57 protein-coding genes, 1 tRNA gene, 1 other RNA gene and 2 pseudogenes (1 of these 61 cut by a window edge) are annotated in these 55,396 nt (G+C 53.0%); 30 read left to right on the forward strand and 31 right to left on the reverse strand.

Translation table 11 applies throughout. The features are described from left to right. Nucleotides 1-405: 405 nt before the first annotated feature. The 3 genes from ACFX4O_RS21270 (at nt 406) to ACFX4O_RS21280 (ending at nt 4,213) form a co-directional block, all read left to right on the forward strand. Nucleotides 406-1,173, forward strand: a complete 768-nt coding sequence (locus ACFX4O_RS21270) for a hypothetical protein (protein WP_380211108.1) — start codon at nt 406-408, stop codon at nt 1,171-1,173. Nucleotides 1,174-1,235: 62 nt separating this feature from the next. Beyond that, on the forward strand, nt 1,236-1,757 hold the full coding sequence (locus tag ACFX4O_RS21275; RefSeq protein WP_380211109.1) for a CS1 type fimbrial major subunit: 522 nt from the start codon (nt 1,236-1,238) through the stop codon (nt 1,755-1,757). Nucleotides 1,758-1,783: 26 nt separating this feature from the next. Continuing rightward, nucleotides 1,784-4,213, forward strand: coding sequence for a TcfC E-set like domain-containing protein (locus ACFX4O_RS21280; RefSeq protein WP_380211111.1), 2,430 nt, complete (start codon nt 1,784-1,786; stop codon nt 4,211-4,213). Nucleotides 4,214-4,329: 116 nt separating this feature from the next. Here ACFX4O_RS21280 and argG read toward each other — a convergent pair whose 3' ends face one another. Beyond that, a complete protein-coding gene (gene argG, locus ACFX4O_RS21285) occupies nt 4,330-5,676 on the reverse strand; it encodes an argininosuccinate synthase (protein ID WP_131407768.1) in 1,347 nt (448 codons plus the stop codon). Nucleotides 5,677-6,053: 377 nt separating this feature from the next. Between argG and ACFX4O_RS21290 the strand changes: the two genes are divergently transcribed. The 12 genes from ACFX4O_RS21290 to mtr all read left to right on the forward strand — a co-directional run bounded on the left by ACFX4O_RS21290 (nt 6,054) and on the right by mtr (nt 19,789). Continuing rightward, a tRNA-Met gene (locus tag ACFX4O_RS21290) sits at nt 6,054-6,130 on the forward strand. Nucleotides 6,131-6,338: 208 nt separating this feature from the next. Continuing rightward, nucleotides 6,339-6,791, forward strand: a complete 453-nt coding sequence (rimP, locus tag ACFX4O_RS21295) for a ribosome maturation factor RimP (protein ID WP_380211113.1) — start codon at nt 6,339-6,341, stop codon at nt 6,789-6,791. Between the two features lie 29 nt (nt 6,792-6,820). Beyond that, nucleotides 6,821-8,308 carry a transcription termination factor NusA gene (nusA, locus tag ACFX4O_RS21300; protein WP_131407766.1) on the forward strand — a complete coding sequence of 496 codons (1,488 nt, stop codon included), beginning with the start codon at nt 6,821-6,823 and terminating at the stop codon, nt 8,306-8,308. 24 nt (nt 8,309-8,332) lie between these two features. Further along, on the forward strand, nt 8,333-11,047 hold the full coding sequence (gene infB, locus ACFX4O_RS21305; RefSeq protein ID WP_131407764.1) for a translation initiation factor IF-2: 2,715 nt from the start codon (nt 8,333-8,335) through the stop codon (nt 11,045-11,047). 131 nt (nt 11,048-11,178) lie between these two features. Next, nucleotides 11,179-11,580: a 30S ribosome-binding factor RbfA gene (gene rbfA, locus ACFX4O_RS21310; RefSeq protein WP_039056815.1), complete on the forward strand. Its 402-nt coding sequence runs from the start codon at nt 11,179-11,181 to the stop codon at nt 11,578-11,580. Beyond that, complete coding sequence (gene truB, locus ACFX4O_RS21315; protein WP_131407762.1) at nt 11,580-12,527, forward strand: tRNA pseudouridine(55) synthase TruB; 948 nt, start codon at nt 11,580-11,582, stop codon at nt 12,525-12,527. The genes rbfA and truB overlap by 1 nt, the downstream gene beginning before the upstream one ends. Nucleotides 12,528-12,673: 146 nt before the next feature. Further along, nucleotides 12,674-12,943 (forward strand): 30S ribosomal protein S15, encoded by a 270-nt coding sequence (gene rpsO, locus ACFX4O_RS21320; protein WP_017457357.1) that lies wholly within the window; start codon nt 12,674-12,676, stop codon nt 12,941-12,943. 244 nt (nt 12,944-13,187) lie between these two features. Then, nucleotides 13,188-15,323: a polyribonucleotide nucleotidyltransferase gene (gene pnp / locus ACFX4O_RS21325; protein WP_065369453.1), complete on the forward strand. Its 2,136-nt coding sequence runs from the start codon at nt 13,188-13,190 to the stop codon at nt 15,321-15,323. Nucleotides 15,324-15,431: 108 nt separating this feature from the next. Continuing rightward, nucleotides 15,432-16,316 carry a lipoprotein NlpI gene (gene nlpI / locus ACFX4O_RS21330; RefSeq protein WP_020455412.1) on the forward strand — a complete coding sequence of 295 codons (885 nt, stop codon included), beginning with the start codon at nt 15,432-15,434 and terminating at the stop codon, nt 16,314-16,316. Between the two features lie 107 nt (nt 16,317-16,423). Then, nucleotides 16,424-16,504 carry a protein YrbN gene (gene yrbN / locus ACFX4O_RS21335; protein WP_097400725.1) on the forward strand — a complete coding sequence of 27 codons (81 nt, stop codon included), beginning with the start codon at nt 16,424-16,426 and terminating at the stop codon, nt 16,502-16,504. After that, nucleotides 16,497-18,404, forward strand: a complete 1,908-nt coding sequence (locus tag ACFX4O_RS21340; RefSeq protein WP_131407756.1) for a DEAD/DEAH family ATP-dependent RNA helicase — start codon at nt 16,497-16,499, stop codon at nt 18,402-18,404. Before yrbN ends, ACFX4O_RS21340 begins: the two co-directional genes overlap by 8 nt. Before the next feature lie 140 nt (nt 18,405-18,544). Continuing rightward, on the forward strand, nt 18,545-19,789 hold the full coding sequence (mtr, locus tag ACFX4O_RS21345; protein WP_380211118.1) for a tryptophan permease: 1,245 nt from the start codon (nt 18,545-18,547) through the stop codon (nt 19,787-19,789). Nucleotides 19,790-19,832: 43 nt separating this feature from the next. On the opposite strand, the gene ACFX4O_RS21350 is transcribed toward mtr, so the two are convergent. The 3 genes from ACFX4O_RS21350 to ACFX4O_RS21360 all read right to left on the reverse strand — a co-directional run bounded on the left by ACFX4O_RS21350 (nt 19,833) and on the right by ACFX4O_RS21360 (nt 22,862). After that, nucleotides 19,833-20,840, reverse strand: coding sequence for a luciferase-like monooxygenase (locus ACFX4O_RS21350; protein WP_131407753.1), 1,008 nt, complete (start codon nt 20,838-20,840; stop codon nt 19,833-19,835). Nucleotides 20,841-20,980: 140 nt separating this feature from the next. After that, entirely contained in the window at nt 20,981-21,859 is an 879-nt protein-coding gene (locus tag ACFX4O_RS21355) for a U32 family peptidase (RefSeq protein WP_131407751.1), read from the reverse strand. A 7-nt stretch (nt 21,860-21,866) separates the two neighbouring features. Further along, the gene (locus tag ACFX4O_RS21360) at nt 21,867-22,862 is read right to left on the reverse strand and encodes a peptidase U32 family protein (protein WP_020455407.1); all 996 of its coding nucleotides are present in this window, start codon (nt 22,860-22,862) and stop codon (nt 21,867-21,869) included. Between the two features lie 239 nt (nt 22,863-23,101). Between ACFX4O_RS21360 and ACFX4O_RS21365 the strand changes: the two genes are divergently transcribed. Together ACFX4O_RS21365 and ACFX4O_RS21370 are read left to right on the forward strand one after the other, a co-directional pair. Further along, a complete protein-coding gene (locus ACFX4O_RS21365; protein ID WP_131407749.1) occupies nt 23,102-23,626 on the forward strand; it encodes an SCP2 domain-containing protein in 525 nt (174 codons plus the stop codon). Next, complete coding sequence (locus ACFX4O_RS21370; RefSeq protein ID WP_380211121.1) at nt 23,620-24,123, forward strand: GNAT family N-acetyltransferase; 504 nt, start codon at nt 23,620-23,622, stop codon at nt 24,121-24,123. Before ACFX4O_RS21365 ends, ACFX4O_RS21370 begins: the two co-directional genes overlap by 7 nt. On the opposite strand, the gene ACFX4O_RS21375 is transcribed toward ACFX4O_RS21370, so the two are convergent. After that, nucleotides 24,110-24,451, reverse strand: a complete 342-nt coding sequence (locus tag ACFX4O_RS21375) for a GIY-YIG nuclease family protein (RefSeq protein ID WP_380211122.1) — start codon at nt 24,449-24,451, stop codon at nt 24,110-24,112. The genes ACFX4O_RS21370 and ACFX4O_RS21375 overlap by 14 nt on opposite strands. Nucleotides 24,452-24,465: 14 nt before the next feature. Here ACFX4O_RS21375 and ACFX4O_RS21380 point away from each other — a divergent pair, with 14 nt between their 5' ends. After that, the gene (locus ACFX4O_RS21380; protein ID WP_131407743.1) at nt 24,466-24,903 is read left to right on the forward strand and encodes a YhbP family protein; all 438 of its coding nucleotides are present in this window, start codon (nt 24,466-24,468) and stop codon (nt 24,901-24,903) included. On the opposite strand, the gene ACFX4O_RS21385 is transcribed toward ACFX4O_RS21380, so the two are convergent. Continuing rightward, on the reverse strand, nt 24,889-25,407 hold the full coding sequence (locus ACFX4O_RS21385; protein ID WP_200552335.1) for a type 1 glutamine amidotransferase: 519 nt from the start codon (nt 25,405-25,407) through the stop codon (nt 24,889-24,891). The genes ACFX4O_RS21380 and ACFX4O_RS21385 overlap by 15 nt on opposite strands. A 120-nt stretch (nt 25,408-25,527) precedes the next feature. Here ACFX4O_RS21385 and ACFX4O_RS21390 point away from each other — a divergent pair, with 120 nt between their 5' ends. Beyond that, the gene (locus tag ACFX4O_RS21390; RefSeq protein ID WP_380211124.1) at nt 25,528-26,181 is read left to right on the forward strand and encodes an NAD(P)H-binding protein; all 654 of its coding nucleotides are present in this window, start codon (nt 25,528-25,530) and stop codon (nt 26,179-26,181) included. A 51-nt stretch (nt 26,182-26,232) separates the two neighbouring features. Next, on the forward strand, nt 26,233-27,270 hold the full coding sequence (locus ACFX4O_RS21395; protein ID WP_131407739.1) for a permease: 1,038 nt from the start codon (nt 26,233-26,235) through the stop codon (nt 27,268-27,270). Nucleotides 27,271-27,328: 58 nt separating this feature from the next. On the opposite strand, the gene dolP is transcribed toward ACFX4O_RS21395, so the two are convergent. From dolP to ACFX4O_RS21415, 4 genes are read right to left on the reverse strand one after another with little or no spacing between them, the layout of a single operon-like run. Continuing rightward, entirely contained in the window at nt 27,329-27,904 is a 576-nt protein-coding gene (gene dolP / locus ACFX4O_RS21400) for a division/outer membrane stress-associated lipid-binding lipoprotein (RefSeq protein WP_017457372.1), read from the reverse strand. A gap of 9 nt (nt 27,905-27,913) precedes the next feature. Then, entirely contained in the window at nt 27,914-28,504 is a 591-nt protein-coding gene (gene diaA / locus ACFX4O_RS21405) for a DnaA initiator-associating protein DiaA (RefSeq protein ID WP_040016590.1), read from the reverse strand. Nucleotides 28,505-28,526: 22 nt separating this feature from the next. After that, entirely contained in the window at nt 28,527-28,922 is a 396-nt protein-coding gene (locus tag ACFX4O_RS21410; RefSeq protein ID WP_131407735.1) for a YraN family protein, read from the reverse strand. Next, on the reverse strand, nt 28,880-31,018 hold the full coding sequence (locus ACFX4O_RS21415; protein WP_380211127.1) for a penicillin-binding protein activator: 2,139 nt from the start codon (nt 31,016-31,018) through the stop codon (nt 28,880-28,882). Before ACFX4O_RS21415 ends, ACFX4O_RS21410 begins: the two co-directional genes overlap by 43 nt. Before the next feature lie 62 nt (nt 31,019-31,080). Here ACFX4O_RS21415 and rsmI point away from each other — a divergent pair, with 62 nt between their 5' ends. Next, nucleotides 31,081-31,941, forward strand: a complete 861-nt coding sequence (gene rsmI, locus ACFX4O_RS21420) for a 16S rRNA (cytidine(1402)-2'-O)-methyltransferase (protein ID WP_131407731.1) — start codon at nt 31,081-31,083, stop codon at nt 31,939-31,941. Between the two features lie 44 nt (nt 31,942-31,985). On the opposite strand, the gene agaD is transcribed toward rsmI, so the two are convergent. The 8 genes and pseudogenes from agaD to kbaZ form a co-directional block, all read right to left on the reverse strand. Further along, the gene (gene agaD, locus ACFX4O_RS21425) at nt 31,986-32,777 is read right to left on the reverse strand and encodes a PTS galactosamine transporter subunit IID (protein WP_131407729.1); all 792 of its coding nucleotides are present in this window, start codon (nt 32,775-32,777) and stop codon (nt 31,986-31,988) included. After that, nucleotides 32,767-33,570, reverse strand: a complete 804-nt coding sequence (gene agaC / locus ACFX4O_RS21430) for a PTS galactosamine transporter subunit IIC (protein WP_131407727.1) — start codon at nt 33,568-33,570, stop codon at nt 32,767-32,769. Before agaC ends, agaD begins: the two co-directional genes overlap by 11 nt. Before the next feature lie 52 nt (nt 33,571-33,622). After that, nucleotides 33,623-34,099, reverse strand: coding sequence for a PTS galactosamine transporter subunit IIB (gene agaB / locus ACFX4O_RS21435; RefSeq protein ID WP_380211130.1), 477 nt, complete (start codon nt 34,097-34,099; stop codon nt 33,623-33,625). A gap of 113 nt (nt 34,100-34,212) precedes the next feature. Beyond that, nucleotides 34,213-35,073 (reverse strand): tagatose-bisphosphate aldolase subunit KbaY, encoded by an 861-nt coding sequence (gene kbaY / locus ACFX4O_RS21440; RefSeq protein WP_380211132.1) that lies wholly within the window; start codon nt 35,071-35,073, stop codon nt 34,213-34,215. Further along, nucleotides 35,073-36,227 (reverse strand): SIS domain-containing protein, encoded by a 1,155-nt coding sequence (locus ACFX4O_RS21445; protein ID WP_380211134.1) that lies wholly within the window; start codon nt 36,225-36,227, stop codon nt 35,073-35,075. The genes kbaY and ACFX4O_RS21445 overlap by 1 nt, the downstream gene beginning before the upstream one ends. Before the next feature lie 337 nt (nt 36,228-36,564). Beyond that, nucleotides 36,565-36,999, reverse strand: a complete 435-nt coding sequence (gene agaF, locus ACFX4O_RS21450) for a PTS galactosamine/N-acetylgalactosamine transporter subunit IIA (RefSeq protein ID WP_131407719.1) — start codon at nt 36,997-36,999, stop codon at nt 36,565-36,567. A 233-nt stretch (nt 37,000-37,232) separates the two neighbouring features. Then, nucleotides 37,233-37,415: pseudogene (locus tag ACFX4O_RS21455) on the reverse strand (PTS sugar transporter subunit IIB); the annotation flags it as partial. 12 nt (nt 37,416-37,427) lie between these two features. Next, a complete protein-coding gene (gene kbaZ, locus ACFX4O_RS21460) occupies nt 37,428-38,723 on the reverse strand; it encodes a tagatose-bisphosphate aldolase subunit KbaZ (protein ID WP_380211136.1) in 1,296 nt (431 codons plus the stop codon). A gap of 247 nt (nt 38,724-38,970) precedes the next feature. Here kbaZ and ACFX4O_RS21465 point away from each other — a divergent pair, with 247 nt between their 5' ends. Further along, complete coding sequence (locus ACFX4O_RS21465) at nt 38,971-39,777, forward strand: DeoR family transcriptional regulator (RefSeq protein WP_131407715.1); 807 nt, start codon at nt 38,971-38,973, stop codon at nt 39,775-39,777. Nucleotides 39,778-39,837: 60 nt separating this feature from the next. Here ACFX4O_RS21465 and garD read toward each other — a convergent pair whose 3' ends face one another. After that, nucleotides 39,838-41,409, reverse strand: a complete 1,572-nt coding sequence (garD, locus tag ACFX4O_RS21470) for a galactarate dehydratase (RefSeq protein ID WP_200552330.1) — start codon at nt 41,407-41,409, stop codon at nt 39,838-39,840. A 422-nt stretch (nt 41,410-41,831) separates the two neighbouring features. Here garD and ACFX4O_RS21475 point away from each other — a divergent pair, with 422 nt between their 5' ends. The 6 genes from ACFX4O_RS21475 to ACFX4O_RS21500 all read left to right on the forward strand — a co-directional run bounded on the left by ACFX4O_RS21475 (nt 41,832) and on the right by ACFX4O_RS21500 (nt 47,613). Continuing rightward, nucleotides 41,832-43,166: an MFS transporter gene (locus tag ACFX4O_RS21475; RefSeq protein ID WP_131407711.1), complete on the forward strand. Its 1,335-nt coding sequence runs from the start codon at nt 41,832-41,834 to the stop codon at nt 43,164-43,166. A 28-nt stretch (nt 43,167-43,194) separates the two neighbouring features. Beyond that, nucleotides 43,195-43,965: a 2-dehydro-3-deoxyglucarate aldolase gene (gene garL / locus ACFX4O_RS21480; RefSeq protein ID WP_380211139.1), complete on the forward strand. Its 771-nt coding sequence runs from the start codon at nt 43,195-43,197 to the stop codon at nt 43,963-43,965. Nucleotides 43,966-43,996: 31 nt separating this feature from the next. Then, nucleotides 43,997-44,887, forward strand: a complete 891-nt coding sequence (gene garR / locus ACFX4O_RS21485; RefSeq protein ID WP_131407707.1) for a 2-hydroxy-3-oxopropionate reductase — start codon at nt 43,997-43,999, stop codon at nt 44,885-44,887. 103 nt (nt 44,888-44,990) lie between these two features. After that, complete coding sequence (gene garK, locus ACFX4O_RS21490) at nt 44,991-46,136, forward strand: glycerate 2-kinase (protein ID WP_131407705.1); 1,146 nt, start codon at nt 44,991-44,993, stop codon at nt 46,134-46,136. Nucleotides 46,137-46,168: 32 nt separating this feature from the next. Beyond that, nucleotides 46,169-46,547: RNase P RNA component class A (gene rnpB / locus ACFX4O_RS21495), an RNA gene on the forward strand. Between the two features lie 313 nt (nt 46,548-46,860). Further along, nucleotides 46,861-47,613, forward strand: a complete 753-nt coding sequence (locus tag ACFX4O_RS21500) for a glutamine amidotransferase (protein ID WP_380211142.1) — start codon at nt 46,861-46,863, stop codon at nt 47,611-47,613. Here the strand turns inward: ACFX4O_RS21500 and ACFX4O_RS21505 are convergent. After that, entirely contained in the window at nt 47,593-47,985 is a 393-nt protein-coding gene (locus ACFX4O_RS21505; protein WP_380211143.1) for a nuclear transport factor 2 family protein, read from the reverse strand. The two genes, ACFX4O_RS21500 and ACFX4O_RS21505, sit on opposite strands and share 21 nt — an antisense overlap. 90 nt (nt 47,986-48,075) lie before the next feature. On the opposite strand from ACFX4O_RS21505, the gene ACFX4O_RS21510 reads away from it, so the two are divergent. Then, the gene (locus ACFX4O_RS21510) at nt 48,076-48,792 is read left to right on the forward strand and encodes an AraC family transcriptional regulator (protein ID WP_380211145.1); all 717 of its coding nucleotides are present in this window, start codon (nt 48,076-48,078) and stop codon (nt 48,790-48,792) included. A 69-nt stretch (nt 48,793-48,861) separates the two neighbouring features. On the opposite strand, the pseudogene yhaL reads toward ACFX4O_RS21510, so the two are convergent. Next, nucleotides 48,862-48,948, reverse strand: a pseudogene (gene yhaL, locus ACFX4O_RS21515) (protein YhaL); the annotation flags it as partial. 95 nt (nt 48,949-49,043) lie between these two features. After that, nucleotides 49,044-49,745, reverse strand: a complete 702-nt coding sequence (locus tag ACFX4O_RS21520) for a pirin family protein (protein WP_131407698.1) — start codon at nt 49,743-49,745, stop codon at nt 49,044-49,046. Between the two features lie 105 nt (nt 49,746-49,850). Between ACFX4O_RS21520 and ACFX4O_RS21525 the strand changes: the two genes are divergently transcribed. Beyond that, nucleotides 49,851-50,747 (forward strand): LysR family transcriptional regulator, encoded by an 897-nt coding sequence (locus ACFX4O_RS21525; RefSeq protein WP_020455385.1) that lies wholly within the window; start codon nt 49,851-49,853, stop codon nt 50,745-50,747. Nucleotides 50,748-50,778: 31 nt separating this feature from the next. Here the strand turns inward: ACFX4O_RS21525 and ACFX4O_RS21530 are convergent, their stop codons facing one another. From ACFX4O_RS21530 to yqjA, 9 genes are all read right to left on the reverse strand, one after another. Continuing rightward, nucleotides 50,779-51,126 carry a DUF805 domain-containing protein gene (locus ACFX4O_RS21530; RefSeq protein ID WP_131407696.1) on the reverse strand — a complete coding sequence of 116 codons (348 nt, stop codon included), beginning with the start codon at nt 51,124-51,126 and terminating at the stop codon, nt 50,779-50,781. Nucleotides 51,127-51,250: 124 nt separating this feature from the next. Next, complete coding sequence (locus ACFX4O_RS21535) at nt 51,251-52,237, reverse strand: glutathione S-transferase family protein (RefSeq protein ID WP_380211147.1); 987 nt, start codon at nt 52,235-52,237, stop codon at nt 51,251-51,253. A 75-nt stretch (nt 52,238-52,312) separates the two neighbouring features. After that, nucleotides 52,313-52,705: a DoxX family protein gene (locus tag ACFX4O_RS21540; RefSeq protein WP_380211149.1), complete on the reverse strand. Its 393-nt coding sequence runs from the start codon at nt 52,703-52,705 to the stop codon at nt 52,313-52,315. A 218-nt stretch (nt 52,706-52,923) separates the two neighbouring features. Next, complete coding sequence (locus tag ACFX4O_RS21545; RefSeq protein WP_131407692.1) at nt 52,924-53,214, reverse strand: YqjK-like family protein; 291 nt, start codon at nt 53,212-53,214, stop codon at nt 52,924-52,926. After that, nucleotides 53,211-53,606 carry a phage holin family protein gene (locus ACFX4O_RS21550; protein WP_131407690.1) on the reverse strand — a complete coding sequence of 132 codons (396 nt, stop codon included), beginning with the start codon at nt 53,604-53,606 and terminating at the stop codon, nt 53,211-53,213. The genes ACFX4O_RS21545 and ACFX4O_RS21550 overlap by 4 nt, the downstream gene beginning before the upstream one ends. A 1-nt stretch (nt 53,607) precedes the next feature. Further along, nucleotides 53,608-53,910, reverse strand: a complete 303-nt coding sequence (locus ACFX4O_RS21555; protein WP_131407688.1) for a YqjD family protein — start codon at nt 53,908-53,910, stop codon at nt 53,608-53,610. Nucleotides 53,911-53,948: 38 nt separating this feature from the next. Continuing rightward, nucleotides 53,949-54,317: a DUF1090 domain-containing protein gene (locus ACFX4O_RS21560; RefSeq protein WP_380211194.1), complete on the reverse strand. Its 369-nt coding sequence runs from the start codon at nt 54,315-54,317 to the stop codon at nt 53,949-53,951. Nucleotides 54,318-54,465: 148 nt separating this feature from the next. Continuing rightward, nucleotides 54,466-54,852 carry an EnvZ/OmpR regulon moderator MzrA gene (mzrA, locus tag ACFX4O_RS21565; protein WP_131407686.1) on the reverse strand — a complete coding sequence of 129 codons (387 nt, stop codon included), beginning with the start codon at nt 54,850-54,852 and terminating at the stop codon, nt 54,466-54,468. A 4-nt stretch (nt 54,853-54,856) separates the two neighbouring features. Beyond that, nucleotides 54,857-55,396: the 3' portion of a DedA family general envelope maintenance protein YqjA gene (gene yqjA / locus ACFX4O_RS21570; protein ID WP_017457404.1), read on the reverse strand. It continues 123 nt past the right edge of the window; the window shows 540 of its 663 coding nt (coding positions 124-663); its start codon lies off the right edge, out of view — the gene reads right to left on this strand; the stop codon is at nt 54,857-54,859.

The raw sequence follows: 55,396 nt of genomic DNA on the forward strand, positions 1-55,396 counted from the left end.
CCTCAAACCTCAAACCTCAAACCTCAAACCTCAAACCTCAAACCTCAAACCTCAAACCTCAAACCTCAAACCTCAAACCTCAAATCCTTTCTATGTATTCAGAAGGTAATTGCTTCACAACTTATTAATTCTACGATTAATATAAGAAAATCGTCCTGAGCAAGGCGCTATCCTGCTAGCCATTAACAATGGCTAGTTAAAGGGCAAGATAAAAACGCATTAATTTTATATTAATCTTTAAAATCATTGACATATGTCATTATCAAAAATTTATTTACTGGTCTGAGGAGTAAAATTGATCAAGATTCGGTTTTTAATTATTTATTAATCTTCATCTCTTCGGTTGCTTTAATTTCGAGGCGTGATTATCTTTGCCTCGTTTTTAGCGTTGTCTGGATACCGAATATGTATTGCGTATATTTATTAAAAAAGATTGCTCCATTTTCTCTGGCTCTTATTTTTGGGTTGAAAATGTCTGCAGCTTTTGCGCTTCCTGAAATTGGAATAGGAAGCATGTATGACATTATGTCACCTGAATCTCAGTCTATTAATAAGCGTATTTATAATACCGGGTCGTCAACGGCATTTGTCCGGGTGGATATGCTGGAAGTTAATATTCATAAAAGCGGGAAAGTTGTTGAGTCGCCAGTTAAAGAAGTTTCTGGTAATTCTTTGCAAAAAGAAAGACTCATTGTCACACCACTGCGTATGATTATTCCGCCATCCGGCTTTCAGTCGGCTAGATTTATGTGGCCGGGCGACCGAAATGTCGAAAAATATTACCGTGTACGATTTGTCCCAGTTCTTCCGCAAAAGGATGATGGTTTCGGGTTAAGTGGTAAAGAAGTTGCTGATTACCGTAAAAAGGCATTAACGGCCGGGCTGAATGTAATGGCGGGCTATGGCACGTTGGTTATTGTGCAGCCGTCGAAACCGATTTTTAATACTCAGGTTGAATCGTCACTCCCTGAGGTTATTCGGGTAACAAACAAAGGCAATGCCACGATTGTTCTCGAAGATATTCGCAGTTGCACTTCAGTTGGTACAGAGTGCAGCAGCGCTACGCGCCTTTTTCTACTACCGGGTAAAAGCAAAGCAGTAGAAAAAAGTAAAGGGCGTACTACCTATTTCACCCTTATCGAAGGGGAAAACCGAAAGAAACTACGTTTCTAGTATTACGCAGTAAGTTGTAAATAAGCAGCATGCTTTTTATATATCAAATTAAGGGACTTGCCATGTTATCTCATAAAATCGCGAAAGTTTGTTTAATCACTAGTGCTCTGTCTTTATCCGTGTTCGGTAGCACAGCAGCAATGGCTGTTAATCAGCAAAGCTATACTATTGATGTCTACGCTCATATTCCTAGTGATGACTTTCAAATTGAACCTGTAGAAAGTGGATGGATCCATCAAGCTCAGGAAATTGAATATGATCTTACTACCTCTAAACTGAAAAATTTTGAGAAACAATTTCAGTATAAAAATATTTCTGGCGGTATTCGTGCAACATTGACGAATACTGATTCTAATGGCGAGACTATTTTGTCTAACGGCTCAGACACTATTCCGCTTAAAGTGGAATTCAACGGCGTTGAATTAAGTGATACCGCGCAGACTGTAGTCGATGCGACTGCGGCAAAAGCGGGGGGACGTACGATGCTGCGTATTAGCCAGAAAGACACTCAGCCTCTCGCTGTGCAGGGTGATTTTACCGGACAGGTTGCCATGATTTTCGAAGAAGAAATTGTTACTCCTTAATTCTTTTCGCTTAATCATTTAAAAGCTTGTCACTGAATATTATGAAAATATCATTAATCTTTCTTGCTGCTGTTCCATTCATTGTTTCGGCAAATGATATGCAACTGGCTGCTAACATGAAAGGATTGCCAGAAGATTTTAAGCGGTATTTTTATAATTCTGAAGTTGTCGTTCAGGTATATCTGAACGACAACTACATTTTCGATGCCAGCGTGTCTCTTAAAGAGAATGGTGACATCAAACTTCTCCGCATCATTGAAGAACAACAGAACAGCGATCCAGAAACCAATACGGTTTGGTCGGATTTGCTCAGTAAAGGCGTTTCGGTGGGGAAATGTACCGTATCCTGCCCATCAGGGCTGATGCAGGTAGAATATTCGCTGGAGAACTCAGCGTTAAAACTTTATACCACCAACTACGAAACCAGCCAGGTTGCAGGTAATTATCTTGCCGTGCCTGAAGATACGCCCGCTGGGCTAATCATGAATAATGATGTCTCGTTTTCTGAGGCTGCAGCAATGCGTAGTTGGGGGATCAACTCCTCACTCACATCATCACTTGGTGGATGGAGCCAACTGGCTGCATTTCAGTCATCGGGTACAAGTGGTCGCTACCAATACAACAGCTCCAGTCTTTATCAACTCTTTACGCAAAAAGAGCTGCAGGGCAGTTTTATCCGGTTGGGACTATTCACTCCGGACAGCGATACCGGGAACGTGCAGGCTTCCGGGTTTGGCTACGACACGGTTGTTGGCGGTATGTGGGGAACTTCTGATGCGTTGCTTATGACTTCCGATAGCGTCAGCGCCTGGCCTGTTTACGTTACAGGGCGCAGCCAGTCAATTGCGGAAGTCTGGCGAAATGGACAAATGATCCGTACCCAGCAACTTCAGCCGGGAGTGCAGGCGCTGGATACTCGTCCGTTGCCTATTGGTATTTACGATATCACCATCAAAATCATTGAGAACGGCCAGGTTGTCGACACGCAGGAAGCGCAAATTTTCAAGTTGCAGGGGTGGAGCAATCCAAACCAACGCTGGCGTATGAATCTGTGGAGCGGGCAGCGCCGTACCCTGGCAACGGGTGATATGAATACGGCAGACGGTAACCCTTTCGCGATGGGTGGTGGCCTGGAGTTATTGGTTCATCCGCAGGCGACCGTGGCATTTACTGGCGCAGCCACAGCAAAAGATCGACATGTGCGAACGCGAGCCAATATTACGCTTTCGCAAAATGACCGATTGCTTGCGCAATATACTGTCGGCAATTCGGAGCACCAGGCTAACCAGGATACAGACATCCGTTATTACCGTAATTTGTACGCCGGTGGCACAGCCAGCTTTTTCTGGCGTTCAACCCTCACCGATGTTTACGGCCACCGGGTTCGTTCGCGTCAGAAGGGGGAGACATGGGGGGCGTCTTTATCATCAAGGTTGCCGTGGTCCTCATCGTTGATTCTGAACACACAATATATGGATACGGTGTGGCGTAAAGGTGTGGCCGCAGATGTCGCGTTATCAACGCAAACTCGCTTTTATGACCGTAGCATGAGTTTTCGGTTGGGCATGTACGATCGACCAGGATTCAACGATAAACGCCGCGATCGCGGAGTGTCATTCAGCGTGTCGATTGCGTTATCCCCTTCCAGTGATCACTCTGTTTCCTTGAGCACAGGTATGGAACAAGCGAAGAGCTATTCAAGCTTACAGTATCAGTGGGAGCCAACGGAAAAAGAGACCATCCGTAGTTTAGGTGGAGGGGTTTCCTGGAATGCGGCTGAAACCATGCTTAACGGTAACGGGGCGATAGATACACCATGGGTAAATGGTAATTTCTATGCGCAACGCGGGCTGCAGAGCAAAATCAATACTGCCGGTGCTAACCTGAGCCAGGCGTTGGTTATCGGCGGCGGTAAGGTCGCTTCGGTCAATGGTAATAATAGCGGTATGGAGTCTGCTGTGATTGTTGATGTGGATGCCGATGATAACGAGACCCGCATTTTGGCATCCGGCAGCATGAGTGAGACCAGCCTTAAACCGGGCCGGAATATTTTGCCCGCTGAACTGTGGAAAAAAAGCGACATTCAGTTTAGCGCGCGGGGCAGTGACAGTGTGCAGGTATTCCCTGAACGCCAAAGTGTCCAGATGAGCCGTGGTAGCGTGCAGTACGTGAATGTCAAAACGGTGAAGACGTTTACGCTGGTTGGCATGTTGCAAGATGAGCAGGGTAAGGCGGTTAAAAACCGTTACGTCAGAAGTGATGTTGGCGGAAGTATCGTAAATGCGGAAGGTGTTCTGACGCTGGACACGGGCGTTGCTAATCGCTTGCTTACCATACAGGCGGAAAACGGTTTACCCTCGCTACAGTGCGTACTTCCTTCCGGGCTGGATAAGAATAAAAAGGTGCAGTTTATCAGTGCCGTCCGCTGCCAGATTGCGAGCACAGTAGAGAAGTAATGTGTCTTAAGGCAGACTGAATTCTGGGGGCTCTTTCCGGTCGCGAGATATATAGCGTGTGTACGGCGGCGGTGGAATAAATCGTGCCTGCGTTGCAGGCACGAATACGAAAACGACTATTTTTTCTCGCCGTTTTCCAGATTCTCTACCTGCGGCAGGCCGTTGCCGGCAGAGGTTGAAAGCAGGCCAGTTTGCACGTAGTTGAACAGCTTCTCACGGGTATCAGTGATATCCAGATTACGCATTGTCAGCTGCCCGATACGGTCGTCCGGCGAGAACACCGACTCGCCTTTTTCCATTGTCAGACGCTCTGCTTTGTAGGTCAGATTGTCGGAAACGGTATTCAGAATCGAGTAATCATTACCGCGACGCAATTCCAGCGTGACTTCACCGGTGATGGCACTCGCCACCCAACGTTGCAGTGAATCACGTAGCATCAGCGCTTGCGGATCGAACCAGCGTCCCTGGTACAGCAAGCGGCCAAGCTGGCGACCATGTGCGTGATATTGCTCAATGGTGTCTTCGTTGTGGATACCCGTCAACAGACGTTCGTAAGCGATATGCAGCAGTGCCATCCCTGGGGCTTCGTAAATACCGCGGCTTTTCGCTTCGATAATACGGTTCTCAATCTGATCGCTCATCCCCAGACCGTGACGACCACCGATGCGATTGGCTTCCAGCATCAGTTCAACATCATCAGTGAAGGTTTTGCCGTTGAGCGCGACCGGATGACCACGCTCAAAACGTACGGTAACTTCTTCCGCCTGGACTTTTACATTCTCGTCCCAGAATTTAACCCCCATGATTGGGTTAACAATCTTCACGCTGGAATTGAGGAACTCTAAATCTTTTGCTTCGTGCGTTGCGCCCAGCATGTTGGAGTCAGTTGAGTAGGCTTTTTCTGCCGACATTTTGTAGTCGAAACCAGAGGCGACCATGAATTCGGACATTTCCTGACGACCACCCAGCTCATCAATAAAGTCGGTATCCAGCCATGGCTTATAGATTTGCAACTCAGCGTTAGTCAGCAGGCCGTAGCGATAGAAGCGCTCAATATCGTTGCCTTTATAAGTACTGCCATCGCCCCAAATATTCACACCGTCTTCTTTCATTGCCGCAACTAGCATCGTGCCAGTCACCGCACGACCCAGCGGCGTGGTGTTAAAATACGTCAGACCACCCGTCGTATTATGAAAAGCACCGCACTGGATGGCTGCAATGCCTTCGGCGACCAGCTGTTTACGGCAGTCGATTAGGCGAGCATTTTCCGCACCGTACTCCTTTGCGCGACGGGGAATTGCGTCATAGTCATCCTCGTCCGGTTGACCCAGGTTCGCTGTGTATGCATAAGGCACCGCGCCTTTTTGGCGCATCCACAGCAGTGCTGCGCTGGTGTCCAGTCCGCCGGAGAAAGCGATGCCGATACGTTGACCTGCGGGAAGATGCTTGAGAATCGTCGTCATAAAAAAATCCCTGCTTGATAGACCGATGGTGAGAGACTTAACAGCCACGCCATACTCTTTGTGCCATCCGACCAGAATAATTAGTGAATGGTTATGCAAAATAAGTGAGTTTTCATTTAATCATCTTTTGGCGATGACCGGAAGAGAAGAGTGTAATTTTCATTGCAATAGTGGCGAACCGTGCTGTTTACATGCTTAAAAATAATACGCAACAAAATTGCATACGTCAGAGGCACAGGACGCTAACTCGCTACAGTTGACAGAACGGTATGTTTATCAATATACTGCAGGCCGGTTTTACGTCCCGTCTTCGGTACCAAATCCCAGCATTATTTGCAAATTTGCACTCAAGCGAGTAGAATTTGCCACGTTTCAGGCGCGGGGTGGAGCAGCCTGGTAGCTCGTCGGGCTCATAACCCGAAGGTCGTCGGTTCAAATCCGGCCCCCGCAACCACTTTCCCTAAGTGTTTTTTTTCAAATATACTATGAAGACTTAACGCCTTCGCAGCCGGATTTGAAAAAAATACTCATGGAAGGTTCTCCAGGCCGCAGTTGCGGCTATAGGGTTCAGTTATTTAAAGCCCCGATTTATCGGGGTTTTTTGTTATCTGAGTACGAAATAACTGGGCTATACGCCCTTTTTTTATGTCTTGGGGGTGGACTTGTCCACATTAGAGCAAAAATTAACAGAGATGATTACGGCGCCGGTTGAAGCACTGGGCTACGAACTGGTCGGCATCGAATTTGTGCGCGGTCGCACATCTACACTGCGCATCTATATTGATAGTGAAGATGGCATCAATGTTGATGATTGCGCTGATGTCAGCCACCAGGTCAGTGCGGTACTGGATGTTGAAGATCCGATTACCGTGGCTTACAACCTGGAGGTTTCCTCACCAGGTCTTGAGCGTCCTTTGTTTGCGGCTGAGCACTATGCGCGCTTTAAGGGCGACGAAGTCTCGCTGGTTCTGCGTATGGCGGTTCAAAACCGTCGTAAATGGCAGGGCATCATTAAAAATGTCGATGGCGAGATGATCACCGTTACGGTCGAAGGTAAAGATGAAGTGTTCGCATTGAGCAATATTCAAAAAGCGAACCTGGTCCCCCACTTTTAACAGTCTGGATTTGAGGTGAAAGGCCCCCGATGAACAAAGAAATTTTGGCTGTTGTTGAAGCTGTTTCTAACGAAAAGTCGCTTCCGCGTGAAAAAATCTTTGAAGCGCTGGAAAGTGCTCTGGCTACAGCAACCAAGAAAAAATATGAACAAGAGATCGATGTTCGCGTAAGCATTGATCGTAAAAGCGGTGATTTCGACACGTTCCGTCGGTGGTTGATCGTGGAAGAAGTGACGCAGCCGACACGTGAAATCACCCTCGAAGCAGCGCGTTACGAAGATGAGAGCCTGAACCTCGACGACTACGTTGAAGATCAGATTGAATCCGTCACGTTTGACCGTATCACCACCCAGACCGCAAAACAGGTCATTGTACAAAAAGTACGTGAAGCTGAGCGCGCAATGGTGGTCGATCAGTTCCGCCAGCATGAAGGTGAAATCATCACCGGTGTGGTGAAGAAAGTGAACCGCGACAACATCACGCTGGATCTCGGCAACAACGCTGAAGCCGTTATCCTGCGCGAAGATATGCTGCCGCGTGAAAACTTCCGTCCGGGCGACCGCATCCGCGGTGTGCTGTACGCTGTACGCCCGGAAGCGCGCGGAGCGCAACTGTTCGTCACCCGTTCCAAACCGGAAATGCTGATTGAACTGTTCCGCATTGAAGTGCCGGAAATCGGCGAAGAAGTCATCGAGATTAAAGCCGCAGCCCGCGATCCGGGTTCCCGTGCAAAAATCGCCGTGAAGACTAACGACAAGCGTATCGATCCGGTCGGCGCCTGCGTGGGTATGCGCGGTGCACGTGTGCAAGCTGTCTCGACGGAACTCGGCGGTGAGCGTATTGATATTGTGCTGTGGGACGATAACCCGGCGCAGTTCGTTATCAACGCAATGGCTCCGGCTGATGTTGCTTCTATCGTGGTAGATGAAGATAAACACACCATGGATATCGCCGTTGAAGCAGGCAACTTGGCGCAGGCTATCGGCCGTAATGGTCAGAACGTGCGCCTCGCGTCTCAACTGAGCGGCTGGGAACTCAACGTCATGACCGTTGAGGATCTGCAGTCCAAGCATCAGGCTGAGGCTCATGCAGCGATTGATACCTTCACCCGTTACCTGGACATTGACGAAGATTTCGCCACCGTTCTGGTCGAAGAAGGTTTCTCTACGCTGGAAGAACTGGCCTATGTACCAATCAAAGAGCTGCTGGAAATCGATGGTCTGGATGAAGACACCGTCGAAGCCCTGCGTGATCGTGCGAAAAACGCGCTGACCACTCTGGCACTGGCGCAGGAAGAAAGTCTCGGTAATAAAGAACCGGCTGAAGACCTGCTTAACCTGGAAGGTCTGGATCGCGCACTGGCTTTCAAACTGGCTGCTCGTGGTGTTTGTACGCTGGAAGACCTCGCTGAACAAGGTGTGGATGACCTGAGCGATATCGAAGGGTTAACCGATGAGAAAGCAGGTGAGCTCATCATGGCCGCACGTAATATTTGCTGGTTTGGCGACGAAGCGTAATAAACTGTAGCAGGAAGGAACAGCATGACAGATGTAACCGTAAAAACGCTGGCCGCTGAGATTCAAACCTCTGTGGACCGCCTGGTACAGCAATTTGCTGACGCAGGGATCCGCAAGTCCGCTGAAGACTCAGTGACGGCACAAGAAAAGCAGACGCTGTTAGCGCATTTGAACCGTGAACACGGTTCTTCGCCTGACAAGCTGACGCTGCAGCGCAAAACGCGCAGTACATTAAATATTCAGGGCACCGGTGGGAAAAGTAAATCGGTGCAGATCGAAGTCCGTAAAAAACGCACCTTTGTAAAACGCGATCCACAAGAGGCTGAACGTCTCGCTGCGGAAGAAGAGGCGATGCGTGAAGCGGAAGAGAAGGCCCGTCGTGAAGCAGAGGAAGCCGCTGAGCGCGAAGCCGGGGAAAAAGCCAAACGTGATGCCGAAGCTCGTGCGAAACGTGAAGCTGATGAAAAGGCTAAACGCGGAAATGCTGAAAATGCAAAACGCGAAGCTGCGGAAAATAGCAAAGTGAGCAACCAACAATCTGACGAAATGACCAGGACAGCCCAGGCGGAAAAAGCCCGCCGTGAATCCGAAGCGCAAGAACTCAAGCGCAAAGCGGAAGAAGAGGCTCGTCGTAAACTGGAAGAAAATGCGCGTCGCGTAGCGGAAGAAGCTCGTCGTATGGCTGAACAAAATGAAGCGAACTGGACGGCTCCGGTAACTGAAGAAGAAGAGACTACTGGTGACTACCATGTAACCACTTCCCAGCATGCCCGCCAGGCGGAAGATGACAATGACCGTGAAGTTGAAGGTGGTCGTGGTCGTACTCGCACTGCTAAAGCGCCGCGTCCGAAGAAAGGTAACAAACACGCTGAAAGCAAAGCTGACCGTGAAGAAGCGCGTGCTGCGGTTCGTGGTGGTAAAGGCGGCCGCCAGCGCAAAGGTTCTGCTCTGCAGCAGGGCTTCCAGAAGCCAGCACAAGCGGTTAACCGTGACGTTGTGATCGGCGAAACCCTGACCGTTGGCGAACTGGCTAACAAGATGGCGGTTAAAGGCTCTCAGGTCATCAAAGCGATGATGAAACTGGGCGCGATGGCGACCATCAACCAGGTTATTGACCAGGAAACTGCGCAACTGGTTGCTGAAGAGATGGGCCATAAAGTTATCCTGCGTCGTGAAAACGAGCTGGAAGAAGCGGTAATGAGCGACCGTGATACAGGTGCTGCGGTAGAACCGCGCGCACCGGTTGTGACCATTATGGGTCACGTTGACCACGGTAAAACCTCTCTGCTGGACTACATTCGTTCAACGAAAGTGGCCTCTGGCGAAGCGGGCGGCATTACTCAGCACATTGGTGCTTACCACGTTGAAACTGACAATGGCATGATCACCTTCCTGGATACCCCTGGCCACGCCGCGTTTACCGCAATGCGTGCCCGTGGTGCTCAGGCGACGGATATCGTGGTTCTGGTTGTTGCTGCCGATGACGGTGTGATGCCGCAAACTATCGAAGCTATCCAGCACGCGAAAGCGGCGCAGGTGCCGGTAGTGGTTGCCGTGAACAAGATCGATAAGCCAGAAGCCGATCCGGATCGCGTTAAAAACGAACTTTCTCAGTACGGCATCATTCCGGAAGAGTGGGGCGGCGAAAGCCAGTTCGTTCACGTTTCCGCGAAAGCGGGTACCGGTATTGACGAGCTGCTGGATGCGATCCTGCTGCAGGCCGAAGTTCTGGAGCTGCATGCTGTACGTAAAGGTATGGCGAGCGGTGTAGTCATCGAATCCTTCCTGGATAAAGGTCGTGGTCCGGTGGCATCCGTGCTGGTGCGTGAAGGTACGCTGCATAAAGGCGATATCGTTCTGTGTGGCTTCGAATATGGCCGCGTGCGTGCGATGCGTGACGAACTGGGCCGTGAAGTGACAGAAGCTGGTCCGTCTATTCCGGTGGAAATCCTCGGTCTGTCCGGTGTTCCGGCGGCGGGTGATGAAGCGACTGTGGTACGTGACGAGAAGAAAGCGCGTGAAGTGGCTCTGTACCGTCAGGGCAAATTCCGCGAAGTTAAGCTGGCACGTCAGCAGAAATCCAAGCTGGAAAACATGTTTGCCAACATGACCGAAGGCGAAGTTCACGAAGTGAACATCGTTCTGAAGGCCGATGTTCAGGGTTCTGTCGAAGCCATCTCCGATTCTCTGCTGAAACTGTCTACCGACGAAGTGAAAGTGAAGATCATCGGTTCTGGCGTAGGTGGTATCACCGAAACCGATGCGACGCTGGCTGCTGCATCTAACGCGATTCTGGTTGGCTTCAACGTTCGTGCCGACGCTTCTGCGCGTCGCGTGATCGAAGCGGAAGGTTTGGATCTGCGCTACTACTCCGTCATCTATAACCTGATTGACGAAGTGAAAGCGGCAATGAGTGGTATGCTCTCTCCGGAACTGAAACAGCAGATCATCGGTCTGGCGGAAGTTCGCGATGTGTTCAAATCGCCGAAATTCGGTGCGATCGCGGGCTGTATGGTTACCGAAGGTGTGGTTAAACGTCACAACCCGATCCGCGTTCTGCGCGACAACGTGGTTATCTATGAAGGCGAACTGGAATCCCTGCGTCGCTTCAAAGATGACGTCAACGAAGTTCGTAACGGCATGGAATGTGGTATCGGCGTTAAGAACTACAATGATGTACGCACCGGCGATATGATCGAAGTGTTCGAGATCATTGAGATCCAACGTACTATCGAGTAATTCGCTTCGATTTCGGCTGGTAGCCAGCCGAAATCGACGGTGGATGAACATTGCTGGCCGGGTAAGCGAAGCGCCTCCCGGCAAGAAATATTAAAAGGGGCTACGGCCCCTTTTTAGTCTGGAGAATTATTATGGCGAAAGAATTTGGTCGCCCACAGCGCGTGTCTCAGGAACTGCAAAAAGAGATTGCGATTATCCTGCAGCGCGAAATTAAAGATCCGCGTCTGGGTATGATGACCACCGTTTCTGGTGTCGAAGTTTCCCGCGATCTGGCTTATGCCAAAGTGTTTGTCACCTTCCTTAACGATAAAGACGAAGCATCCGTAAAAGCGGGTATCAAAGCGTTGCAGGATGCCTCTGGTTTTATTCGTTCTCTGTTGGGTAAAGCGATGCGTTTGCGTATCGTGCCGGAACTGACGTTCTTCTACGACAACTCGTTGGTCGAAGGGATGCGCATGTCCAACCTGGTGACCAGCGTGGTGAAACACGATGACGAACGTCGTGTGAACCCGGACGACAGCAAGGAGGACTGATGAGTCGTCCTCGTCGTCGCGGTCGCGACGTGCATGGCGTTCTGCTGCTCGATAAACAGCAGGGCGCTTCCAGCAATGATGTGCTGCAAAAAGTTAAGCGTCTTTATAACGCCAACCGTGCCGGACACACCGGAGCGCTTGATCCGCTGGCGACCGGCATGCTGCCGATTTGCTTGGGGGAAGCGACGAAGTTTTCCCAATATTTGCTGGATTCAGACAAACGTTATCGGGTGATTGCCCGCCTTGGGCAGCGCACCGATACGTCCGATGCGGATGGGCAAGTCGTTGAAGAACGTCCGTTGACCTTCAGTGCCGAACAACTGGCCGTTGCGCTGGACAGTTTTCGCGGAGATACGCAGCAAGTCCCGTCGATGTACTCTGCCCTGAAATACCAAGGAAAGAAGCTCTATGAGTATGCGCGTCAGGGTATTGAGGTTCCGCGTGAAGCTCGCCCAATCACCGTTTACGAGCTGTTATTTATCCGCCATGAAGGCAATGAACTTGAGCTGGAAATTCACTGCTCAAAAGGGACTTACATCCGCACCATCATTGATGATTTGGGTGAGAAACTTGGCTGCGGTGCGCATGTTATCTATCTGCGTCGCCTGGCGGTGAGCAAGTACCCTGTAGAACGCATGGTGACGCTCGAACAGCTGCGTGAACGGGTTGAGCAGGCCGAGCAACAGGGAATCCCTGCGGCACAACTGCTGGATCCGCTATTGATGCCAATGGACAGCCCGGCGTCAGATTTTCCGGCGGTTAATATTCCGTCAGTGGTCGCGGCATACTTCAAAAACGGTCAGCCGGTTCGGGCATCCGCTGCGCCAAAAGCGGGGCTGGTGCGTGTGACTGAAGGTGATGACGCGACATTCATTGGCATGGGTGAAATGGACGACGAAGGACGTGTTGCGCCGCGTCGTCTGGTGGTCGAGTATCCTGCACAATGACGGGCTTACCTTGCGGGAAACCGTGACTACGAGTAGAATATTGCCGCTTAACGCCGGGCTATGTATTTAACATCACCCGGCGTTAATCCTGAGGCTGCTGAATTAGAGATCGGCGCCTTCTCATTTTTTTATCACTGGAGTTCAAAATGTCTCTAAGCGTTGAAGCTAAAGCAAAAATCGTTTCCGAGTTTGGTCGTGGTTCTAACGACAGCGGTTCTACCGAAGTTCAGGTTGCACTGCTGACTGCTCAGATTAACCACCTGCAGGGTCACTTTGCAGAGCACAAAAAAGATCACCACAGCCGTCGTGGTCTGCTGCGTATGGTTTCTCAGCGTCGTAAACTGCTCGACTATCTGAAACGTAAAGACGTTGCACGCTACACCGCGCTGATCGAGCGTCTGGGTCTGCGTCGCTAAGTCTGGCGAGTTTCAAGAAGGGGCCTACAAGGCCCCTTTTTTCAACCAGGCGGCAGCAATTGGCAGTAAACTAATGTATTGTTGCCAGGTATGATCTTCACTGCAGAGGTTCGCGCGGCTAATGAGAGGCTTTATCCGCAATGGGCGGGTTAGGGTTGTCATTAGTCGCGAGGATGCATGAAGATTCGGTTAAATTGTCGGCATGCCAACGGTGTGCTGACTTTCATTAAGAAAGGACAGAACTTTGCTGAATCCGATCGTTCGTAAATTCCAGTATGGTCAACATACCGTCACGCTGGAAACCGGCATGATGGCGCGTCAGGCGACTGCTGCCGTAATGGTAAGCATGGATGACACCGCAGTATTCGTGACCGTTGTTGGCCAGAAAAAAGCAAAACCAGGTCAGGACTTCTTCCCGCTGACTGTTAACTATCAAGAGCGTACTTACGCTGCAGGTAAAATCCCTGGCGGTTTCTTCCGTCGTGAAGGACGTCCGAGCGAAGGCGAAACGCTGATCGCGCGTCTGATTGACCGCCCGGTTCGCCCGCTGTTCCCGGAAGGCTTCGTGAACGAAGTGCAGGTTATCGCTACCGTCGTTTCCGTTAACCCACAGGTTAACCCGGATATCGTGGCCATGATCGGTGCTTCCGCTGCGCTGTCATTGTCTGGTATCCCGTTCAATGGCCCGATTGGCGCCGCGCGTGTTGGTTATATCAATGACCAGTACGTTCTGAACCCGACTCAGGAAGAGCTGAAAGCAAGTAAGCTGGACTTGGTGGTTGCCGGTACTGAAGCCGCCGTTCTGATGGTTGAATCCGAAGCGGAACTGCTGAGCGAAGATCAGATGCTGGGTGCCGTGGTGTTTGGCCACGACCAGCAGCAGATTGTTATCCAGAACATCAACGATCTGGTAAAAGAAGCCGGCAAACCGCGTTGGGACTGGCAGCCGGAAGCGGTAAACGAAGCGCTGAACGCGCGCGTTGCTGCGCTGGCAGAATCACGTTTGAGCGATGCTTATCGCATCACTGACAAACAAGAGCGTTATGCTCAGGTTGACGTGATCAAATCAGAAACCATCGCCGCGCTGGTTGCAGAAGATGAAACCCTGGATGCTAACGAGTTGGGCGAAATCCTGCACGCTATCGAGAAAAACGTTGTTCGTAGCCGCGTACTGGCTGGCGAACCGCGTATCGATGGCCGCGAAAAAGATATGATCCGTGGTCTGGACGTTCGTACCGGTGTTCTGCCGCGCACCCACGGTTCCGCACTGTTTACTCGTGGCGAAACGCAGGCGCTGGTTACTGCAACGCTGGGTACCGCACGTGACGCGCAGATCATCGACGAGTTGATGGGCGAACGCACTGACTCTTTCCTGTTCCATTACAACTTCCCTCCGTACTCCGTTGGGGAAACCGGGATGGTTGGTTCGCCGAAACGTCGTGAAATTGGTCACGGCCGTCTGGCAAAACGCGGCGTGCTGGCAGTAATGCCGGATGCAGATAAATTCCCGTACACCGTACGCGTAGTTTCTGAAATCACCGAATCTAACGGTTCTTCTTCTATGGCTTCCGTTTGTGGTGCATCTCTGGCACTGATGGACGCAGGCGTACCGGTGAAAGCCGCTGTTGCGGGTATCGCAATGGGTCTGGTGAAAGAAGGCGACAACTTTGTTGTTCTTTCTGACATCCTGGGCGATGAAGACCACCTGGGTGATATGGACTTCAAAGTTGCGGGCTCCCGCGACGGTATCTCTGCACTGCAGATGGATATCAAAATTGAAGGTATCACCAAAGAAATCATGCAGGTTGCGCTGAACCAGGCGAAAGGTGCTCGTCTGCATATTCTGGGTGTAATGGAGCAGGCGATTAACGCGCCGCGTGGTGATATCTCTGAATTTGCGCCGCGTATCCATACCATCAAAATTAATCCAGATAAGATCAAAGACGTGATCGGTAAAGGCGGTTCCGTCATTCGTGCGCTGACCGAAGAAACCGGCACCACCATCGAAATCGAAGATGATGGTACCGTGAAAATCGCAGCAACTGACGGTGACAAAGCAAAACATGCCATTCGCCGTATTGAAGAGATTACTGCTGAGATCGAAGTGGGCCGTGTTTATAGCGGTAAAGTGACCCGTATCGTTGACTTTGGCGCGTTTGTTGCCATCGGTGGCGGTAAAGAAGGTCTGGTACATATTTCTCAGATTGCGGACAAACGCGTCGAGAAAGTGACCGATTATCTGCAGATGGGCCAGGAAGTACCGGTCAAAGTTCTGGAAGTTGACCGTCAGGGTCGTATCCGTCTGAGCATTAAAGAAGCGACTGAGCAGACTCAGCCTGCTGAAGCGTCGGAAGCGCCGCAAGCAGAGCAGGGCGAGTAAGGTTGCCTTTGCCCTTCGCGAAAGCGGAGGGCTTATTAGCAGGCAGGACGCCATGTTTGCAGCCGGGGGACAGGACGTTCATCCAATTGTTGTCTTCGGGAGTGGGAAATGAAGCCTTTTTTGCGCTGGTGTTTCGTTGCGACAGCTTTAACGCTGGCAGGATGCAGCAACTCTGCCTGGCGTAAGAGCGAAGTCCTCGCGGTGCCATTGCAACCGACTTTGCAGCAAGAAGTGATTCTGGCGCGCATGGAACAAATTCTTGCCAGTCGGGCTTTAACCGATGACGAACGCGCACAGCTTTTATATGAGCGCGGAGTGTTGTATGATAGCCTCGGTTTGAGAGCTTTAGCGCGAAATGATTTTTCACAAGCGCTGGCAATTCGACCCGATATGCCGGAAGTATTCAATTACTTAGGCATTTATTTAACGCAGGCAGGCAATTTTGATGCTGCCTATGAAGCGTTTGATTCTGTACTTGAGCTTGATCCAACTTACAACTACGCGCACTTGAATCGCGGGATCGCACTGCATTACGGCGGTCGCGACAAGTTAGCGCAAGATGATCTGCTGGCGTTTTATCAAGACGATCCTAATGATCCTTTCCGGAGTCTGTGGCTTTACATCGTTGAGCGGAAGCTTAATGAGAAGCAGGCTAAAGAAGCACTGAAACAGCGCTTCGAAAAATCGGACAAGGAACAGTGGGGATGGAACATTGTCGAGTTCTACCTCGGCGACATTAGCGAAGCAACGTTAATGGATCGCCTGAAGGCAGACGCAACGGATAACACCTCGCTCGCTGAGCATCTCAGTGAAACCAACTTCTATTTAGGTAAGTATTACCTAAGTCTGGGGGATAAGGACAGCGCCACGGCACTGTTCAAACTAGCGGTTGCCAACAACGTTCATAATTTTGTTGAGCACCGTTACGCATTGTTGGAATTAGCGCTCTTGGGCCAGGAGCATGACGACCTGGCAGAATCGGACCAGCAATAGCTGACGAACATATCAGCCCGTAATCTTTTTTTGATTGCCATCACCTTCGCGGGTGAGGGCTTCATTGTTCGTTAATCAACCTACTTTGAGCCGGTTCACACTTTTCAATGAAAATTGCTAATTTTTTTCACGATGAGTTATGTAGACTGGCCGCCAATGACATAGAGGCACTTGTACTACATGGCTGAATTCGAAACCACTTTTGCAGATCTGGGCCTGAAGGCTCCCATCCTTGAAGCCCTTAACGATCTCGGTTACGAAAAACCATCTCCGATCCAGGCTGAGTGCATTCCGCACCTGCTGAACGGTCGTGACGTGCTGGGTATGGCCCAGACTGGTAGCGGTAAAACTGCAGCATTCTCTTTACCGCTGCTTCATAACATCGATGCGGATCTGCGTGCGCCGCAGATCCTTGTGCTCGCTCCGACCCGCGAACTGGCGGTTCAGGTAGCTGAAGCAATGACTGATTTCTCCAAACATATGCACGGCGTGAACGTAGTCGCTCTTTACGGCGGTCAACGTTATGACGTGCAGTTGCGCGCGCTGCGCCAGGGGCCGCAGATCGTCGTCGGTACGCCGGGCCGTCTGCTGGATCACCTGAAACGCGGCACACTGGATCTCTCTAAACTGAGCGGTCTGGTGCTGGATGAAGCTGACGAAATGCTGCGCATGGGCTTTATCGAAGACGTAGAAACCATCATGGCGCAGATCCCGGAAGGTCATCAGACCGCTCTGTTCTCTGCAACCATGCCGGAAGCGATTCGTCGTATTACCCGCCGCTTTATGAAAGAGCCGCAGGAAGTGCGTATTCAGTCCAGCGTGACGACTCGTCCGGACATCAGCCAGAGCTACTGGACTGCATACGGCATGCGTAAAAACGAAGCACTGGTTCGCTTCCTGGAAGCGGAAGATTTTGATGCGGCGATCATTTTCGTTCGTACCAAAAACGCAACGCTGGAAGTGGCTGAAGCGCTGGAACGCAGTGGCTATAACAGCGCCGCGCTGAACGGTGACATGAACCAGGCACTGCGTGAACAAACACTGGAGCGTCTGAAAGACGGTCGTCTGGATATCCTGATCGCAACAGACGTTGCGGCACGTGGTCTGGACGTTGAGCGTATCAGCCTGGTCGTTAACTACGATATCCCGATGGATTCCGAATCCTACGTTCACCGCATCGGTCGTACCGGTCGTGCGGGTCGTGCGGGCCGTGCGCTGCTGTTCGTTGAGAACCGCGAGCGTCGTCTGCTGCGCAATATCGAACGTACGATGAAACTGACCATTCCGGAAGTAGAACTGCCGAACGCAGAGCTGCTGGGCAAACGCCGTCTGGAAAAATTCGCCGCTAAAGTTCAGCAGCAGCTGGAAAGCAGCGATCTGGATCAGTACCGCGCGTTGCTGGCAAAAATCCAGCCTTCTGCTGAAGAAGAGATGGATATTGAAACGCTGGCCGCTGCACTGCTGAAAATGGCGCAGGGCGAACGTCCGCTGATCCTGCCGCCGGATGCGCCGATGCGTCCTAAGCGTGAATTCCGCGATCGTGATGAGCGTTTTGAACGCCGTGCCGATCGTAATGATCGTGCCCCGCGTGGTGATCGTCCGGAACGCAGTGGTGAAGATCGTCCGCGTCGCGAACGTCGTGATGTTGGCGAAATGGAACTGTACCGCATTGAAGTGGGCCGTGATGATGGCGTTGAAGTCCGTCATATCGTTGGCGCTATCGCTAACGAAGGTGACATCAGCAGCCGTTATATCGGTAACATCAAGCTGTTCGGTACTCACTCCACCATTGAGCTGCCGAAAGGTATGCCTGGAGAAGTTCTGCAGCACTTCACTCGCACCCGTATTCTCAACAAACCGATGAATATGCAGTTGATGGGTGATGCCCTGCCGCGTGAGCGTAGCGAACGTCGCGGTGGCGGCGAACGTCGTGGCGGTGGTTTCGGTGGTGAGCGCCGTGAAGGTGGTCGTGGTGAAGGTCGCCGTTTAAGCGGTGAGCGTCAGGAAGGTCGTAGTTTCGGTGGCGAACGTCGTGCACCGCGCCGCGATCGTGACGACAGCGCTCCGCGTCGCCGTAACGACGCATAAGCTGCTTTACACTCTGTAAAGAAATAGATACAGCCCCGATCGAAAAGATTGGGGCTTTTTTTATCCGAAATGTACTCCTGTACTGGTACAATGCAGCGGCCTGAACTACGGGCATTGTTCATCACAGGAGAATCATTCAGATGTCGACACTGACAACCACACAAACTTCCCCTTCGCTGTTCGGCGGGGTGGTGATTATTGGCGGCACAATCATTGGCGCAGGGATGTTTTCTCTGCCGGTGGTGATGTCCGGCGCGTGGTTCTTCTGGTCATTGCTGGCGCTCGTCTTTACCTGGTTTTGCATGTTGCACTCCGGGCTGATGATTCTTGAAGCCAACCTTAATTACCGTAGCGGCGCGAGCTTCGATACCATCACTAAAGATCTGTTGGGTAAAGGCTGGAACCTGGTTAACGGTATCTCAATTGCCTTCGTGCTCTATATCCTGACTTACGCCTACATTTCGGCAAGCGGCTCTATTTTGCACCACACCTTTGCCGAAATGTCGCTGAATGTCCCGCCGCGCCTGGCCGGGTTTGCCTTTGCGCTGCTGGTAGCGTTTATCGTCTGGCTCTCGACGCACGCTGTCAGCCGGATGACGGCGATTGTGTTGGGGGCGAAGGTCATTACCTTCTTCCTCACCTTTGGCAGCCTGCTGGGGCATGTAGAGCCAGCTACCTTATTTAATGTCGCGCAGAGCGATGTTTCGTACACGCCTTATCTGTTGATGACGCTGCCGTTCTGTCTGGCCTCGTTTGGCTACCACGGCAATGTGCCGAGCCTGATGAAATACTATGGCAAAGATCCGCGCACCATTATTCGTTGCCTGGTCTACGGCACGTTGCTGGCGCTGGGGCTGTATGTTATTTGGTTGCTGGTTACGATGGGCAACATCTCTCGTCCCGCATTTATTGAAATCGCGGCAAAAGGCGGGAATATCGATGTGCTGGTGCAGGCGCTGAGCGGCGTGCTGAATAGCCGCAGCCTGGATCTACTGCTGGTTGTCTTCTCAAACTTTGCCGTCGCCAGCTCCTTCCTCGGGGTGACGCTGGGACTGTTTGATTACCTGGCGGACCTGTTCAAATTTGATGATTCCCCGTTGGGACGTTTTAAAACCGCACTGTTGACCTTTTTGCCGCCGATTGTCGGTGGCTTACTGTGGCCGAACGGTTTTCTGTATGCGATTGGTTATGCAGGCTTAGCGGCAACGGTATGGGCGGCGATTGTTCCGGCATTGCTGGCAAACGCGTCGCGTAAGCGCTTTGGCAGCCCGACGTTTCGCGTTTGGGGTGGCAAGCCGATGATCGTCTTGATCCTGCTGTTTGGCATCGGCAATGCAGTGGTACATCTGCTTTCCAGCTTCAATTTGCTACCTGTCTATCAGTAGCCATTTCCTCTCCTCTCCCTTGTGGGAGAGGAGGATATCGGTGCTAACCGAGCAGTTCCTCTTTCACCTGCATCGCCAGCTCAAAGGAGTAAAGCCGCGCCTGGTGATCAAAAATTTGCCCGTTAACCATAATTTCGTCGGCATCCGTTTCCCGCAGAATCGACTCCAGCCCGTGGCGTACTTTCGCTTTATCGCCCACCAGCGACATACTCAGCGCCTGCTGCACGCCATATTGTTCCGACGGTGACCAGAACTGATCCATGTTTGGGATCGGCGGCGGTAGTTGCGCGCTTTCGCCGCGGCGCAGTTTCACAAACGCCTGCTGCATAGAAGTAAACAGAAATTCCGCATCGCGGTTGCTGTCGGCAGCGACAATGTTGATGCACACCATCGCATACGGTTTTTCCAGCCGCGCAGAAGCCTTAAAGTTGGCGCGATAAAGATGCAAAGCCTGGAACAACATATCCGGCGCGAAATGCGAAGCAAAGGCAAACGGTAAGCCCAGTTGTGCGGCCAATTGCGCACTATACAGGCTCGAACCCAGCAGCCAGACGGGAATTTTTTCCCCATAGCCTGGCACAGGTCGTACGTGCGGGTTGGGATCGCGGGCGTCAAACCAGTCCACCAGCTCTGCGACATCACGCGGGAAATTATCGATATCACCACTCATATGACGGCGCAATGCCATCATGGTGCGCTGGTCGCTGCCGGGAGCGCGACCAAGGCCGAGATCGATGCGCCCAGGGTAAAGCGTATTCAGCGTACCGAACTGCTCGGCAATCACCAACGGCGAGTGGTTTGGCAGCATCACACCGCCGGAACCCAGATGCAGGGTTTGCGTATTCGCCGCCAGATAGCCAATCAGCACCGACGTCGCCGCGCTGGCGATACCGGTCATATTGTGGTGTTCGGCCAGCCAGTAGCGATGATAACCGCGCTGTTCGGCCAGCTTCGCCAGATCCAGCGAATGGGTAAACGCCTCGCGAGCGCTGGAGTTTTGTGGGATCGGCGCGAGATCGAGCACCGAAAAAGGGATCGTTTTGTCAGACATACACACTCACTTTGCTACAGCATGGTCATCAGATTGAAGGTCTTCTTCCAGCCTGGCGCAATGTGCCGCGCCCGGCCAGAAAAGCTGCAACTTTCATACTGCATTAACTTGTGACAATGCTTGTTAACAAAGTGAGCTTTTTACTGTTGAAGCACCAGCCCTGGCAGCCTGCGCCAGTAGCCGTTGCAGTCACTGTTGGTGGCCAGCGGTAACGGAGTATCACCGGTTTCATTAGCCTGAAACGCCTCGAGCATGGCAAATGTCTCGTTACCCATCGGCGACAGGCGCACAATATCCACAAGGCCATCCATTGAAGCCAGCTCATTGCCGAGGTTGTAGACATAGCCACTCATCGTCTGAATGCCGTTGAGCACAAAGACTTGCTGGTTCTCTTGCGAAAGAATGCTGCGCCCGTTTGGATATTTAATGCAGCAGGTTTCACACTCATCTTTGGGGCGGTCTTCGGAGCGGGCGGTAAAGCAGCGCGCAGAGTAAGCCAGCGGCAGATGACCGTAACTCAACACTTCCACTTCAAACTGCTGGCGAATACCCAGGGAATCACACTGATCGAGTAAGTTTTTCAGCCAGTCGCGCGAAAGCTCAACCGGCATGCACCAGCGCACCATGCCTTGCTTGAGCAGTAAACGCAGCGTCACCGCGTTGTAGCAGTTGAGCGCATGCCCGGCGACAAACGGCAGCTTGCGCTCGGCGCACATATTCACCACGCCCAGATCGCTGGCTTCGAGTAGAAACTCGCCGTTATCAACATAACGCTTCAGTTCGTTCAGCTCGGAGGATGCCTGCACCAGCGCTAACGTGGAAAGTACAACCTGCTTGCCGCTACCCGCCAACGCTTTTGCCATATCCAGCCAGTCGCCCACTTTAGTGGCGCGGCGCTTGCTGCAGACGGCTTCGCCAAGATAAATCACATCGGCACGGCTGGTGGCCGCCTGGCGGTAAAAATCTTCCAGCGTCTCTTTTGGCCAGTAGTAAAGCACCGGCCCTAATGAATATTTCATGGTTTTCCTACTGCCATTTGCGGTGATACGCGCCGAGGGTGGTTTGGGTGCCTTCCGACATCGAACCCAGCGTTTCCATCCAGGCGGATTGCGGTACAAAGTCTTGCGGCGAAGCCATGCAACGGTCGATTGCCTGACGCCAAACTTTTGCTACCTGACTGACATACGCCGGGCTGCGCTGACGCCCCTCAATTTTTACCGAGGCAATATTGGCGGCCAGCAACTCGGGCAGCAGCTCCAGCGTGTTGAGGCTGGTGGGTTCTTCCAGCGCGTGATAGCGCTCGCCATCCACCAGATAGCGGCCTTTGCATAAGGTCGGGTAACCGGCGTTTTCGCCATCCTGATAGCGATCAATCAGCACTTCGTTAAGGCGGGATTCCAGCCCCTGCGGCGTTTGCTGCCAGCGCACAAAACGCGCCGGAGAACAGGCACCCACGGTATTGGGCGATTCGCCAGTCAGGTACGAAGAGAGATAGCAGCGCCCTTCCGCCATAATGCACAGGCTGCCGAAAGCGAACACTTCCAGCGGCACCGGCGTGACGCGCGCCAGCTGTTTGACCTGGTGAATCGATAACACGCGCGGCAGTACCACGCGTGCCACATCAAAGTGGCGATGGTAAAAACGGATGGCCTCTTCGTTGGTCGCGGAAGCCTGAACGGAGACGTGGCGCTCAATATGCGGATAGCGCTCAGCCGCATATTCGAGCATCGCTAAATCTGCCAGGATCAGCGCGTCAGCACCAATCTGCGCTGCCATATCGACGGCGCGCTCCCAGCGTTGATAACCATCAGGATGCGCAAACGTATTAATGGCAATATGCAGCTTACGGCGGTGTTGGTGAACAAAGCTGACCGCTTCCTGAAGCTTCTTCTCGGTAAAATTGAGACCAGCGAAATGGCGGGCGTTGGTATCATCTTTCAGACCGATGTACACAGCGTCGGCACCGTTTTCGATGGCCGCCTTCAGCGCCGGAAGGTTTCCGGCAGGGCAGAGCAACTCCATAGTGTATCCTGCAATCAGGGGCGCAATGGCCCGGATGTACCCCGTGGGGTCGCTAAGTTGTTAATGAACTGGGATTTTAGTTAACCTGTCAGCGACAATTTTTGATTTGAGGCAGTTAAATGCGTATTGATGCCGCCAATAATCCCCCGCTGTTTATTCGTAATTGTTGATTTGTGCCGCTATGCCATTTGGCGATTGTGGCAAAATAGCAGTCATTATCATTTCAGGGAGTAAAGCTCGTGTTGGATAAATTGCGCTCACGTCTTGTTCACGTTGGCCCGTCGTTACTGAGCGTGCCGGTTAAACTGACGCCTTTCGCCATCAAACGTCAGGTGTTGGAGCAGGTGCTGCGTTGGCAATTCCAACAGGCGCTGGCGGACGGAGAGCTTGAGTTTCTCGAAGGCCGCTGGTTAAGTATCCAGGTTCGGGATATTGGCCTGACGTGGTATACCTCTGTTGAAGATGGGCAGATGATTGTGCGTGAATCTGCCGATGCGGACGTCAGCTTCAGCGCGGATGCCAGCGATTTGCTGATGATTGCTGCGCGTAAGCAAGATCCCGATACCCTGTTTTTCCAGCGCCGTCTGGTGATTGAAGGCGACACGGAACTTGGGCTGTATGTGAAAAACCTGATGGACGCCATTGAGCTGGAGCAGATGCCAAAACCCCTGCGGGTGATGCTGCTACAGCTGGCGGAATTTGTTGAGGCTGGCCTGCAAGCGCCGCCTGCAACGACACAACCTTCTGTAGGTGAGCCATGCTGATTAGAGTTGAAATTCCCATTGATGCTCCTGGTATCGACGCGCTGCTGCGCCGTAGTTTTGGCGGCGAAGCGGAAGCGTCGCTGGTGCATGATCTGCGCGAAGACGGGCTGATCACGCTGGGATTTGTTGCGACTGATGATGAAGGCCAGGTCATTGGCTACGTGGCGTTTAGCCCGGTCTCGGTCGCAGGTGAAGAGCTGCAATGGGTCGGGCTTGCGCCGCTGGCCGTTGATGAGCAGTATCGCGGGCAGGGTATTGCGCGTCAGCTTGTGTATGAAGGGCTGGACTCACTCAACGAGTTTGGCTATGCGGCGGTTGTGACCTTAGGTGATCCTGCGTTTTATAGCCGTCTCGGGTTTGAGAAGGCGGCGCAGTATGATTTGCACTGTCGCTGGCCAGAAAGCCATGAGGCGTTTTTAGTCCACCGCCTGGCGGATGACGCGTTCAATGGCGTCAGTGGCCTCGTCGAATACAGCGATCATTTCAATCGCTTTTAACCGTCACAGATAACAGGCTTTCCCGCAGCGCCTCAAACGAACCATCCCCGGCGACGAGGCGCTCTTTCTGGCTCTTGGTTAACTGCTTAATGCGGTACTCCAGCCGCAGCGCCAGCGATCTTTCCCCCACCTCGGCTGAAAAAGCCAACGCCAGTGCGCCTTTTCCACGTAGCGCTTTTGCGCCTTTTCCGGATTGATGCTGGATAAAACGCCGTGCGACATCGGTGGTAATTCCGGTGTAGAGCATGTTGTCAGCGGTACGAATAAGATAAAGAAACCAGGGCGTCATGACGATGTTCAGTATGTTAATGTGAAAGAAAAATACCATGGGGAAGGGAAAAAATGGAGACTCTTGCAGCCATTAATCGCTGGCTGGCGAAGCAACATGTCGTGACCTGGTGCGTGGCGAATAGGGGAGAGTTATGGTGTGCGAACGCGTTCTATTTTTATGACCCGCACGCGGTCGCGTTTTATATCCTGAGCGAAGATCAAACCCGCCATGCACAGATGACGGGCTTGAAAGCGCAGGTCGCGGGCACGGTAAATGGTCAGCCAAAAACCGTGGCGTTGATTCGCGGCGTGCAGTTCACCGGTGAGATCCGCCGCCTTGACGGCGAGGAGAGCGCGACGTTGCGTGCGCACTACAATCGTCGCTTTCCGGTCGCCCGCATGTTATCCGCCCCGATGTGGGAAATTCGCCTTCATGAATTGAAGTTCACCGACAACACGCTGGGCTTTGGTAAAAAACTGCACTGGATCCGTGATTCAGGCACCCAGTAAACGCAACGCTTCGCGATTAAACGCCGGCAAATCATCGGGAGTACGGCTGGTAACCAACTGATCTTTATCGACAACCACTTCCTGATCGTAGAACTCACCTCCGGCGTTTTTCACATCCACCACAATCGGCTTCACCGCCGTGAGTTTGCGTCCGCGTATCGCATCGGCGCTGATCAGCAACTGCGGGCCGTGGCAAATGGCGAATACCGGTTTCCCGGCGCTGATGAAATCACGCGTGAAGGTCACAAAACGATCGTCGCCGCGTAGATAGTCAGGCGAGTGGCCTCCCGGTAGCAGCAGCGCGTCGAAGTCTGCCGGACGCACTTCATCAATGGCTTTATCAATCACCACTTCCGCTTCGCCCTTTTTGCCGTGAATGGTTTTCCCGGCCTGTTTCTCAATTGTGATCACTTCATGGCCGGCTTTGCGAAATTCATGCGCCGGAGAGGTGAATTCTGAATCTTCAAACTCGTCGGTGATCAAGACAGCAATTTTCTTGCTCATACTTCCTCCGTTGTTTTGGCTTCAGAAAGGGAGTTATGCATACTGATAACTCACCAGAACACTAAGCCTGGTCCAGCAGGCCGACATTGCAAGACAGATTCATCTGCAAAGGGGGAAACGATGCAACGTGTATTAATCACTGGTGCCACTGGTTTGGTTGGCGGGCATTTGTTGCGGTTGCTGAACAGCGACCCGCGAATTGACTCTATCGTTGCGCCCACTCGCCGCCCGTTGCAGGGGATTTCCGGCGTTACGAACCCGCACGATCCCCAGCTCAGTGATGCGCTAGCGCTGGTGACGGAACCCATCGATACGGTTTTTTGTTGCCTTGGCACAACCCGGCGTGAGGCGGGGAGCAAAGAGGCGTTTGTGCTTGCCGATTACACGCTGGTGGTGGATACCGCGATCACCGGCCTGCGTCTTGGTGCCACGCAAATGCTGGTGGTCAGTTCAATGGGGGCAAACGCGCGCTCGCCATTTTTCTACAACCACGTGAAAGGTGAGATGGAAAATGCGTTGATGGCCCAGCAGTGGCCGTCGCTGACGATTGTCCGCCCCTCCATGCTGCTGGGTGAGCGGGAGAAAACGCGGGTGAACGAATCTTTGCTGGCACCGCTTTTCCGCCTGCTGCCGGGTAACTGGAAGTCGATTCCCGCACACGACGTTGCCCGTGCAATGCTGGCGCTGGCATTTTTGCCTGCGAGCCAGCCGACCCGGATAGTGAAATCCGCGCAGCTACGCGCGATCGCTGCCGATAGCTCATTGGCAAAATAGTTATCACGGCGTACTATTCTCGGGCTTATAAATATATCCCCGGGGAATGTTATGACTGGTCAGTCTTCACCTCAGGCGGCAACACCTGTTCAATGGTGGAAACCCGCTCTGTTCTTTCTTGTTGTTATCGTGGGCCTTTGGTATGTGAAATGGCAGCCTTATTACGGCAAAGCGTTCACTGCCGCCGAGACACACAGCATCGGTAAATCCATCCTTTCGCAGGCCGATTCCAGCCCGCTTCAGGCGGCGCTTGATTATGCCATGGTCTATTTTCTCGCAGTCTGGAAAGCGGCGGTACTCGGCGTACTGCTCGGTTCGCTGATTCAGGTGCTTATCCCGCGCGACTGGTTGCTGCGTACGCTGGGGCAAAAACGCTTTAGCGGCACCCTTTTCGGTACGTTGTTTTCTCTGCCTGGTATGATGTGCTCCTGCTGTGCTGCGCCAGTCGCCGCGGGGATGCGGCGTCAGCGCGTTTCCATGGGCGGTGCGCTGGCGTTCTGGATGGGCAACCCGCTACTGAACCCAGCGACGCTGGTGTTTATGGGGTTTGTGCTTGGCTGGCATTTCGCGGCAATCCGTCTGGTTGCCGGTCTGGTCACCGTGCTCGGCGTGGCAACGCTGGTACAGATGCTGGTGAAAGATAGCCCGCAACAGGCAGAGCCGGTGGAGATCACTTTGCCGGAGCAGCAGGGCAGCTTTATGGCGCGTTGGGGCAAGGCATTGTGGCAACTGTTCTGGAGCACCATTCCGGTCTATATCCTCGCGGTGCTGGTTCTCGGTGCGGCGCGCGTCTGGCTGTTCCCGCATGCGGATGGCGCGGTGGATAACACATTGCTGTGGGTGATTGCGATGGCGATTGTCGGTTGCCTGTTTGTTATCCCCACAGCGGCAGAAATTCCGATTGTGCAAACCATGATGCTGGCGGGGATGGGCATGGCGCCTGCATTGGCGCTGCTGATCACGCTGCCAGCGGTTAGCCTGCCATCGCTCGTTATGCTGCGTAAATCTTTCCCGGCGAAAGCCCTGTGGCTGACCGGTGGCCTGGTGGCGTTGTGCGGAGTGATGACCGGTATTATTGCGCTGCTGTAAGCCAACTAATGCGCGAAAAAAAAGCCCGGTTTTACCGGGCTTTTTCATGATAGCGAGTTTATTTAAGCAGGGTAAAGGCGGTGGTCACGTGTTTCACTCCGCTGACGCGGCTGGCGATATCCGCGGCGGCCCGACCTTCACGCTCGGTAACCAGCCCCATCAGGAACACTTCACCGTTTTCCGTTGTCACTTTCACGTTTGACGATTTCACCTGGTCACTGCTCAGCAACTGCGAGCGAACTTTGGTCGTTATCCAGGTATCGGAAGAGGCTGTACCCAGACCAATCGGCTGACCCTGGCGGATCTCGTTAAAGACTTCGGTTGTCCCCTCCACACCAACGGCAATCTGTTTTGCCCGCGAAGAGAGATCGGTATTCGGTGCCTGGCCGGTCAGCAGCACTTTCCCCTGGTAGGCGGTGACGTTAACACGCGCTTCTTTCTTAATTTGTTCATCTTTCGACAGCGCGCTATTCACGCGCAGCTCCAGCGTGCTGTCATCCACCTGGGTGCCGACGGTTCGCGGGTCCGTTGCGGCTTTTGTGCCTACGGCTGCGGAACCTACCACCACTGCGCCAACACAACCCTGTAACAGCAGCGCGGAAATAAGGACTGCGAGGGGCGTAAATGCCTTCATGTGTACTCCTTAATCATCCTGGTGAGGAAAAAGCGTGTTATCAATCAGATCGCATAAGCAATTTACCGTCAGCATGTGCATTTCCTGGATGCGCGCGCTGCGGTGGGAAGGAATACGAATTTCGACATCCTGCGGCCCCAGCAGACCCGCCAGCTCGCCACCGTCGTAGCCCGTCAACGCAATGATCGACATATCGCGTGTCACCGCCGCTTCGACGGCTTTAACGATATCGCGACTGTTACCACGCGTTGAAATGGCCAACAGAATATCGCCGGTATGGCCGAGCGCCCGAACCTGCTTGGCATAAATTTCATCATGCAGACGGTCATTTGCTATCGCGGTTAAGACCACATTATCGGTATTAAGTGCAATGGCAGGTAAACTAGGACGTTCTGTTTCAAAACGGTTGATCATGCTGGCAGCAAAATGCTGTGCGTTGGCAGCAGATGTGCCGTTGCCACAACAGAGGATTTTGTTGCCATTCAGCAGGGAGTGAACCATCGTCATGGCTGCTCGGGAAATGGCATCAGGTAGCGCTTCCGCCGCCGCAATTTGGGTTTGAATGCTTTCCGTAAAGCAGACTTTAATTCGTTCGAGCACGGTATTCCCTATCATTCAGCAATCATGAGTGGTCATTAAAAGCGTTAGGTATCCACTCAACATCATTTTCGGTGAAGGCTACCACATCAAACCGGCAATCCACAGTGTCAAAACTCCCATTGTGCCGGGCCAGCCATAATTGCGCGGTATGCAGCAGTTTGGCTTGCTTGGCGCGGGTGACGCTGCTTGCCGCACCGCCAAAACGCGCCGACTTTCGATAGCGCACTTCAATAAACACGGTGGTCTTGCCGTGTCGCATTATCAGGTCGATTTCACCGCCGCGCTCGTGCACATTGGCGGCGATAAAGCGCAGTCCTTTGCTTTCAAGCAGGCGACGTGCTTTCGCTTCCCACACGTCGCCGGTCTGCTTACGGCTTAATTCGCCGGGACGATTTGCCCCTGTTGGTATTTGAGCCATGACAACTTCCTGTTGATCACGCAGTCTTGTGTAGCCGTTAAATCGCCGGTATTGCCGTTCAGTTCAAAACCCGGCACCTGACGCATTTGCGAGAAGTTATTCGCCAGCGACCAGGCATCCGCGCCCATCGCGTACAGACGCGCCAGCGAATAGTCGTTATTCACGCTTTTCAGCGCTTGCTGCATCAGCGACGGGTTTGCCCCGGCAAGCATAGGGATTTCGTTGAATTGCAGACCTTCCATTTCAAGGCGGAAATCCGGGCCTGCACCGCCCTGCGCGCTGCGTGAGCTGGCGTACAGCATCACGCCACTCTGGCTGCCGGTACGCAGAGTAATCATCGGTTTAATTAACGCGATTTCATCCTGCGTAGCGACGATATATACCGCGTCTACGCTGCCGCTACCGCTAATTTGTGCATCGGTCGGCGGAGCCGGAATATTCAGACCGCCAACCGTCACGCCTGGCTGCTGGGGCAGACTGGAGGCGACCGGGCTACCGGTCAGGGCGATGCCAGAGCGACCGTTCAGCCCCATACGCAGTTCAGCGGTGGAGCCAAATTTCTGTGCCAGCACAACGCCGCCGCCCAGTTTTTTCCACTCATCGGCAAACGCGGTACTGACGCGTTCACCCAACGCGCTGCGTGGCACCAGCAGCAACGGCGCGTGTCGGCCCTGCTCAAAAATATGGCGTGCGGCGTCGTGAGCTTCATCCTCTGGCGAGAGGGCGAAGTAACAAATGTTGGCGCGGTTTTCGACATGCTCCGGCTGGTTGAGCGCCAGTACGTTCAGCGACGTGTTGCTGCGCATCAGCTCTTCAACGTTGTTTTTCAACAGCGGGCCTACCACGATGCTGGCTCCGTCCTGCTGAACCTGGTTGAGGATCTGATCCATCGGCTGCGCGCTGGTATCGTAAACTTTCAGCTCAGCACCGGGGTTCGCTGGCGTGCCTGTCACGGCAGGTGCAGCGACCGGTTGCGTCGCATTGGCGTCGGTCGGCTGAGTGGGTGTTGTGGCTGCCGGATCCGGCTGAGCAGTGGCGGCAGAATCCGTTGCTGCTGCGTCACTTTGCGCTGCGCTATCCGGCGCTTGCGCTTGTTGTGCATCCGGTGCAGCCGCATTTTGCTGCGCCGGAGCATTGGTCAGATCATTCACGTTAGCGTCTGCTGGGCTGACAACGGCTGCGGTGGCGGCCTGCGCAACTTGCTGCGGAACCGCCGGGCCGGAAACCGGGGCGATGCCGTTTTTCGCCGCTTCAAAACCTTGCTGGATAGCGCGGCTAAACACCGACGCCTGGCCATTTAACGGCAACAGCAGCGCGATTTTGTTGGTTGCTGCCGGTTTAAAGTTTTGCAGGTTCGACAACTGCGTAGGCAGCATTTTCGCCGCCGGGTTTTGCGGATAGCGCGTTTGCCAGTCGGTAATGCCCGCTTTCAGCATATTGGGATCGTTGCGGTTATCGAACCACATGCGTTGCAGGTCGAGCCAGCCTTGCAGCGTCACTTCATCGGCGTTGATCACCAGCGCTCTGGCTTGATCTTGTGTCATGGAGGCCAGCGCTTGCCAGGTGGCGTCGATGTTTTTCTGCTTCTCTTCCGGTTTGCTCAACAGCGGTTGCTGGGCAATGAGCGCGCGCAGCAGCGTCAGAGAAGGCTTGCCTTGCGAGGCGGAAATGCTAATTTGCCAGTAACGCGCTTGCTGGTTTTGCTCAAGATCGGCGGGATCGATTTCGTTGAGTAGCGCTTTCGCACCGGCAAAATCCTTCTGCGCCAGTTTCATTTCGGCAGCGAGCAACGTGCGTTCTTTACGCTGGTTATCGCTCAGATCCTGCGGCAACTGGGCAAACAGTTCGCCGGCCTGCTGGGTTTTTCCCTCTTTCAGCAGTGCACGAATGGCGAGTAATTGCCAGTTGGTCTTGCTATCATCTGTGCTTTGCTGCATCTGATGCAGGTAATAGCCAGAATCGGCCTGGGCTTCGCCCTGCATATGCGAGGCGCTCTGGTCTGTCGATTGCGTGCCGCAGCCTGCAAACAGCAGGGCGGCGAGCACCACAGGCAGGCAGCGCGTGGCTTTCGAACGTAGAAATCTTGACGGTAGCATACTGTATCCAGTGATAATTTTTACGCAATGCTCAATATTAAATCGGCAATACGGATGAAACAATGAAACAACACGAATCGGCGGAGAATTCTCAAGGTCAGCTCTATATTGTACCTACTCCTATCGGGAATTTGGCTGATATTACGCAGCGCGCGCTTAACGTGTTACAAGCCGTTGATTTAATTGCCGCTGAAGACACCCGCCACACCGGTTTACTGCTCCAGCACTTCGCCATTAATGCCCGTTTGTTTGCGCTTCACGACCATAATGAGCAGCAAAAAGCCGAAACGCTGGTGGCGAAGCTGAAGGAGGGGCAGAACATTGCGCTGGTCTCCGACGCCGGAACGCCGCTGATTAATGATCCGGGCTACCACCTGGTGCGCACCTGCCGCGAGGCTGGTATCCGCGTGGTGCCGCTGCCTGGCCCGTGCGCCGCCATTGCCGCGTTAAGCGCCGCCGGGCTGCCGTCGGATCGTTTCTGTTACGAAGGTTTTCTGCCCGCCAAATCGAAAGGGCGTCGCGATACGCTCAAAGCGCTGGAAACCGAAAGCCGTACGCTGATTTTTTATGAATCCACGCACCGCCTGCTGGAAAGCCTGGAAGATATGGTCGCCGTGTGGGGGGAATCCCGCTATGTGGTACTGGCGCGCGAGCTGACCAAAACCTGGGAAACCATCCAGGGCGCGCCGGTGGGCGAGTTGCTGGCATGGGTAAAAGAGGATGAGAACCGCCGTAAAGGCGAGATGGTGCTGATCGTCGAAGGGCATAAGGCGCAGGAAGATGAGTTGCCCGCCGACGCAATACGCACATTGGCGCTGCTGCAAGCCGAACTGCCGCTGAAAAAAGCGGCCGCGCTGGCGGCGGAAATCCACGGCGTGAAGAAAAATGCGCTGTATAAGTACGCGCTGGATCAGCAAGAGTAAGCCGCATGATGACCGGGGCGCAGTCGTTATGCGCCCCAGCTCTGTCAGAGAATACCCAACGCTGAGGCAATAATGGACAGCACAAATGTCACCGCAATCAGCACCACCGGGTGAGTCTTTTTCGCACGCAGCAGGTAATACATCAGCAGCGTATACCCCATTGGCAAAATGTTTGGGAACACCTTGTCAAAAAAGTCTTTTTGTAGCGCGACGCTGTGTGTTTCATCAATGGGGAAGGTGGTGACCACATTGATATGCACATACGAGGCAATTAGACCGCCGATAACGGTAATCCCCAGAATTGTCGCCGATCTTGCGATCATTTGTGAGTTTTCACGAACTTTATCAATCGCTTTAACGCCCACAGAATAACCGACGTGTGTCCAGCCGACGCGCAAAAAGAAAATCGCCAGGTAGACCGCGAAGAAAAGTATCGGGCCAAGCAGGTTGCCCTGGCTGGCAAAAGAGGAGCAGATACCCGCCATAATCGGTAACAGCGTAAACCAGAAAATGGCATCACCAATCCCCGCAATAGGGCCAAACAGTGCAACTTTTAACCCCTTAATGGTGCTGCGGTTTTCCCCTTTCTCTTCCATTGAGATAAGCAGCCCCATCAAAAAACCAACCAGGTTGGGGTGGGTATTAATAAATTCCAGATGGTCTTTCATTGCCGCGCTTAAGCCGTCTTTATCATCCTTATAAATCTTTTTCAGCAGCGGCAGCATTGCCCAGGTAAAACCGCCAGCCTGCATCCTTTCATAGTTAAAACTGGCTTGCAGCACGGACGAACGGAAACCTAACCGGGTGATATCTTTCTTACTGATTTCAGATGCCATTGCTGTAATCCTCTTTATCGCTGGGGTTGCCTTCTACCTGCGGCTGAGACGGGTTTTTCGCCCGCGCATTGAAGAATTCATAGACTGCGAAACCGGCACCTAAAACGGCAACCGGCAGCAGGTTGCTGACCTGGATATAACAGACGAACAGAAACCCGGCGATCAGGTAGGGAATGTATTGCGCTTTGAACATAACGCGTAAGAGCAAGCCGAAACCGACCGCTGGCAAAATGCCGCCCGCCACTTCAAAGCCGTGTGTCAGCCAGCCAGGCATTGCTTTCACCAGCGCCTGCATTGCGCCCTGTGCCATGTAGGTACACAGAAACGCGATAATGGCGTATGAACAGGCGACAATCAGCGTGGTGAGCCAGTTAAGGCGCGCAAAAGCCCGGGTATCGCCCGTGCTGGCGTAGTTATCCGCCTTCGACATAAATAACGAGAAAGCCGAGTAGAAGAACAGAATGATGTACTGCATTAACAGGCTAAACGGCAGCCCAAGGCCGATTGCCGTTTTGGCATCGACACCCGTGGACCAGGCGATAACCGTCGTCATCACGCCCGCCATAATCGGGTTTGGCGGTTGTACACCGCCCGCCGGGGTTAAGCCTGCAAAGGCGAGTTCGGTTAAGCCGCCGGTAATTAACCCGATATGAATGTCCCCAAGGATTGCGCCTGTCAGGGTACAAACAATGATCGGTCTGAACAGGAATAATGCTTCCAGCCAGAAATCAATACCGAGGATAAAAACCAGAGCTGCCAGGGATAATCCCTGTATTAGCGTTATTTCATGCATTTTTCAGCCTCATCAGAGAGCGTTGTTTAGCATCGTTTACCGACAGAAAAACTCAGTCGGGAATATCGGTTTTTGAATCGCCGGGAACATCCTGAATGAAAATATGGGCCCCGTGATGTTTGATAAAACGCAGATCGTCCAGGTCCTGTTCATTGACATAGACTTTGCTGCTTATCTGCTTTTTCCCCGCAGAAAAATGCATATTGCCGACGTTGACGTCGCCAAGTTTCACGCCGCCTTCAATCAGTTTTCGTACCGTTTCTGGCGTGCGGCAGATGAGGAAAATTTTTTGATGAGGCGCAGCCTTATCGAGAATATTTATTGTTTTTTCCAGCGAAAAGAAGCGGATACCAAAGCCATAGGTTTCTGCTGTTATGCCCATCAGTTTTTGCTGCAAGGTGTCTTTTGCGACGTCATCGTCTACGACGACAAGCAAATTGGCACCGATAGCCGACGTCCAGGTAACGCCCACCTGCCCATGGACGAGACGGTTATCGATGCGTGTTAGTAAAATATTCGGTGAGCTCATCTTATTGTCCTGTCATTAATTAATACGGATATGTTCCTTTTTAATATTTATTCCAGTAATGCTTTCAACCAGTAACGACGTAAAGGCAGCATCAGTGCGCCCAAAATAATTTCTTATTTCTCCAGTCTGTCGGCAGAACCGCAGACCGTTACCTTACTTCTCACAACGTCTTTCATCGCATCCATACCGACCCGCATGTAGTAGCGCGGATCGTTACCATCAGGGTTTTCGTCAAACCATTTTCTCACCGCCGCAGCGAATGCAATTTTCAGCTCCGTCGCGACGTTGACCTTACATATGCCTAATTCAATCGCCCGACGGACAAATTCGTCGGGCACATCACTGGCACCGTGCAGCACCAGAGGAACATCCACCACGTTACGAATAGCGGCAAGGCGCTGAAAGTCGAGTTTCGGCGGTTTCGTATACAGGCCGTGCGCCGTACCAATAGCGACGGCGAGGCTGTCAACGCCGGTTAATTCGAGGAAACGTTGGGCATCCTGCGGTGACGTCAGAAAGGTACTTTCTTCGTCAACGTTCATGTCGTCTTCCATGCCACCAAGGCGCCCAAGTTCCGCTTCGACGCTGCAATCCTGGCTATGACAGAAATCAACCACGGATTTAACCAGTCGCACATTTTCGTCGAAAGGGAGATGGCTGCCGTCAATCATGGCACTGCGCACGCCGATATTGACCTTCCGGCGGATATCATCCAGCGATTCGTGATGGTCCAGATGGAGCGCCACAGGCATGTGGTAACTGGCAGAGTAGGCGTCGCACAGCGCGTAGATCTCTTCTATGGCGATGTGTTTATAAGTGCCAGGGGTGCCAGCAAGGATCACCGGTGAACGCATCTCCTGGCAAACTTCAAGAATGGCCTGAATGGTCTCAGCATTATGGATATTGAACGCAGGGATGGCGTAGCCTTTCGCCTGCGCGTCCTGCAAAAGATATTTGGTCGAGATAATGCTCATTATGCCTCCTGCCATGGATGAATGACGACACCTTGCACCACCCGGTTAACCGTCCCGCTCTGGGACGGGGTATCCGGGGCGATCCCGGCTTTTATCGATTGAGTGAGGGCAAATACCTGCGCGTACATCAGGAAACAAAATGCCTGCTCGACATCCAGAAATTCGCGGGCGGGGGGCAGCGTAATATGTGTTTCGGCTGTGATAGCGGGCTCTTCCGCTGCACTGATCGAGACAATACGCAGTGCCTGGTTTTCACGATGAAGTTCTGCCAGCAGATCGCGATCGTAGAGGCGTGTGTAAGGGTGGCTTGACATAAACACGACAACCAGTGTTTCGTTATCAATCAGCGATTTAGGGCCATGGCGAAAGCCAGTAGGGGAATCGTAAAAGGCGACCAGTTTGCCGGCGGTTAATTCCAGTACTTTGAGCGCCGATTCTCTCGCTACGCCCTGCAACCCGCCGCTACCGAGATAGACGATGCGTTTGAAGGGGAAATCCCCGAATACGTTGGCGGAGAAATCCCCGAGCGAGTGGATGATTTGCTGGCAGCGTGCGGCAATATCACGAAAACGCGCTGTGCTAATGACATCGGGCGCGAAGAGGGCAAGGCAGCTTGCCATCATAGTGGTGATGCTGCTGGTCATGGCGAAGCCGCGATCGTGCGTTTCGGCAGGCATCAACAGCGCCTTGCCGTGGCTGCTGGTTTCAGCATTCTGGTATAACGCACCGGCTTCGTTGCAGGTGATAGCGAGGTGATAACACTGCGTGACGAGCTGGTCTGCCAGGTTAACGGCTGCGACGCTTTCCGGGCTGTTGCCAGAGCGCCCGAAGGACACCAGCAGCGTCGGCTGCGTTTCCTGAAGGTAGTCCGTGGGGTTGGTGACCAGGTCGGTGGTTGGTACTGCGGTAATATTTTTCCCGGTGTGGCGCGCAAGCCAGGGGCCAATAATGTCGCCAATAAAGGCGGACGTCCCTGCGCCAGTAAGAATAATTTTAATATTTTGTATTGATAAAACGGGCTGCAAAAACGCATCAATCTCATCGCGCTGGCGATCGATATTTTCAAGCGAGGCAATCCAGCACGCCGGTTGTTGACGAATTTCTTGTTCGGTCCAGGTTGACGTGTTTGATCGCCCGGAAAGCATTTCACTCATAGCATATTCCTTAGTCATGCACGGTCACGAAAGTGAGCGGAAAGAAACCTTTCATTTCGTTTCATTGAATATATTTCTCGTTAAATGAAACGTAACGAAAGTTAAGTGAAAGATCAATGCGAAAATAACAATAAATCGAAAATTGTGATCGTTAATGCAAAGGAAGTGAAATTTAAATGAACAAAAGAAAGGATGCTGAAAAGTGAAAGTGAAAGTGAAAGTGAAAGTGAAAGTGAAAGAAAAGGCATGGCGTGATAAGCGCGCCATGCCCAAATAACAGACAGGGAAAAGGACTACAAAGGGGGCTGGGTTATTGCCTTAACCGCGATCTCATCTGTCAGATCCCTTCTTCAATCTGTTGTTCGTCGCGGCAACGCCCGAGTTCATCGGCGAGGCTTGTCAGGCCACGATGACCGCACTCAAGCGCTTGTGTGCGAAACGCTTCACAGCTTAATTCATCCCGTTCAAGCGCCATTTCCAGCAGCAGTTGCAGGTTGGTGCCGGTAATGACTTCACGGTTCGGCTGCTGCATCGCCAGAGTGGACGCGACACGAAATGGCGTGCCGCCCAGAAGATCGGTGAGAAACACCACTCCCTCATTGCCACTTAGCGTGTTGACCGCCTCTTCCAGTTGCTCTGTCAGCAAGGCGGTCGTTGAGGTTTCTGGAAAATCGATAGCGATAAATTGCGACTGCTCACCCAGAATTTGCGTCATTGCCCTTGCCATTCCACTGGCGAAACCACCGTGTCCACAAAGAATAATTCCCAGCATCGTGACTCCTTAATTCAGAGAAAGTGTGCAAATTTACCGACAATAGCCAGCGCGACAGACTGTAACAAGCTGATTTCCATAAAAGAGCCTCAACGTAGTGTGAAGATATGCAGCGCGGCTCTGTCGGTACACCTTGTACCAGCCACTCCACGCCGTTGGCTTGCAATGCATTGAACGCTGCCATGTCGCGGGCGTTGACAGAGACTGTTTTGGCGATCTGCTTTTTGCCGCGACCAGAAGCGCACGGCGATCCCTTCCGCCAGCACCATTTCCATCAAATTTTGTTGTACGGGATCGTCGGCAACCTCATCGTTGGGCTCCAATACCCGTTTAGCCCCGGCAAATCCCACCCACAGCCCCCCGACCTCGCCGTGGATTAAGCGTTCATTAATACGGCTTAACACGATGTTTTCAATAGTGTTTTCCTGTTAATTGTTATCAGACGAAACGCACTGACAGGCGGCGTGGTACTGACGTAGCACGTCCTGGATGTGATCAATAATCAGCGCGTTGGGCGTTGCGCTCAGCCTGTGCTCACGCACTCTGGCGTACTGGAGCGGCAGGTACTGGCTGATGAGCGGAAGTGGAATGGTCTGGTCGGCCAGGTTACGTACCAGTCGTGCGTAAGATTCATCAATCTGGCTATCCGGCCAGTAGTAACGCACGCGGTCTGAATAGCTAAAATCTCGCGCCAGGCGGCGGGCATGGTTGTCACCGTGATAGTGGCTTTGCCAGTACTCAGGACGGTCGAGCATGACATTTTCCAGCACGTGGCGAAGATCGGAACAGGCGCGGGCGGGAAGCAGTTCCTCTTCGATAGCCGCCAGGGCGAACAGCGCCTCGCGCAGAGCGAAAGTAAGCGCCGGGCCGACTTTCAAAATAGCAAAGTGATCGTGAACCAACTGACGCAGTGCCTGAGGCGTCTGGTAATCCGTGGAGTGGGCTTCAAACACCAGTGTCGGCTGATCTTCCACCATTTTGCTTAGGGCGCTGGCTTTATGTGGCTGGTAATCCACGACATGGCTGTTATCGAATTCAACGCCAGGCTGGACCACCAGTGCGATGATGCGTGGCCAGATGTTGCTTAGCCCCAGGCGTTCAAATGCGATGCGATGCGCCTGTAACGTGGCGCGCGCGGCATCGGGTGAGGTAACGGCAAGCTCGGTCAGCGTTTCATGGGCACCACCAGGGACGGGAACTTCAGTGCCGATGACGTAAACCAAATCGCTTTCGCCCGATTGTTCGATACAGGCCGCTTCGGCCACCTGTGCCAGTCTTGCGGCGCGTGACGCTACGATCTCATCGGTAAGCGGCGTGGGATCGTCAGCGCATGACATGCTGCAATCGAGATGGATTTTTTTGAAACCCGCCGTGACGTAATGCTTAACCAGCTCTTCAGCATGCGACATGGCGTCGGATGCGGGTAAGGTTTGCCAGCGATTCGGGCCAAGATGATCGCCCCCCAAAATCAACTGCGCGCGTGGGAAGTTCAGCTTATCGGCAAGCTGGCAAACGAAAGCGTGAAACTGCGCCGGTGTCATGCCGGTGTAGCCGCCAAATTGATCGACCTGATTGGATGTCGCCTCGATGAGTAAGGGGTGGTGATGAGCGGCGGCAAATCGGATAGCGGCTTCAAGCACCAGCGGATGGGCAGAACAAACGGCGTAGATCCCTTTCTTGTCGCCCTCTTTGTGGTGCTTTATCAGCGCGGTAAGATGTTTCACTTTCCTCTCCTTCTTAGCGTTTACAGGTTTTATTCTTTCGTTTCATTTCCTTTTATCCTGATGGATGTTCCATTAAAAATAAAATGAAAGATAATGCTTTTCCGATCTGTTTCACAAAACAAACATAATGAAAGATTCTTGCCGATGCTTTCCGCGAGCAGCTTTCCATTTCACGCTTGCATTCCTTATGAAGTCAGGTTTAATAAGTAAATCGAAATGAAACGAAAGTTCAGATAAAGGATTTCTTATGGCCAGCACCAGTTCCTCACCCGAAAAGCGCACCATCGGTACGAGCGAAAGGCGTGAGCAGATTATCCAGCGGCTACGGCAGCAAGGAAGCGTCCAGGTTAATGATTTATCTACTCTTTTTGGTGTGTCTACCGTCACAATCCGCAACGATCTCGCTTTCCTGGAAAAACAAGGAATTGCCGTGCGCGCCTATGGCGGGGCACTGATCTGTGACGGTAACGCACCGGCAACCGAGCCTTCTGTTGAAGATAAAAGCGCATTAAATACCGGGTTGAAGCGGGGGATTGCGCTTGCGGCGGCTGACATGATAAAGCCAGGGCATCGCGTTATTCTCGACTCGGGAACCACGACGTATGAAATTGCGCGCATGATGAAGCAACATCAGGATGTCATTGTGATGACGAATGGAATGAACGTCGCGAATGCATTGCTTGATGCTGAAGGGGTTGAGTTGCTGATGACAGGCGGACACCTGCGCCGTCAGTCGCAGTCTTTCTATGGCGATCAGGCGGAGCAATCATTACAGAATTACCATTTCGACATCCTTTTTCTTGGCGTCGACGCTATCGATCTTGAACGCGGCGTCAGCACACATAACGAAGATGAGGCGCGACTGAACCGACGGATGTGCGAAGTCGCAGAGCGCATTATTGTGGTAACTGATTCCAGTAAGTTTAACCGTTTGAGTTTGCACAAAATTATCGATACGCAACGCATTGATATGATCATTACGGATGAAGGCATTCCGGTGGAAAGCCTGCATGGTTTGCAGAAAAGCGGTATCGACGTGCTGCTGGTGAAATAATAAAAAAAAGCATGGCCGGAGCCATGCTTAAGGTTGAGGTTTACTGCTTTCTTATAAAAATCAGGTCACCGGAGCCGGGTTAAACACCGCCAGTTGGTTATGCAAGCCCCATTGGTCCGAGAAGGTTTTCTTACGGCCGCTAGCGACATCCAGGATGAAGTGGAACAGTTTCCAGCCCACATCCTCAATCGTCTCTTCGCCAGTGGCGATCGTCCCGGCGTTGATATCCATTAAGTCATACCAGCGGTTCGCCAGTTCGGTACGCGTCGCCATTTTAATCACCGGTACCGCGACCAGGCCGTAAGGCGTACCGCGACCGGTGGTGAAGACTTGTAAGGTGATCCCGGAAGAGACTTGTTGAGTACCACACACGAAGTCGCTCGCGGGGGTTGCGGCGTAAATCAGGCCGCGTTTGGTCGGACGCTGACCAGGAGAGAGCACTTCAGAAATGGCGCTCTTACCGGATTTCGCGATGGATCCCAACGCTTTCTCGACCACGTTCGCCAGCCCGCCTTTTTTATTCCCCGGAGAAGGGTTGGCGCTGCGGTCGGTCTTGCCCATATCGAGATAGTTATCGTACCAGGCCATCTCTTCCAGTAGGCGTTTGCCCACTTCTTCGTTAATGGCGCGCGGCGTCAATAAGTGGATCGCGTCGCGCACTTCGGTCACTTCGGAGAACATCACTGTGCCGCCGCAGCGAATAATCAGGTCTGACGCAAAGCCAACCGCCGGGTTAGCGGTGACGCCGGAAAACGCATCACTGCCGCCGCACTGCATGCCGACAACCAGTTCAGACGCCGGGCAGGTTTCGCGTTTGCGCTGATTCAGTTTCACCAGGTGGCGTTCAGCCACCTGCAGAATGTCGTCCACCATCGAGCGGAAACCCACGTGGTGCTCATCCTGCAAACGCACAATGCTGGCGCTGTCGACCGGAATGGCCTGCACATCTTCGGTGCCTTGCAGCAGACGTTCCGGCTGTAATTTTTCACAACCGAGACCAATTACCATCACTTCACCGCCAAAGTTCGGGTTCAGCGCGAGGTTGTGAATGGTACGAATCGGGATCACCGCAGCCGGCGCGTTAATCGCCACGCCGCAGCCATAGAGATGGTTCAGACCGACGACGCCGTCCACATTCGGGTATTTCGGCAGCAGATCGCGTTCGATAATCTTCACGACATAATCGACAACGCCCGCCACGCAATGCACGCTGGTGGTGATGCCCAGCAGGTTCTTGGTGCCGACGCTGCCGTCCGCATTGCGGTAGCCTTCAAAGGTGTAACCTTCCAGCGGCGGCAGCGGCTCAGGGACTTTGGTCGCCAGCGGCAGCGTATTCAGCGGCGGCGCTTTTGGCAGCTCAACGGTGGATTCATCAATCCAGCTACCGCGTGCAATGTCGCGCACAGCGTAACCAATCACTTCGCCGTAACGTACGATTTCACCGTGATGGGGAATATCGACCAGCGCAACTTTATGGCCTTGCGGGATATGTTCAATAAGCTCAAGTCCATCCGGAAAACGGGTTCCCGCTTTTAAGCCATTGTCATTAACGATGATCGCGACATTATCCGTGTCGTGTACCTTAATATAAAACGCCCCTGGCGGTTGCTGTCTAATTTCAATGTCGGACATTGTTAAGTAATCTCCAGCTAACTGTACGATGCATTACTCAATAAAAAGAGGAACCATTCTTTATTCTGTAATTAATATCAGAAATAAAAATCTCATTTGCTGAAATAAGAATGTCAGGAGTTTAAATAATAAAATGTGATCTGCATCACTTATTATTGTGATCTCCCGTCTGGCGGGGCTGTCTAATGCAAGATCTGTGCATTAGCGCCCAGGCGTATGTGCATATGCTCAAATTATTCTTTTTGTTAAAGGTTAAAATTGAGCAACCCTCTAGTGTGTGACATCATGGCGCTGATTATACTGAGGGCTAATAAAAACTAAGTGCCAATTATCTGATATTAGTTTCGAGTGCTTAAATAAAATCAGATAAAAAACATCAAAATAATTATATTCTAAAGTTAGCGGTGCTCGAGGAAATTAAAATGACTGTTGAACATGCCGTTGAAACAAAACGGGGCTTACCCACCCGTTATTTAATTTTGCTGATTATATTTATTGTTACTGCTGTGAACTATGCAGACCGCGCTACGCTGTCCATTGCCGGGACAGAGGTTGCGAAAGAGCTGCAACTTGATTCTCTCTCGATGGGTTACATCTTTTCGGCATTTGGTTGGGCTTACCTGCTGATGCAAATTCCTGGCGGCTGGCTGCTTGACCGCTTCGGCTCGAAAAAAGTCTACACCTACAGCCTGTTTTTCTGGTCACTCTTCACCTTCCTGCAAGGTTTTGTCGATGTTTTCCCGATCGCCTGGGCCGGGATTTCGATGTTTTTCATGCGCTTTATGCTCGGTTTCTCGGAAGCCCCTTCATTTCCGGCAAACGCCCGTATCGTTGCGGCCTGGTTCCCGGCAAAAGAGCGCGGTACGGCCTCGGCGATTTTTAACTCCGCACAATACTTCTCTCTGGCGCTGTTCTCGCCGCTACTGGGCTGGCTGACCTTTTCCTGGGGCTGGGAACATGTGTTTACCGTGATGGGCGTGATCGGTTTTGTGCTGACCTTCGCTTGGGTGAAATTTGTCCACAACCCAACTGACCATCCTCGTATGTCCCGCGAAGAGCTGGAGTACATCGAGAAAAATGGCGCGGTCGTGGATATGGACCACAAAAAAACGGACGACAGTAAAAACGCCGGTCCTAAAATGGATTACATCAAGCAACTGCTGTGCAACCGCATGATGCTTGGCGTGTTTTTTGGTCAGTACTTTCTGAATACCATTACCTGGTTCTTCCTGACCTGGTTCCCGATTTATCTGGTCCAGGAAAAAGGCATGTCGATCCTGAAAGTCGGCTTTGTCGCCTCCATTCCGGCGCTGTGTGGTTTTGCCGGTGGCGTGCTGGGCGGATTTTTCTCTGATTACCTGATTAAGCGCGGTTCCTCGCTGACCGTGGCGCGTAAATTCCCTATCGTGGTTGGGATGTTACTGGCTTCAAGCATCATTCTGTGTAACTACACCGATAACACCGTGCTGGTTATCGCCCTGATGGCGCTGGCGTTCTTCGGTAAAGGCTTTGGCGCATTGGGTTGGCCGGTTATTTCCGATGTCGCGCCGAAGGAGATTGTGGGTCTGTGTGGTGGCGTATTCAACGTATTCGGTAACGTGGCTTCTATCGTGACGCCGCTGGTCATCGGATACATGGTTAAAGAGTTGCATTCTTTCAACGGTGCGTTGGTGTTCGTAGGCTGTTCAGCGCTGATGATGATGGTCTGCTATCTGTTCGTGGTTGGCGACATCAAACGTATGGAACTGAAGAAATAAGCAACAACTCATCATTAAGGTACAAAAGATGAATAACGATATCTTCCCAAACAAATTCAAGGCCGCGCTGGCGGCTCAACAGATTCAAATCGGTTGTTGGTCTGCGCTGGGTAGTCATATCAGCACTGAAGTTCTGGGCCTGGCAGGCTTTGACTGGCTGCTGCTGGACGGCGAACACGCCCCAAACGACGTGCTCACTTTTGTACCGCAATTAATGGCATTAAAAGGCAGCGTCAGTGCGCCAGTGGTACGTGTACCGACCAACGATCCGGTAGTTATCAAACGCCTACTGGACATCGGTTTCTATAACTTCCTGATCCCGTTTGTCGAAACCGAAGACGAAGCGGTGAACGCCGTGGCGGCGACTCGCTACCCGCCAGAAGGTATACGCGGTGTTTCGGTTTCGCACCGTGCCAATATGTTTGGCACCGTGCCGGATTACTTCCGTCAGTCCAACGCCAACATCACGATTCTGGTGCAGATCGAAAGCCAGTCGGGCGTGGATAACCTCGATGCCATTCTGGCGACCGACGGCGTAGACGGTGTGTTTGTTGGTCCAAGCGATCTGGCGGCTACGCTGGGTTACATCGGTAATGCGGCGCATCCGGAAGTACAGCGCACCATTCAACACATTTTTGCTCGCGCCAAAGCACACAACAAACCGAGCGGTATTTTGGCGCCGGTTGAAGCCGATGCACGCCGCTACCTCGAATGGGGCGCGACCGTGGTGGCCGTTGGTAGCGACCTTGGCGTGTTCCGCTCAGCCACGCAGAAGCTGGCCGACACCTTTAAGAAATAATCAAACCACCATTAAAGAGAGAGACGCAATTATGACGATGAAAGTTGGTTTCATTGGCCTGGGTATCATGGGTAAACCAATGAGTAAAAACCTCATTAAAGCAGGTTACTCACTGGTGGTCGTGGACCGTAACCAGGAGGCCGTTGCTGAAGTGATTGCCGCAGGCGCAGAAGCCGTCACCAGCGCGAAAGCCGTTGCTGAGCTGTGCGATGTGATTATCACCATGCTGCCGAACTCCCCCCACGTGAAAGAAGTGGCGTTGGGCGAAGGCGGCATCATCGAAGGCGCTAAACCGGGTACTGTGCTTATCGACATGAGCTCCATCGCACCGCTGGCGAGCCGTGAAATCAGCGAAGCGCTGAAAGCGAAAGGCGTTGAAATGCTGGACGCGCCGGTAAGCGGCGGTGAACCGAAAGCAATCGACGGCACCCTTTCCGTGATGGTGGGCGGTGACAAAGCGATTTTCGACAAATATTACGATCTGCTGAAAGCCATGGCGGGTTCCGTAGTGCACACCGGTGATATCGGTGCGGGTAACGTGACCAAACTGGCAAACCAGGTGATCGTGGCGCTGAACATTGCCGCGATGTCCGAAGCGCTGACGCTGGCGACCAAAGCGGGCGTTAACCCAGATCTGGTCTACCAGGCGATTCGTGGTGGTCTGGCGGGTAGCACCGTGCTGGACGCGAAAGCGCCGATGGTAATGGATCGCAACTTCAAACCGGGTTTCCGTATTGATCTGCATATCAAAGATCTCTCTAACGCGCTGGACACCTCGCACGGCGTTGGCGCGCAGCTACCGCTGACTGCTGCGGTGATGGAGATGATGCAGGCGCTTCGTGCCGACGGTCTGGGCAATGCCGATCACAGCGCGCTGGCTTGCTACTACGAGAAACTGGCGAAAATCGAAGTTACTCGTTAATAAGAAGGGCGCGGCGCTGCGCCCTTGACTCCTTATTTATCCACTTCTTCAGGTCGCTATTGGCCTGAAGGGTGAAGTGCGCGGCACTATCAGGCTCACAACTATGAAAATCGTAATCGCCCCAGACTCTTACAAAGAAAGCCTTTCAGCTACCGAAGTAGCGCAGGCGATAGAAAAAGGATTTCGGGAAATTTTTCCCGATGCTCAATACGTTTCCGTTCCGGTCGCGGATGGTGGCGAAGGTACGGTTGAAGCCATGATTGCCGCCACAAATGGCACTGTACACACCGCTAGCGTCATTGGCCCGTTGGGTAAACATGTTGAAGCCTGCTGGGGAATGTCTGGAGACGGAAAAACCGCGTTTATTGAAATGGCGGCGGCGAGCGGACTGGCGCTGGTTCCACCTGAATTACGTAACCCTTTGATTACCACTTCGCGCGGCACCGGGGAACTTATTTTGCACGCGCTGGAACATGGGGCGACCAACATTATTATCGGTATTGGCGGTAGCGCGACTAACGACGGCGGCGCGGGTATGGTGCAGGCGCTGGGCGCGAAACTGACCGATGCTAACGGGACTGAAATCGGCCACGGCGGCGGTAGTCTGATAAGCCTTAACGGCATTGATATTTCCGGGCTCGATCCGCGTTTGCAACACTGCACGCTGCGTGTTGCCTGCGATGTTACTAACCCGCTGACCGGCGAGCAGGGCGCATCACGTATTTTTGGCCCGCAAAAAGGGGCGACGGAAGCGTTGATTGTCGAACTGGATCGCAACCTCAGTCATTTCGCCGATGTTATTAAAAAATCTCTGCACGTTGATGTGAAAAACGTGCCGGGCTCCGGCGCAGCGGGCGGGATGGGCGCTGCGCTGATGGCTTTTCTCGGCGCGGAATTACGCAGCGGCATTGAGATCGTGACGCAGGCGCTGAATCTCGAAGAGCATATTCACGATTGCACACTGGTGGTGACGGGCGAAGGGCGTATCGACAGCCAAAGTATTCACGGCAAAGTGCCGGTGGGTGTGGCGCATGTCGCCAAAAAATACCATAAGCCGGTGATCGGTATCGCCGGGAGTTTGACCAGCGATGTGGGCGTGGTTCACCAGTACGGCATTGATGCGGTATTTAGCGTTTTGACCAGCATCGGTACGCTGGAAGAGGCGTTTCGCGGCGCATTTGACAATATTTATCGCGCTTCGCGTAATATTGCCGCCACCTTGCAGGTTGGAATGTTGACGGAAGGGTGACAGGCGCAAGCAAACCCTCTATACTGCGCGCCGAAGCTGACCAGACAGTCGCCGCTTCGTCGTCGTCCTCTTCGGGGGAGACGGGCGGAGGGGAGGAAAGTCCGGGCTCCATAGGGCAGGGTGCCAGGTAACGCCTGGGAGGCGCAAGCCTACGACCAGTGCAACAGAGAGCAAACCGCCGATGGCCCACGCAAGTGGGATCAGGTAAGGGTGAAAGGGTGCGGTAAGAGCGCACCGCGCGTCTGGCAACAGTTCGCGGCACGGTAAACTCCACCCGGAGCAAGGCCAAATAGGGGTTCATAAGGTACGGCCCGTACTGAACCCGGGTAGGCTGCTTGAGCCAGTGAGCGATTGCTGGCCTAGATGAATGACTGTCCACGACAGAACCCGGCTTATCGGTCAGTTTCGACTCTTAAAGACCCTCGCAGGAGCAATCTTGCGGGGGTTTTGCTTTTGGCGGCTAAAGATGAATGACTGCCCACTCCGCTTTCGATGAAAGAACGCGGCTTACCGGCCAGTGTCGACTGTTCAGGTAAAAAACCGCTTCGGCGGGTTTTTGCTTTCTCGGGCTGGAACTTACCGGCGTTTTGCTTTCGTGCACGTCGTACCGTTAAGCACCGGCACTTCTAACCTTATAAATAAATATCCCGTCGGAAGTCTGTCGAAAAGCGCTAACATGTTCTTAAACGGTTTTGAAACTAGCATCGCGGGAGTCGCTGGCGTCATGGAACAAAAATCATTGATCATTATTCAAATGGGGGACGCCCCGGAGCCTTTACGTGAAGCTCATGGCGATATACCCGGCTGGTTTTGTCGCGTTATCGGCTGTGCGCCAGAAGAGGTGGAAGTGGTTCGCGTCTTTGAAGGCGAAACGCTGCCAACCCCGGATGCGCGCCGGGCGGCGATCATTACTGGCTCATGGGCGATGGTTTCCGACAGGTTGCCGTGGAGCGAGAAAACCGCAGAATGGATCCGCGAAGCCATTGCGGTTGAGATGCCGCTGTTTGGTGTTTGCTATGGCCATCAGCTAATGTCCTGGGCCTTGGGCGGGAATGTTGAATACCATCCGCAGGGCCGTGAGGCGGGGACGAAAACCGTTTATTTGCACGCCTCGGCGCTCAACGATCCGTTACTGAGCCATCTGAGCGAGAGTTTCCCGGCGCACCTGACGCACCGACAAACCGTGACGCGGCTGCCTGAAGGCGCATCGGTGCTGGCTTCTTCCGCGCATGATAACCACCAAATTGTCCGTTACGGGCCTTGGGCAATTTCAGTGCAGTTCCACCCGGAAATGACGCCGGAAATCGCGACCGATCTGTTGCGTTTGAACCGTGCGCACATCGAAAAAGAGGGCACCGATGCCGACAACTTAGTTGCCAGCGTGCTGCCCGCACCGGGTGCGGCGGAGATCCTGCGCCGTTTCGTGCAGGAGGTTGCCGACCGCAACAAAACGCTATTATCTAATGCTGCCCAGTAAACTGTCTTTCGCCGTGCCCTGCACCAGCCGGGTTAACTCCTCGCAGCGAGTGATTAACCCGTTCTCCAGCGTGAAATGCGCAAACACGTCAATGTGCGCCTGAGAGCCATCTTTCTTACTCACCGCCACAAGATGGTGCGTCAATACTTCATTGTTTTGCCGGGCAATGGCGACCACTGTCAGGTTAATGGCGTGCGTCAGGTGTTTGAGCTTTGCCATATGATCGACAAAGCCCGCGAAATCCAACGCCTGTCCGTCGACAACTTGTTGATAATCTGGCGAGAAGAATTCGCGGATTTTGGCTTCGTTATGGTCAGGGTGGCAAACGATACTGTGCAAAGCCAGGGCGATACGTTGGGTGATATCCATCATTGTTGTCCTCATTTATGTTTATAAAGAGGATATCGCCCCACCGCGTTGGTACATTAACCGTATCAGGACATGAAATACGGTTTATCAGCCATGTTGATCGTACAAAACCAGCGGCTCACGCATCAAAGCAAGCACATCACTGAGTGGCACCAGCATGCTACCGGGCAGCTTTTTTGCATCCAGCGGGGGATGATTATTGTGAAAACCGAGCAGGCGCAATGGGCGCTAACGCCCGCGACGGTCGGCTGGTTTCCTGCGCATATTCGCCACTGCGCCTGGAGCGTGGGCGAGGTAGAGGGGCATAGCTTGCAGCTCAACCATGATGATGCTCCTGCTTTCGCGGGCGTGTGGCCTGCCGATCCGTTCATGATGTCATTGATGGAGCGCATAACGCAGTGTAGCCCGGCTCGCCAGGCTTCTCTTCTGGCTGTGATGATGGAGGAAATTCGTATTGTGCCCTCCGCGCCGTTGCAACTGACATTGCCGCAAGATCGCCGGGCGAAGCAAGTAGCAGAACTGTTGTTGTTGGAACCACAAAATACGGCAAATCAGACACAGCTGGCGTGTTGCTATGGCTTAAGCGCCAGAACATTAAGTCGTTTGTTCAGCGAACAAACCGGGCTGAGTTTTAGCCAGTGGCGACAGCAGGCAAAAGTCCTGGCATCAATGGCGCATCTGCTGCGTGGGGTGTCGGTGAGTGAGACGGCAGAACGCTGCGGGTACGATAACGTCAGTGCTTTTATCGCCGCATTTAGACTGCGCTTTGGCAGCACGCCTGGACAGTTTCAGGCACGAAACCGGGCGTGAGAAGTTTACGTGGAACGACAGTATGCTCAGCAGAGATTTGCCCCGGTCTTATGCGCCGGGGCTTATGGGTCAGGCAGTGGCTTCTTCTTCCGCAAGACGGACTTCGGCTTCTGCGACAATCGCTTCCAGTTCTGTCAGCATCTCTTCAAAACCGAATCCAGCCAGGGCGGGGAGTGGGGTGTGCTGTGTAGGATCTGTCATTAAATTCATTGTGCTGCTCATTTCATTTACTCACTTACTTAACGCAACTATCACACGGGTAAATCTATCAGCAAAGCGCGCAACGGCGTATCTGCAACCAGTGTTATGTTAGCCTCGTCACGAATAAACGCGCCGTCGCCGCAGGTCAGTGCTTCTTTTGCTTCGCAATGCGTAACGGCGTGTACCGTACCGTGAATGGATTGCAAATAGGCACGTGGGCCATGCAATTGAATCTTTAACTCTTCGCCTTTTGCCAGCTCAATATGGTGCAGCCACACTTGCTGGCGGAGCTGCAAACTTCCCTGGCTGCCGTCAGGGGAGGCCAGCAGTTGCTGCGCCGCATCGGCGACGGTCATTTTTTGCACCGGCGGGTTTTCACGCTCCGGGCAGGCATCAAGCCATAACTGCATACGCGTTAATGTTTTGTCTTTGCTCAAGTTATGCTCGCTATAGCTAATACCGGGCTGGGTGGCAATTAACAACGCTTCACCGGCTTTCGCCTGAACATGGTTGCCCTCGCTATCGCGATACTCCGCTTCACCTTCCAGAATCAGGTTTAAAATATCCACTTTCGGGTAGGTGCGTGGCTGGAACGACGCGCCAGGCGCGAGCACTTCCTGATTCAACACACGCAAGGAGGCATAGCCCAGCAATTTCGGGTCGAAGTAATGTCCAAATGAAAAGGTGTAGCGGGCCTGAAGCCAGCCGAAGTCAGCTTGTCCGCATTGTTTCGCAGTACGTGTAGTAATCATGATTGTTGACCTCTCTTTACTTAAAACAATGTTAAAGGTATGGACGCTGCATTGTTAGCCAGATATTCTGCCCGGTATGTTCAAATTTCCTGAATGAGAACACTCATGGCTAAAGAAAGGGCGCTGACGCTGGAAGCATTACGCGTGATGGATGCGATTGACCGGCGCGGAAGCTTTGCCGCGGCGGCAGATGAGTTGGGGCGCGTGCCTTCTGCGCTCAGCTATACCATGCAAAAACTTGAAGAAGAACTGGATGTCGTTCTGTTTGACCGCTCCGGGCACCGAACGAAATTCACCAATGTCGGGCGAATGCTGCTGGAACGTGGTCGCGTACTGCTCGAAGCCGCCGATAAACTGACGACCGATGCAGAAGCGTTGGCGCGCGGCTGGGAAACCCATCTGACGCTGGTGACGGAAGCGCTGGTGCCGACGGTCGAACTGTTTCCGCTAGTGGACAGGCTGGCCGCAAAAGCCAATACGCAGTTATCGATCATTACTGAAGTGCTGGCCGGGGCGTGGGAGCGGCTGGAGCAGGGGCGTGCCGACATTGTTGTTGCGCCGGATATGCATTTTCGCTCTTCGTCAGAAATCAACTCACGCAAGCTTTACTCAGTGATGAATGTCTACGTTGCTGCGCCGGATCATCCAATCCATCAGGAAGCGGAACCGCTCTCGGAAGTGACGCGTGTGAAATACCGCGGCGTGGCGGTTGCCGATACTGCCCGCGAGCGCCCGGTGCTGACGGTGCAGCTTTTGGATAAGCAGCCAAGGCTGACGGTCAGCACTATCGAAGATAAGCGCCAGGCACTGCTGTCCGGTTTGGGGGTGGCGACGATGCCTTATCCGTTGGTAGAGCAGGATATTGCCGAAGGCCGCTTACGTGTTGTAAGCCCGGAATATACCAGCCAGGTGGATATTATTATGGCCTGGCGTCGCGACAGTATGGGCGAAGCGAAAGCCTGGTGCCTGCGCGAAATTCCCAAGTTGTTTGCCGGTAAATAAGTCATTGCTCCAGCAGGTGGAGCACGGCGTTTCAGGGGAACGCTTTCGGCTCCGGGCCAAAGAGGTTTTCTACCGGCGTGCCGCGCTGGCTGTAAAACGCCAGCAGCATCAACCAGCCAATTACCGGGAACAGCAATAGCAGTAACCAGCGCCAGCTCCGGTTAGTATCATGCAGACGGCGCACCTGAACCGCGAGACTCGGCACCAGCACCAGCAGCGCGTAAACCAGGCTTAACAGGTGCCAGCCGATGATCTTATCGATCACATACAGCACGCCAAAGAGAATGGTGTTGACCAGTGTGAACATCCAGAACTCGCGGCGGTGCGCGCGCCCGTGGAAGGTAGCGTAGTTACTCAGTACCTTAAAATACCAGTCCATCCTCACCCTCGGTCAACGGTCAATCCGTTGTTTTCTAAACGATCCCTGTAAGAATAGACGGCAAAAATACAAAGCGAAAATCCGGCGAGAAATAATTTGGGCGCGGTGAGACGCGCCCGGAAGATCAGGCGAAACGAAGATCGCGCCCGTGAGGCTCATCCAGATCCTGCCACGGCCCGATAGAGATAATCCCGTTCGGGTTAATGGTTTTGTGGCTGCGGTAATAGTGGTTGCGGATATGGGCGAAATCGACCGTTTCCGCAATGCCCGGCATCTGGTAAATGTCGCGCAGGAAGCCGTGCAGATTCAGATAGTCGCTGATACGGTGTTTGTCGCACTTGAAGTGCGTGACATAGACCGGATCAAAACGCACCAGTGTCGTCCACAGGCGGATATCCGCTTCCGTTAACCGATCGCCGGTCAGATAACGATGCTGTCCGAGGATTTGCTCAAGGCGTTCCAGCGCATTGAATACATTAATTACTGCTTCGTCGTAAGCCTGCTGGCTGGTGGCGAACCCGGCTTTATAGACACCGTTGTTCACGTTGTCGTAGATCCAGCCATTCAATTCATCTATCTGGCTGCGTAATTCTGGCGGATAGTAATCTCCGGCTTTCGCGCCCAAACCGTCAAAGGCGGTGTTGAACATACGAATAATTTCCGCCGATTCATTACTGACAATGGTGTGGTTCTTTTTATCCCACAGCACAGGAACCGTAACGCGGCCGGTGTATTGCGGATCGGCATGCAGGTAAAGCTGATAGAGAAATTCGTGTTGATACAGCGTGTCGCCAGTAGCGGCCGGAAAATCATCGGCAAATGTCCAGCCGTTCTCCAGCATCAGCGGGTTGACCACGGAAACGGAAATAAACGGCTCAAGGTCTTTTAGCGTACGCAGGAGAAGCGTGCGATGCGCCCACGGACAGGCGAGTGAAACATACAGGTGGTAACGGTCTTTCTCGGCGGCAAAGCCACCTTCGCCAGAAGGGCCTGGTGCGCCATCTGCGGTAAGCCAGTTGCGAAACGCAGATACTGAGCGCTGAAAACGTCCGCCGGTGGATTTGGTGTCATACCAGTTGTCGTGCCAGACGCCGTCGATCAGTTGTCCCATTTTGTCTCCTCCTTCTGAATAGCAAAAGCGAGGAGTGGTCTCCTCGCTTTGATCTCTTCACTCAGTATAGAGCGCTTACCATTTTTTATTCAGTACGCGGTCGATACTGATGGCGCCCGGACCGGTAATACCCAGCAGCAGGTAACCGCCAGCGATGGTCAGGTTTTTCATAAACATCAGCGAGTTCACGCCTTCCGCAAAGTTACTGTGGAAGATGAAAGCGGTCAGCAGCGTGAAACCGGCAGTGAACAGTGCTGTGGTACGGGTCAGGAAACCGAACAGAATGGCCAGACCGCCGCCAAACTCAAGCAGAATGGTCAGTGGCAGGAGGAACCCCGGCACGCCCATCGCTTCCATATACTGCTGAGTACCCGCATAGCCGGTGATTTTGCCCCAGCCTGCTGTGATAAACAGAATCGGCATCAGGATACGAGCAACCAGGAAACCAACATCTTCTAATTTTTTCATCTTTCTCTCCAGGGAACCACAATAGCGGCTTTCAGTAAAATGTCTGCAATTACGGGCAGATGCCGCGTGCTTGCTGTCGATGGAGAGGATAGTAATCGTGATGGGAAAAGATTGTTAGCAAGGAAAACTGTCGAAATTTTTCAAAAAAACTGAGCAAGCGAAAAAGCAAACGGGCGATGGATAACCATCGCCCGCGAAAGCCGTGCTGTGATTGTGTTTCAGTGCGTTGCGTTGAGCGTCGATTTGACCAGCCGCCATAAGCTCCACGCGCTTAAACCGCGTTTAGCCCAGCGCACAAGCATGTTGGGGTGGCGAACGGACCATATCGCCATCGCGCTGCTGCCCACCAGCGCCCAGGAGCGCAAGCTGAGCAGCGTGTTCCAGCCACGATCGTAAGCACCGGTTGCTTCCAGCCACTCCCGACGGCTGGCGGTGAGATCCAGGCGTTGTTGTTGGATCTCACTGAGCAAACGTGCTTTGCGCTTCAGACGTTCCGCTTTGCCGCTCACTTATCCTCCTCCAGCAAGGCACGGTCGTTTGCCAGTTCCTGGCGAGTATGACGCAACAGCGTCGAGGCCCGCGCTTTACGCAATGTCCAGATGCCGCCTATCAACGCCAGCACCAGCAACACGACGGTGGTTGCAATCATCGCGTTCAGGCGATATTGCGGATCGATGGCCCAAATAATCAGCACCATCAGGCTCATCAGGCCAAATGCGGCGAAAAGCATGGTTAGCCCTACCATAAGCAGCAGCTGGAATAAGTTCGCTTTCTCTTCTTCCAGCTCGACAACCGCCAGCCGCAGGCGGGTCTCAACCATTTCGACAAGGATGGTCACAATGCGTTGACCAATCCCCAGTACGCTTTTGCCCGGCCCTTGCGCGTTGCGTGGCTCCATCATCTTAGCGACGCGACAGCAGCACGCCCAGCACCACACCAACGGCGGCACCGATACCGACGCTGGCCCACGGGTTATCACGCACATACTCGTCGGTACGGGCAGCCGCTTCGCGGGTTTGGCGGGCGAGCGCATCGCCGGTTTCGCCCAGACGGTGACGGCTTTCGCGCAGCGCCTGTTCCGCTTTGGTGCGTAATTTACTCAGCTCTTCTTTCGACTTATCACTGGAATTGCTCAGCACTTCTTCCAGCGTATCCGCCAGGGATTTCAACTCAGCGCGCAAATGGTCAGCATTATCTTTCGACATAATTTTCTCCAGGTGAGTGAGTGGTTATTTCCATTCGATCAGTAGTCACGCGCTTCCAGGGCTTTCAGTTCTGCCTGAGCCTCTTTCAGCTTGTGCTCGCGTTTGCTTATTTTGTCCGCATTGCCTTTTTGCTTGGCCTCATTCAGGTCGTGGCGGCGCTCGGCAACCTCTTCTTTCATCTCAGCGATTTTTTTCTGATGGGCGGCGCGCAGCTTGCTGTCAGAGCAATTGGCGCGCACTTCTCGCAGCGCCTTGTTCAGACCGTCAATGCGGCTCTGATTGTTATGCTTTTCGGCATAGCTGATTTCACGCTGGATCTCATGTTCCTTTTCCTGGCAGGGCGAAGCCGCCTGGGAAAATGCGCTCAGCGAAAAAAGAGCCAGCGCCAGTGCGATGCGGTTGTTCATAATCGAGAACCTTCCATTGTTGGCCAGCGAAACGATGGTCACGCCAGCATCCAGTGACATAAAGCGAACTCTGGTTCCGTGTACTCAAGCATAGTAAGTAAACGGCCAAACACCAAAGTGAGTGAAAAGATTCAGAATCCTGGAAAGGTTAACCGAATCGATGTGCGCTGTTGCGCAGGCGGGTCAGCCACGCGGAGGTTTGGTTGTTATCATCGTCCTGGGCGGCAATGATGTAACCATGAGGTAAGGTGCGATCCAGTACGATTTTCGCCGCCGCGCTCTGCTCACTGGATTCAAACTTGATTAACAGCGTGTCGTCCTGCGGCGTAATGCTTTTAAAGTGAATACCGTTGGCATCCAGATGGTGCCAGACAGAGAAACCATCCGGTACGCTGACGTTTTGCGTGATTGGGCGAATCGCCAGCGTTGATTCACTGTTTTGCAAGGTCGTCCAGGCGAAAAACATCACGCTGAAAACGGCCATCGCCGCGACACCCATCAGTAACCAGCGTAAAAAGGGACGTTGCAATTCCATGGACTTAACCCCGATTACGATATTTTTTCTTCCACAGCACCACCAGTGAGCCAGCGAGGCCAATCACCAGTAATACGACCGGAAGCAACATCAGGCAAGACATCAGGGCATCTTCGTATTTACGAAACACCGGCGTCTTGCCCAGCAGATAACCCAGCGTGGTCAGTATCAGCACCCACAGCAGGCCGCTCATCCAGTTAAAGAACTGGAAGCGGGCATTACTCAGACCAGAAAGTCCGGCAATAGTTGGTAACAGAGTGCGAACAAACGCAATAAAACGACCAATTAGCAGGGCGGAAAGGCCATGTTTGTGGAAAAGATGGTGCGCGCGCTGGTGATAATGCGCAGGCAGATGCGATAACCAGTTTTGCACGATGCGCGTATTACCCAGCCAGCGCCCCTGAATATAACTGAGCCAGCAACCCAGGCTTGCCGCTACGGTAAGCAACAAAATGGTTTGCGGATATCCCAGCGCGCCTTTTGCAATCAGCACGCCAATCAGCACCAGTAAACTATCGCCCGGAAGAAACGCTGCCGGAAGCAG

The organism is Kosakonia sp. YIM B13571, assembly GCF_042788095.1.
Taxonomy (GTDB): domain Bacteria; phylum Pseudomonadota; class Gammaproteobacteria; order Enterobacterales; family Enterobacteriaceae; genus Kosakonia; species Kosakonia quasisacchari.

Excerpts from the sequence above, each read along its gene's own strand:
- ACFX4O_RS21390 (WP_380211124.1), top strand. The coding sequence starts at position 25,528 with ATGCAACGTGTATTAATCACTGGTGCCACTGGTTTGGTTGGCGGGCAT.
- argG (WP_131407768.1), bottom strand. The coding sequence starts at position 5,676 with ATGACGACGATTCTCAAGCATCTTCCCGCAGGTCAACGTATCGGCATC.
- infB (WP_131407764.1), top strand. The coding sequence starts at position 8,333 with ATGACAGATGTAACCGTAAAAACGCTGGCCGCTGAGATTCAAACCTCT.
- rsmI (WP_131407731.1), top strand. The coding sequence starts at position 31,081 with ATGAAACAACACGAATCGGCGGAGAATTCTCAAGGTCAGCTCTATATT.
- ACFX4O_RS21410 (WP_131407735.1), bottom strand. The coding sequence starts at position 28,922 with ATGGCTCAAATACCAACAGGGGCAAATCGTCCCGGCGAATTAAGCCGT.
- ACFX4O_RS21525 (WP_020455385.1), top strand. The coding sequence starts at position 49,851 with ATGGCTAAAGAAAGGGCGCTGACGCTGGAAGCATTACGCGTGATGGAT.
- ACFX4O_RS21395 (WP_131407739.1), top strand. The coding sequence starts at position 26,233 with ATGACTGGTCAGTCTTCACCTCAGGCGGCAACACCTGTTCAATGGTGG.
- ACFX4O_RS21360 (WP_020455407.1), bottom strand. The coding sequence starts at position 22,862 with ATGGAGTTGCTCTGCCCTGCCGGAAACCTTCCGGCGCTGAAGGCGGCC.
- garL (WP_380211139.1), top strand. The coding sequence starts at position 43,195 with ATGAATAACGATATCTTCCCAAACAAATTCAAGGCCGCGCTGGCGGCT.
- nlpI (WP_020455412.1), top strand. The coding sequence starts at position 15,432 with ATGAAGCCTTTTTTGCGCTGGTGTTTCGTTGCGACAGCTTTAACGCTG.
- ACFX4O_RS21270 (WP_380211108.1), top strand. The coding sequence starts at position 406 with ATGTATTGCGTATATTTATTAAAAAAGATTGCTCCATTTTCTCTGGCT.
- ACFX4O_RS21550 (WP_131407690.1), bottom strand. The coding sequence starts at position 53,606 with ATGATGGAGCCACGCAACGCGCAAGGGCCGGGCAAAAGCGTACTGGGG.
- garK (WP_131407705.1), top strand. The coding sequence starts at position 44,991 with ATGAAAATCGTAATCGCCCCAGACTCTTACAAAGAAAGCCTTTCAGCT.
- truB (WP_131407762.1), top strand. The coding sequence starts at position 11,580 with ATGAGTCGTCCTCGTCGTCGCGGTCGCGACGTGCATGGCGTTCTGCTG.
- rbfA (WP_039056815.1), top strand. The coding sequence starts at position 11,179 with ATGGCGAAAGAATTTGGTCGCCCACAGCGCGTGTCTCAGGAACTGCAA.
- dolP (WP_017457372.1), bottom strand. The coding sequence starts at position 27,904 with ATGAAGGCATTTACGCCCCTCGCAGTCCTTATTTCCGCGCTGCTGTTA.
- agaD (WP_131407729.1), bottom strand. The coding sequence starts at position 32,777 with ATGGCATCTGAAATCAGTAAGAAAGATATCACCCGGTTAGGTTTCCGT.
- ACFX4O_RS21500 (WP_380211142.1), top strand. The coding sequence starts at position 46,861 with ATGGAACAAAAATCATTGATCATTATTCAAATGGGGGACGCCCCGGAG.
- ACFX4O_RS21540 (WP_380211149.1), bottom strand. The coding sequence starts at position 52,705 with ATGAAAAAATTAGAAGATGTTGGTTTCCTGGTTGCTCGTATCCTGATG.
- ACFX4O_RS21415 (WP_380211127.1), bottom strand. The coding sequence starts at position 31,018 with ATGCTACCGTCAAGATTTCTACGTTCGAAAGCCACGCGCTGCCTGCCT.
- garR (WP_131407707.1), top strand. The coding sequence starts at position 43,997 with ATGACGATGAAAGTTGGTTTCATTGGCCTGGGTATCATGGGTAAACCA.
- ACFX4O_RS21560 (WP_380211194.1), bottom strand. The coding sequence starts at position 54,317 with ATGAACAACCGCATCGCACTGGCGCTGGCTCTTTTTTCGCTGAGCGCA.
- mzrA (WP_131407686.1), bottom strand. The coding sequence starts at position 54,852 with ATGGAATTGCAACGTCCCTTTTTACGCTGGTTACTGATGGGTGTCGCG.
- kbaY (WP_380211132.1), bottom strand. The coding sequence starts at position 35,073 with ATGAGCATTATCTCGACCAAATATCTTTTGCAGGACGCGCAGGCGAAA.
- ACFX4O_RS21505 (WP_380211143.1), bottom strand. The coding sequence starts at position 47,985 with ATGATGGATATCACCCAACGTATCGCCCTGGCTTTGCACAGTATCGTT.
- mtr (WP_380211118.1), top strand. The coding sequence starts at position 18,545 with ATGTCGACACTGACAACCACACAAACTTCCCCTTCGCTGTTCGGCGGG.
- agaC (WP_131407727.1), bottom strand. The coding sequence starts at position 33,570 with ATGCATGAAATAACGCTAATACAGGGATTATCCCTGGCAGCTCTGGTT.
- ACFX4O_RS21465 (WP_131407715.1), top strand. The coding sequence starts at position 38,971 with ATGGCCAGCACCAGTTCCTCACCCGAAAAGCGCACCATCGGTACGAGC.
- ACFX4O_RS21555 (WP_131407688.1), bottom strand. The coding sequence starts at position 53,910 with ATGTCGAAAGATAATGCTGACCATTTGCGCGCTGAGTTGAAATCCCTG.
- ACFX4O_RS21340 (WP_131407756.1), top strand. The coding sequence starts at position 16,497 with ATGGCTGAATTCGAAACCACTTTTGCAGATCTGGGCCTGAAGGCTCCC.
- rpsO (WP_017457357.1), top strand. The coding sequence starts at position 12,674 with ATGTCTCTAAGCGTTGAAGCTAAAGCAAAAATCGTTTCCGAGTTTGGT.
- ACFX4O_RS21370 (WP_380211121.1), top strand. The coding sequence starts at position 23,620 with ATGCTGATTAGAGTTGAAATTCCCATTGATGCTCCTGGTATCGACGCG.
- ACFX4O_RS21275 (WP_380211109.1), top strand. The coding sequence starts at position 1,236 with ATGTTATCTCATAAAATCGCGAAAGTTTGTTTAATCACTAGTGCTCTG.
- ACFX4O_RS21355 (WP_131407751.1), bottom strand. The coding sequence starts at position 21,859 with ATGAAATATTCATTAGGGCCGGTGCTTTACTACTGGCCAAAAGAGACG.
- ACFX4O_RS21530 (WP_131407696.1), bottom strand. The coding sequence starts at position 51,126 with ATGGACTGGTATTTTAAGGTACTGAGTAACTACGCTACCTTCCACGGG.
- agaF (WP_131407719.1), bottom strand. The coding sequence starts at position 36,999 with ATGCTGGGAATTATTCTTTGTGGACACGGTGGTTTCGCCAGTGGAATG.
- ACFX4O_RS21510 (WP_380211145.1), top strand. The coding sequence starts at position 48,076 with ATGTTGATCGTACAAAACCAGCGGCTCACGCATCAAAGCAAGCACATC.
- agaB (WP_380211130.1), bottom strand. The coding sequence starts at position 34,099 with ATGAGCTCACCGAATATTTTACTAACACGCATCGATAACCGTCTCGTC.
- ACFX4O_RS21375 (WP_380211122.1), bottom strand. The coding sequence starts at position 24,451 with ATGGTATTTTTCTTTCACATTAACATACTGAACATCGTCATGACGCCC.
- ACFX4O_RS21380 (WP_131407743.1), top strand. The coding sequence starts at position 24,466 with ATGGAGACTCTTGCAGCCATTAATCGCTGGCTGGCGAAGCAACATGTC.
- ACFX4O_RS21535 (WP_380211147.1), bottom strand. The coding sequence starts at position 52,237 with ATGGGACAACTGATCGACGGCGTCTGGCACGACAACTGGTATGACACC.
- ACFX4O_RS21475 (WP_131407711.1), top strand. The coding sequence starts at position 41,832 with ATGACTGTTGAACATGCCGTTGAAACAAAACGGGGCTTACCCACCCGT.
- ACFX4O_RS21350 (WP_131407753.1), bottom strand. The coding sequence starts at position 20,840 with ATGTCTGACAAAACGATCCCTTTTTCGGTGCTCGATCTCGCGCCGATC.
- yrbN (WP_097400725.1), top strand. The coding sequence starts at position 16,424 with ATGAAAATTGCTAATTTTTTTCACGATGAGTTATGTAGACTGGCCGCC.
- nusA (WP_131407766.1), top strand. The coding sequence starts at position 6,821 with ATGAACAAAGAAATTTTGGCTGTTGTTGAAGCTGTTTCTAACGAAAAG.
- ACFX4O_RS21520 (WP_131407698.1), bottom strand. The coding sequence starts at position 49,745 with ATGATTACTACACGTACTGCGAAACAATGCGGACAAGCTGACTTCGGC.
- ACFX4O_RS21445 (WP_380211134.1), bottom strand. The coding sequence starts at position 36,227 with ATGAGTGAAATGCTTTCCGGGCGATCAAACACGTCAACCTGGACCGAA.
- ACFX4O_RS21385 (WP_200552335.1), bottom strand. The coding sequence starts at position 25,407 with ATGAGCAAGAAAATTGCTGTCTTGATCACCGACGAGTTTGAAGATTCA.
- garD (WP_200552330.1), bottom strand. The coding sequence starts at position 41,409 with ATGTCCGACATTGAAATTAGACAGCAACCGCCAGGGGCGTTTTATATT.